Annotated in this window: 50 protein-coding genes (1 of these 50 cut by a window edge); 19 read left to right on the forward strand and 31 right to left on the reverse strand. The window is 62.8% G+C overall.

Annotated features, from left to right (window positions below):
- On the reverse strand, positions 1–274 hold the 5' portion of the coding sequence (locus AC07R0_RS03945) for a septal ring lytic transglycosylase RlpA family protein (RefSeq protein WP_495103869.1). It extends 242 nt beyond the left edge of the window; 274 of the gene's 516 nt are visible here — the first part of the coding sequence; it begins with the start codon at positions 272–274; its stop codon lies off the left edge, out of view.
- A 128-nt stretch (positions 275–402) separates the two neighbouring features.
- On the opposite strand from AC07R0_RS03945, the gene dusB reads away from it, so the two are divergent.
- The 4 genes from dusB to AC07R0_RS03965 are packed head-to-tail and all read left to right on the forward strand — an operon-like array spanning position 403 to position 3,631.
- Positions 403–1,452, forward strand: coding sequence for a tRNA dihydrouridine synthase DusB (dusB, locus tag AC07R0_RS03950; RefSeq protein WP_495103870.1), 1,050 nt, complete (start codon positions 403–405; stop codon positions 1,450–1,452).
- The gene (locus AC07R0_RS03955; RefSeq protein WP_490590869.1) at positions 1,449–1,685 is read left to right on the forward strand and encodes a Fis family transcriptional regulator; all 237 of its coding nucleotides are present in this window, start codon (positions 1,449–1,451) and stop codon (positions 1,683–1,685) included. Before dusB ends, AC07R0_RS03955 begins: the two co-directional genes overlap by 4 nt.
- 52 nt (positions 1,686–1,737) lie before the next feature.
- Complete coding sequence (gene purH / locus AC07R0_RS03960; protein WP_495103871.1) at positions 1,738–3,309, forward strand: bifunctional phosphoribosylaminoimidazolecarboxamide formyltransferase/IMP cyclohydrolase; 1,572 nt, start codon at positions 1,738–1,740, stop codon at positions 3,307–3,309.
- A 4-nt stretch (positions 3,310–3,313) separates the two neighbouring features.
- The gene (locus AC07R0_RS03965; RefSeq protein ID WP_495103872.1) at positions 3,314–3,631 is read left to right on the forward strand and encodes a c-type cytochrome; all 318 of its coding nucleotides are present in this window, start codon (positions 3,314–3,316) and stop codon (positions 3,629–3,631) included.
- A 1-nt stretch (position 3,632) separates the two neighbouring features.
- On the opposite strand, the gene tam is transcribed toward AC07R0_RS03965, so the two are convergent.
- Positions 3,633–4,397 carry a trans-aconitate 2-methyltransferase gene (tam, locus tag AC07R0_RS03970; protein ID WP_495103873.1) on the reverse strand — a complete coding sequence of 255 codons (765 nt, stop codon included), beginning with the start codon at positions 4,395–4,397 and terminating at the stop codon, positions 3,633–3,635.
- A 48-nt stretch (positions 4,398–4,445) separates the two neighbouring features.
- Here tam and AC07R0_RS03975 point away from each other — a divergent pair, with 48 nt between their 5' ends.
- Entirely contained in the window at positions 4,446–4,736 is a 291-nt protein-coding gene (locus AC07R0_RS03975; protein ID WP_495097070.1) for a putative quinol monooxygenase, read from the forward strand.
- Between the two features lie 145 nt (positions 4,737–4,881).
- On the opposite strand, the gene AC07R0_RS03980 is transcribed toward AC07R0_RS03975, so the two are convergent.
- The 5 genes from AC07R0_RS03980 to thiD all read right to left on the reverse strand — a co-directional run bounded on the left by AC07R0_RS03980 (position 4,882) and on the right by thiD (position 10,063).
- The gene (locus tag AC07R0_RS03980) at positions 4,882–6,174 is read right to left on the reverse strand and encodes an MFS transporter (RefSeq protein ID WP_495103874.1); all 1,293 of its coding nucleotides are present in this window, start codon (positions 6,172–6,174) and stop codon (positions 4,882–4,884) included.
- Between the two features lie 9 nt (positions 6,175–6,183).
- Positions 6,184–6,795: a TetR/AcrR family transcriptional regulator gene (locus AC07R0_RS03985; protein ID WP_495103875.1), complete on the reverse strand. Its 612-nt coding sequence runs from the start codon at positions 6,793–6,795 to the stop codon at positions 6,184–6,186.
- A 197-nt stretch (positions 6,796–6,992) separates the two neighbouring features.
- Positions 6,993–7,625 (reverse strand): glycine zipper 2TM domain-containing protein, encoded by a 633-nt coding sequence (locus AC07R0_RS03990; RefSeq protein WP_495073802.1) that lies wholly within the window; start codon positions 7,623–7,625, stop codon positions 6,993–6,995.
- A gap of 121 nt (positions 7,626–7,746) precedes the next feature.
- Positions 7,747–9,048: a glutamate-1-semialdehyde 2,1-aminomutase gene (hemL, locus tag AC07R0_RS03995; RefSeq protein WP_495103876.1), complete on the reverse strand. Its 1,302-nt coding sequence runs from the start codon at positions 9,046–9,048 to the stop codon at positions 7,747–7,749.
- Positions 9,049–9,091: 43 nt separating this feature from the next.
- Positions 9,092–10,063 (reverse strand): bifunctional hydroxymethylpyrimidine kinase/phosphomethylpyrimidine kinase, encoded by a 972-nt coding sequence (gene thiD, locus AC07R0_RS04000; protein WP_495073800.1) that lies wholly within the window; start codon positions 10,061–10,063, stop codon positions 9,092–9,094.
- 116 nt (positions 10,064–10,179) lie between these two features.
- On the opposite strand from thiD, the gene AC07R0_RS04005 reads away from it, so the two are divergent.
- The 6 genes from AC07R0_RS04005 (at position 10,180) to AC07R0_RS04030 (ending at position 19,768) form a co-directional block, all read left to right on the forward strand.
- A complete protein-coding gene (locus AC07R0_RS04005) occupies positions 10,180–10,332 on the forward strand; it encodes a rubredoxin (RefSeq protein ID WP_495074214.1) in 153 nt (50 codons plus the stop codon).
- 48 nt (positions 10,333–10,380) lie between these two features.
- Positions 10,381–10,779, forward strand: coding sequence for a response regulator (locus AC07R0_RS04010; protein ID WP_495073799.1), 399 nt, complete (start codon positions 10,381–10,383; stop codon positions 10,777–10,779).
- Complete coding sequence (locus tag AC07R0_RS04015) at positions 10,779–11,144, forward strand: response regulator (RefSeq protein ID WP_495073798.1); 366 nt, start codon at positions 10,779–10,781, stop codon at positions 11,142–11,144. Before AC07R0_RS04010 ends, AC07R0_RS04015 begins: the two co-directional genes overlap by 1 nt.
- 12 nt (positions 11,145–11,156) lie before the next feature.
- Positions 11,157–11,687, forward strand: coding sequence for a chemotaxis protein CheW (locus tag AC07R0_RS04020; protein WP_495073797.1), 531 nt, complete (start codon positions 11,157–11,159; stop codon positions 11,685–11,687).
- A 78-nt stretch (positions 11,688–11,765) separates the two neighbouring features.
- Positions 11,766–13,952, forward strand: coding sequence for a methyl-accepting chemotaxis protein (locus AC07R0_RS04025; RefSeq protein WP_495103877.1), 2,187 nt, complete (start codon positions 11,766–11,768; stop codon positions 13,950–13,952).
- A gap of 41 nt (positions 13,953–13,993) precedes the next feature.
- The gene (locus AC07R0_RS04030) at positions 13,994–19,768 is read left to right on the forward strand and encodes a hybrid sensor histidine kinase/response regulator (RefSeq protein ID WP_495103878.1); all 5,775 of its coding nucleotides are present in this window, start codon (positions 13,994–13,996) and stop codon (positions 19,766–19,768) included.
- A 90-nt stretch (positions 19,769–19,858) separates the two neighbouring features.
- On the opposite strand, the gene AC07R0_RS04035 is transcribed toward AC07R0_RS04030, so the two are convergent.
- The 24 genes from AC07R0_RS04035 to AC07R0_RS04150 form a co-directional block, all read right to left on the reverse strand.
- Positions 19,859–21,361, reverse strand: coding sequence for a cryptochrome/photolyase family protein (locus AC07R0_RS04035; RefSeq protein ID WP_495103879.1), 1,503 nt, complete (start codon positions 21,359–21,361; stop codon positions 19,859–19,861).
- Entirely contained in the window at positions 21,355–22,746 is a 1,392-nt protein-coding gene (locus AC07R0_RS04040) for an L-serine ammonia-lyase (protein ID WP_495073794.1), read from the reverse strand. Before AC07R0_RS04040 ends, AC07R0_RS04035 begins: the two co-directional genes overlap by 7 nt.
- A gap of 19 nt (positions 22,747–22,765) precedes the next feature.
- A complete protein-coding gene (gene betA, locus AC07R0_RS04045) occupies positions 22,766–24,436 on the reverse strand; it encodes a choline dehydrogenase (protein ID WP_495103880.1) in 1,671 nt (556 codons plus the stop codon).
- A 3-nt stretch (positions 24,437–24,439) separates the two neighbouring features.
- Positions 24,440–25,900 carry a betaine-aldehyde dehydrogenase gene (betB, locus tag AC07R0_RS04050; protein WP_495103881.1) on the reverse strand — a complete coding sequence of 487 codons (1,461 nt, stop codon included), beginning with the start codon at positions 25,898–25,900 and terminating at the stop codon, positions 24,440–24,442.
- Between the two features lie 25 nt (positions 25,901–25,925).
- Entirely contained in the window at positions 25,926–26,786 is an 861-nt protein-coding gene (gene purU, locus AC07R0_RS04055; RefSeq protein ID WP_495103882.1) for a formyltetrahydrofolate deformylase, read from the reverse strand.
- Positions 26,787–26,858: 72 nt separating this feature from the next.
- Complete coding sequence (locus AC07R0_RS04060; protein WP_495073790.1) at positions 26,859–27,800, reverse strand: choline ABC transporter substrate-binding protein; 942 nt, start codon at positions 27,798–27,800, stop codon at positions 26,859–26,861.
- A 266-nt stretch (positions 27,801–28,066) separates the two neighbouring features.
- Positions 28,067–29,161: a GlxA family transcriptional regulator gene (locus AC07R0_RS04065; RefSeq protein ID WP_495103883.1), complete on the reverse strand. Its 1,095-nt coding sequence runs from the start codon at positions 29,159–29,161 to the stop codon at positions 28,067–28,069.
- 28 nt (positions 29,162–29,189) lie between these two features.
- Positions 29,190–30,062: an ABC transporter permease gene (locus AC07R0_RS04070; protein ID WP_495073788.1), complete on the reverse strand. Its 873-nt coding sequence runs from the start codon at positions 30,060–30,062 to the stop codon at positions 29,190–29,192.
- The gene (locus tag AC07R0_RS04075) at positions 30,055–31,092 is read right to left on the reverse strand and encodes a quaternary amine ABC transporter ATP-binding protein (RefSeq protein ID WP_495103884.1); all 1,038 of its coding nucleotides are present in this window, start codon (positions 31,090–31,092) and stop codon (positions 30,055–30,057) included. Before AC07R0_RS04075 ends, AC07R0_RS04070 begins: the two co-directional genes overlap by 8 nt.
- Before the next feature lie 219 nt (positions 31,093–31,311).
- Complete coding sequence (locus AC07R0_RS04080) at positions 31,312–32,430, reverse strand: FAD-binding oxidoreductase (RefSeq protein ID WP_495103885.1); 1,119 nt, start codon at positions 32,428–32,430, stop codon at positions 31,312–31,314.
- A gap of 32 nt (positions 32,431–32,462) precedes the next feature.
- Complete coding sequence (locus tag AC07R0_RS04085) at positions 32,463–33,719, reverse strand: aromatic ring-hydroxylating oxygenase subunit alpha (RefSeq protein WP_495073785.1); 1,257 nt, start codon at positions 33,717–33,719, stop codon at positions 32,463–32,465.
- 11 nt (positions 33,720–33,730) lie between these two features.
- A complete protein-coding gene (locus AC07R0_RS04090) occupies positions 33,731–34,480 on the reverse strand; it encodes an adenine nucleotide alpha hydrolase family protein (protein ID WP_495103886.1) in 750 nt (249 codons plus the stop codon).
- Complete coding sequence (locus AC07R0_RS04095; protein WP_495103887.1) at positions 34,477–35,586, reverse strand: FAD-binding protein; 1,110 nt, start codon at positions 35,584–35,586, stop codon at positions 34,477–34,479. Before AC07R0_RS04095 ends, AC07R0_RS04090 begins: the two co-directional genes overlap by 4 nt.
- Complete coding sequence (locus tag AC07R0_RS04100) at positions 35,583–37,475, reverse strand: (Fe-S)-binding protein (protein ID WP_495103888.1); 1,893 nt, start codon at positions 37,473–37,475, stop codon at positions 35,583–35,585. Before AC07R0_RS04100 ends, AC07R0_RS04095 begins: the two co-directional genes overlap by 4 nt.
- 1 nt (position 37,476) lies before the next feature.
- On the reverse strand, positions 37,477–39,537 hold the full coding sequence (locus AC07R0_RS04105) for an oxidoreductase (protein ID WP_495103889.1): 2,061 nt from the start codon (positions 39,535–39,537) through the stop codon (positions 37,477–37,479).
- Between the two features lie 21 nt (positions 39,538–39,558).
- A complete protein-coding gene (locus AC07R0_RS04110; protein WP_495103890.1) occupies positions 39,559–40,092 on the reverse strand; it encodes a DUF5943 domain-containing protein in 534 nt (177 codons plus the stop codon).
- Positions 40,093–40,135: 43 nt separating this feature from the next.
- Positions 40,136–41,206 carry an HAD family hydrolase gene (locus tag AC07R0_RS04115; protein WP_495103891.1) on the reverse strand — a complete coding sequence of 357 codons (1,071 nt, stop codon included), beginning with the start codon at positions 41,204–41,206 and terminating at the stop codon, positions 40,136–40,138.
- 45 nt (positions 41,207–41,251) lie between these two features.
- A complete protein-coding gene (locus tag AC07R0_RS04120; protein ID WP_495103892.1) occupies positions 41,252–42,127 on the reverse strand; it encodes a glycine betaine ABC transporter substrate-binding protein in 876 nt (291 codons plus the stop codon).
- A gap of 63 nt (positions 42,128–42,190) precedes the next feature.
- Positions 42,191–43,162, reverse strand: a complete 972-nt coding sequence (locus tag AC07R0_RS04125; RefSeq protein ID WP_495103893.1) for a dipeptidase — start codon at positions 43,160–43,162, stop codon at positions 42,191–42,193.
- A gap of 11 nt (positions 43,163–43,173) precedes the next feature.
- Positions 43,174–44,448 carry a serine hydroxymethyltransferase gene (glyA, locus tag AC07R0_RS04130; RefSeq protein WP_495103894.1) on the reverse strand — a complete coding sequence of 425 codons (1,275 nt, stop codon included), beginning with the start codon at positions 44,446–44,448 and terminating at the stop codon, positions 43,174–43,176.
- 12 nt (positions 44,449–44,460) lie between these two features.
- Complete coding sequence (locus tag AC07R0_RS04135) at positions 44,461–45,105, reverse strand: sarcosine oxidase subunit gamma (RefSeq protein ID WP_495103895.1); 645 nt, start codon at positions 45,103–45,105, stop codon at positions 44,461–44,463.
- A complete protein-coding gene (locus tag AC07R0_RS04140) occupies positions 45,098–48,094 on the reverse strand; it encodes a sarcosine oxidase subunit alpha family protein (RefSeq protein ID WP_495103896.1) in 2,997 nt (998 codons plus the stop codon). Before AC07R0_RS04140 ends, AC07R0_RS04135 begins: the two co-directional genes overlap by 8 nt.
- On the reverse strand, positions 48,091–48,399 hold the full coding sequence (locus AC07R0_RS04145; RefSeq protein WP_495073775.1) for a sarcosine oxidase subunit delta: 309 nt from the start codon (positions 48,397–48,399) through the stop codon (positions 48,091–48,093). Before AC07R0_RS04145 ends, AC07R0_RS04140 begins: the two co-directional genes overlap by 4 nt.
- 1 nt (position 48,400) lies before the next feature.
- A complete protein-coding gene (locus AC07R0_RS04150) occupies positions 48,401–49,660 on the reverse strand; it encodes a sarcosine oxidase subunit beta family protein (RefSeq protein WP_495103897.1) in 1,260 nt (419 codons plus the stop codon).
- Between the two features lie 222 nt (positions 49,661–49,882).
- Between AC07R0_RS04150 and AC07R0_RS04155 the strand changes: the two genes are divergently transcribed.
- The 8 genes from AC07R0_RS04155 to AC07R0_RS04190 all read left to right on the forward strand — a co-directional run bounded on the left by AC07R0_RS04155 (position 49,883) and on the right by AC07R0_RS04190 (position 56,914).
- Positions 49,883–50,482 carry a YqgE/AlgH family protein gene (locus AC07R0_RS04155; RefSeq protein WP_495073773.1) on the forward strand — a complete coding sequence of 200 codons (600 nt, stop codon included), beginning with the start codon at positions 49,883–49,885 and terminating at the stop codon, positions 50,480–50,482.
- The gene (gene ruvX / locus AC07R0_RS04160) at positions 50,479–50,889 is read left to right on the forward strand and encodes a Holliday junction resolvase RuvX (RefSeq protein ID WP_495103898.1); all 411 of its coding nucleotides are present in this window, start codon (positions 50,479–50,481) and stop codon (positions 50,887–50,889) included. Before AC07R0_RS04155 ends, ruvX begins: the two co-directional genes overlap by 4 nt.
- A gap of 8 nt (positions 50,890–50,897) precedes the next feature.
- Positions 50,898–51,386, forward strand: a complete 489-nt coding sequence (gene pyrR, locus AC07R0_RS04165; RefSeq protein WP_495097161.1) for a bifunctional pyr operon transcriptional regulator/uracil phosphoribosyltransferase PyrR — start codon at positions 50,898–50,900, stop codon at positions 51,384–51,386.
- A gap of 6 nt (positions 51,387–51,392) precedes the next feature.
- Complete coding sequence (locus tag AC07R0_RS04170; protein ID WP_495097102.1) at positions 51,393–52,358, forward strand: aspartate carbamoyltransferase catalytic subunit; 966 nt, start codon at positions 51,393–51,395, stop codon at positions 52,356–52,358.
- Positions 52,359–52,556: 198 nt separating this feature from the next.
- Entirely contained in the window at positions 52,557–53,852 is a 1,296-nt protein-coding gene (locus AC07R0_RS04175; protein WP_495103899.1) for a dihydroorotase, read from the forward strand.
- 190 nt (positions 53,853–54,042) lie between these two features.
- Positions 54,043–54,783: a lysophospholipid acyltransferase family protein gene (locus AC07R0_RS04180; RefSeq protein WP_495103900.1), complete on the forward strand. Its 741-nt coding sequence runs from the start codon at positions 54,043–54,045 to the stop codon at positions 54,781–54,783.
- A 205-nt stretch (positions 54,784–54,988) separates the two neighbouring features.
- Complete coding sequence (locus AC07R0_RS04185) at positions 54,989–55,897, forward strand: glycosyltransferase (protein ID WP_495103901.1); 909 nt, start codon at positions 54,989–54,991, stop codon at positions 55,895–55,897.
- A gap of 51 nt (positions 55,898–55,948) precedes the next feature.
- Entirely contained in the window at positions 55,949–56,914 is a 966-nt protein-coding gene (locus tag AC07R0_RS04190; RefSeq protein WP_495103902.1) for a glycosyltransferase, read from the forward strand.
- Positions 56,915–56,959: the final 45 nt, after the last annotated feature.

Raw genomic sequence — 56,959 nt, forward strand, 5'->3', positions numbered from 1 at the left:
GCGCGGCGGTCAGTTCATTGGACTTGAAAATCTCGCCCGAGGCGGTGCGCCGACCATGGAATCGCCGCCCATACCAGCTGGCCACGCCACGCTGGGCCGCGCCCTGGCCCAGGTCGCCGGACCAGAAGTCGTTGGCGGGCGCACTCTCCGAGTTGGGGGGCGCTGCATCGGCGTTGTGGTCTTCGGCCGGGATGGTTTGCGCCCAGGTGCCGGCGGCCCCCATCCCGGTCAGAGAGAGCAGCAGGGCCTGGAGTGCAAGACGCTTCTTAAACATCGCGGCATGTTACTTGGCTGGCCACTGTCGCCAAGGTGACGCATTTTGATTGCTGAAATTTTGAGCAGCTAGAATAGCGATCCCCCCGATTTTTCCTTGGCGCCTCACCGGCGCGTTGACCTATTCCCATGCACATTGGCCCGTACGCTTTGGCGAATCGCTTGTTTGTTGCGCCCATGGCTGGCGTGACCGACAGGCCGTTTCGTCGCCTGTGTAAAGCGCTAGGCGCGGGTTACGCGGTCAGCGAAATGGTGACCTCGCGGCGCGACTTGTGGAACACGCTGAAGACCTCACGCCGCGCCAACCACGACGGCGAGGTAGCGCCGATTGCCGTGCAGATCGCCGGCACCGATGCAGCCATGATGGCCGAGGCGGCGGCCTACAACGTGGCCAACGGCGCCCAGATCATCGACATCAACATGGGCTGCCCGGCCAAGAAGGTGTGCAACAAATGGGCTGGCTCGGCATTGATGCAGGACGAACCCCTGGCCCTGGCCATCGTGGAGGCTGTGGTCGCCGCCTGCGCGCCACACGGTGTGCCGGTCACGTTGAAGATGCGCACCGGCTGGAGCCAGGACAACAAGAACGCCGTGGCCTTGGCGCGCCAGTTCGAGCAGGCTGGCGTGCAGATGCTGACCGTGCACGGCCGTACCCGCGAGCAGGGCTACAAAGGCCATGCCGAATACGACACCATTGCCGCCGTCAAAGCCGCGGTGCGCGTGCCGGTGGTGGCCAATGGCGACCTGACCACCCCGGAGAAAGTGCGCGACGTGTTGGCCTATACCGGTGCCGACGCAGCCATGATCGGCCGTGCCGCCCAGGGCCGGCCCTGGATCTTCCGCGAGGTGGCGTATTTCCTGGAAACCGGCACGCACCTGGCACCGCCGCTGGTGGCCGAAGTCCAGCGCCTGCTGCTGGAGCACCTGGAAGACCACTACAGTCTGTACGGCGACTTCAGCGGCGTACGCACCGCGCGCAAGCACATCGGCTGGTATGTCAAAGACCTGCCGGGGGGCGAGGCCTTCCGCGCCCGCATGAACCTGCTGGAAGAGCCGCAGCTGCAGCTGGCCGCGGTGGACGCATTCTTTTCCGGGCTTGCCGCCACCATGGACCGCATGCCCGAAGCCGCCGACCCCAGCACCCAAGAAACAAGACCGCATCTGGAGAGCACCGAGTGAGCCAAAAAAGTATCGATGAATGTGTAAGAGCCAGTTTGGCCGGCTACTTCAAGGACCTGGACGGTATCGAGCCCGCAGGCATGTACGACATGATGGTCCGGGTGGTGGAAAAACCCCTGCTCGAAGTGGTCATGGCCCAGGCCGACAACAACCAGTCCCGCGCGGCCGCCTGGCTGGGCCTGAACCGCAACACCCTGCGCAAGAAGCTGCTGGAACACCGCCTGGTGGAATAAGTTCGCGCCTGCGTCCCCCTTTTTATTTTGACTCCCTGACCTGTAGAACCCCATGAACGCACTACTCTCCGTCTCTGATAAAACCGGTGTCCTGGAACTGGCCCGCTCCCTCCACGCCCTGGGCTATGGCCTGCTGTCCACCGGCGGTACCGCCAAGCTGCTGGCCGACAACGGCCTGCCCGTCACCGAGGTGGCCGACCACACCGGTTTTCCCGAGATGCTGGACGGCCGCGTCAAGACCCTGCACCCCAAGGTGCACGGCGGCCTGCTGGCACGCCGCGATTTTCCCGAGCACATGGCGGCTCTGAAGACGCACGACATCGCCACTATCGACCTGCTGGTGGTGAACCTGTACCCGTTTGAAGCCACCGTGGCCAAGCCCGGCTGCACGCTGGAAGACGCGATCGAAAACATCGACATCGGCGGCCCAGCCATGGTGCGCAGCGCCGCCAAGAACTGGAAAGACGTGGCCGTGCTGACCGACGCCAGCCAGTACGACGGCGTGGTGGCCGAGCTGAAGGCCACCGGCTCCGTCAGCCAGAAGACCAAGTTCGCCCTGTCGGTGGCCGCGTTCAACCGCATCAGCCAGTATGACGGCGCCATCAGCGACTACCTGTCCAGCATCCAGGAAGACGGCAGCCACGCCCAGTTCCCCGCGCAAACCAACGGCCGCTTCGTGAAGCTGCAAGACCTGCGCTACGGCGAGAACCCACACCAGCAAGCCGCTTTCTACCGCGACCTGCACCCCGCCCCCGGCTCCCTGGTCACCGCCAAGCAGCTGCAAGGCAAAGAGCTGAGCTACAACAACATCGCCGACGCCGACGCGGCCTGGGAATGTGTGAAGAGCTTCGACGTGCCAGCCTGCGTGATCGTCAAGCACGCCAACCCCTGCGGCGTGGCCGTGGGCGCGAACGGCCTGGAAGCCTATAGCAAGGCCTTCCAGACCGACCCTACCTCCGCTTTTGGCGGCATTATTGCCCTCAACCGCACATTGGATAAGGACACTGCGCTACAGATTTCGAAGCAGTTCGTCGAAGTGCTGATGGCACCCGGCTACACCGCCGAGGCGCTGGAAGTGTTCAAGGCCAAGGCCAACGTCCGTATCCTGGAAATCGCTTTGCCCACCGGCGGTGCGACTGCCTGGGAAAAAGGCCAGAACGCGATGGACATCAAGCGCATCGGCTCCGGCCTGCTGATGCAGACCGCCGACAACCACGAGCTGGCGCTGGCCGACCTGAAAGTCGTCACCACCGTGCAGCCCACGCAGCAGCAACTGCAAGACCTGTTGTTCGCCTGGAAGGTGGCCAAGTTCGTCAAGAGCAATGCCATTGTCTTCTGCAAGGACGGCATGACCATGGGTGTGGGTGCCGGCCAGATGAGCCGCCTGGACTCGGCACGCATCGCCAGCATCAAGGCTGGCCACGCGAATCTGAGCCTGGCCGGTACGGCCGTGGCCAGCGATGCCTTCTTCCCGTTCCGTGATGGGCTGGACGTGGTGGTAGACGCGGGCGCGACCTGCGTGATCCAGCCCGGCGGTTCGATGCGTGACGATGAAGTCATTGCCGCCGCCAACGAGCGCGGTGTGGCCATGGTGTTCAGCGGCGTGCGCCACTTCCGCCACTAAGACCATGCGCACCAGCGCCGTGTTTGCCGCTGCGCTGTTCTGCGCTAGCGGCTGGGCGGCGGTGCCACCGCAGGAGCTGGCCCAGCAGTCCGGCTGCATGTCCTGCCACGGCCTGGTGCACAAGCAGGTGGGGCCGGGCTTTGCCCAGGTGGCCGCCCGCTACCAGGGCGATGCGGAAGCACCGGCCCGGCTGGCCGCCAAAATACGCAGCGGTGGCGTAGGTGCCTGGGGGCGGCTGCTGATGCCGAGGCAAACCCAGGTGTCGGAGGCCGACGCGCAGGCCCTGGCGCGCTGGGTCCTGTCCCAGCCACCAGTGCCCTGATTTAGCTGCGCGCCACGATGAATAGGCGCGGAAAGGGCAGCAGCACCGTGCCGTCTGCCAGCGCCGGGTAGGCCTGGGCAATGGCTGCCTGGTAGCTTTCCAGAAACGCCGTTTGCTGTGCCGCGTCCAGCAGCGCCAAGTAGGGCCGCAGCGCCGATCCCTTGAACCATTCCACCACCGCCTGGACACCGCCCGCCAGTGGGTGAAAGTAGGTGGTGCGCCACACATCCAGATGGCTGCAATGCGGCCGTAGCAGGGCGTAATACCACTCTGCGCTATGCCGTGGCGGGTGCTGCACGGCGCCTATCTGCGCGGCCCAGGGTCCTTGGGTGGCCAGCTTGCGCGCCAAGCGATGGGCGGGTTCTTCCTGGTTGTCCGGTGTCTGTATGGCCAGGCTGCCGCCGGGTGCCAATGTGCCGACCAGGCGTGGGTAGAGCGTGGCATGGTCAGGCAGCCACTGTAGCGATGCATTGGCCAGCAGCACGTCCGGCGGCTGGGCTGGTTGCCAGGTCTGGATGTCGGCCAGCGCAAACTGCAGCGCGGGCAGGCGCTGGCGCGCCGCGGCAACCATATCGTCCGAGCTGTCCAGCCCGGTGACGCTGGCATTGGGAAAACGGTGGGCCAGCACCTCGGTGGAGTTGCCCGGGCCGCAGCCCAGGTCCACGGCGTGGTGCACTTCCTGCTCCGGCAGGGCGGCCACCAGGTCGCGTACCGGGCGCGTGCGCTCCGCTTCAAACGTGGAGTATTGTTGGGCCGACCAGTGCATGCCAAGCTCCTTTGTGGGTTAATGCCCTCTTTTTAACAGGAGATGTGCATGTCGGATTTCGTCGTTGTTGCTTTGGCCCAGGCCAAGCCGGGTTATGAGGCTGCCCTGGTGGCCGCGCAGGCCGCGCTGGTATTGGAGGCGCGCAAGCAGCCCGGCTGCATCGTCTACGAGCTGCACGAGGACGACAGCCAGCCCGGCAAGGTGGTGTTCTTTGAGCGCTGGCGGGACCGCGCCGCCTGGCAAAACCACATCACCGGCCCGCATATCGAGGCCTTCAAGGCCCAGGCTGGCGACTGGGTGGCGCATTCTGAATTGCTGCAGATGCACCAGGTGGCCTAGGCTCACCCCCAGGCTACGCACTGCGTGTCTTCGCCAACCCCCTTGCAGGGGGCAAACCCTATGGCTCGGCAAAGCCGGTTCCATGGGTTCCTGGTGTGAAAGGACCGGCTTATCTGCGTAGGCAGCTATTTATTTCGTAGCGATATCAGGCGCGCAGGGGCTGCAGCACGGGCTTGCCCGGCGCCCGCGACAGGATAATGGCGGTGGCCGCCACCAGGCAAGCCGCGCCCGCCGCATACAGCGCGGGGCTGTACGAGAACATCACGGTACGCGTCAGTCCGGCGCCGTAAGCCGCCACTGCGCTGCCGATCTGGTGGCCGGCAAACACCCAGCCAAACACCATGCCGGCGCGCTCTTTGGAGAAATGCGCTGTTACCAGTTTCACCGTGGGCGGCACCGTGGCCACCCAGTCCAGGCCGTAGAACATGGCGAACAGCGACAGGCCGTACAGCGTGAACTCCGAGTGCGGCAGCCAGAACAGCGACAGCCCACGCAGGCCGTAGTACCAGAACAGCAGCTTGCGGTTGTCATAGCGGTCCGACAGCCAGCCCGACAGAATGGTGCCGACGAAGTCAAACGCACCAATCATCGCCAGCACGGATGCCGCTGGCAGCGCCGCCAGCCCGTAGTCGCCACAGAGCGAGATGAAGTGCGTCTGGATCAACCCGCTGGTGCTCAGTCCGCAGACGAAGAAGGTGCCGAACAGCACCCAGAAGATGCCGCTGCGTGACACGCTGCCCAGCAGTTTTAGTGGCTCGGCCAGGCCCATGCGTGTGGCGGCGGGTGGCGTGTCCGGCACCAGCGGGTTGGCGCCATAGGCACGCAGCCCCAGGTCTTGCGGCCGGTTGCGCAGAAAGCAGAACGCCAGCCCGGCCACCAGCAGGCAGCTGGTAACGGCCGGCAGCACCGCCATGCGCCAGCCGTAGCGGTCTATCAACCAGGTGGCCAGCGGCAGAAACACCAGCTGGCCGGTAGCCGAGCTGGCCGTCAGCAGGCCCAGCGCCAGGCCACGACGCTGCTCGAACCAGCGGGTGGCCACCACCGCGCCCAGCACCAGGGCCGTCAGCCCCGAGCCCACGCCCAACACCACGCCCCACAGCAGCACCAGCTGCCACAGCGCCGTCATGCGCGTGGCCAGCAGCAGGCCGGTGGCCACCAGCAGCATGGCCGTGCAGACGATGGTGCGCAGGCCGTAGCGCTCCATCAGGATGGCGGCGAACGGCCCCATCAGCCCGAACAGCACGAAGCGCAGCGCCATGGCGGACGAGATCTGATCGGCCGTCCAGCCGAATTCCTTGCCCAGCGGCTGCAGAAAGGCGCCGGGCAGGCCCAGCGAGGCCGCCGAACTCAACATGGTCAGGAAGGTAATGGCCAGGATAGCCCAAGCGAAATGGATGCCCCTGCGTTGCAGCCAGGGTGAGAGGGCGTGTGCAAACATGGCGTGGGTTCAGGTGGGTGTGGATGGAGAGGATGGGGTGGCGGGCAGCAGCTGGGCGCGCGCGGCGGCCAGCAGTTCGTCGGAAAGAGCGTCCCCCTGGGTGGCGCGGGACAGCAGCAAGGCGCCTACCAGGGTGGACAGCTGGGCCAGGGCCTGGCTGCGGTCGGTGGTGGCGTCGCCCGTGCCCTGCAGCGGCAGCAGCACCGACAGCAAGTCGTTCAGCCCGGCCAGGTAGGCGGCGCGCACCGGTTTGTCGGCCGACTCGCGGGCCACGTCGGCGGCCAGGGCGGGCAAGGGGCAGCCGGTGCCGGCGTTGTCGCGGCTCTCAGTCCGCAGATAGGCTTGGAACAGGTGCTGCAGGGCAGCGTCGGGGCTGGACTGGCTGGCGACGCGTTCGGTCCAACGTTCATGGGCCTGGGTGAATGCGTGCGTGCAGGCCACGGCGGCCAGTGCGTCCTTGGAGGCGAAGTGGCCGTAGAAGCCGCCATGGGTCAGGCCCACCGCCGCCATCAGGTCGGCCACGCTGACGTTCTTGATGCCCTGCTCGCGGAACAGGCGGGCCGAGGTGGCTTCTATGGCCGCACGGTTGCTGTCGGTCTGGGCGCGGGATACGCGGGGCATGGGGTTCTTGGGTCAGGTTTTTTGAAAATAGATTGTAGTTATCATGTTTAATAGATGTCAATTGTCATTAATTTAGAGGGTTTCAGTTAAATTGGTATCTAGCGCAGTATTTATATGTACTGACAGCTATTAATTTAATAGCATATGGACGAAAAAAAGGACCGCGCAGCGGTCCTTAAAGGGGTGGGGTTATGGGTTTAGCGCCAGTGGCGGTAGCCGCTGGAATAGCCGAAATTCAGCTCGACACCGATGGGGGCTGGCCGATAGTAAGGCTGGGTCACGACCACCGGGGCGGTGACATAGGTCGGAGTGGCCTGGTAGTAGTCGCCGGAGATGGTTTGCACCGGCGCCTGCACGGGAGCGCTATTGCCCACCGGTGATACCTGTACAGCAATACTGGCGCCAGGGTCTGTGGCCGTGGTGGTGGTGTACTGCCTGCCCGCGTATTCGTAAACCACGTTGTAGCCTACGGTGCGGTTTTCATAAAAAGTCTGGGTGTTGCAGCTCTGCACATTCTGGATTTGCGTAGGGCCGGGGCTTTCGATGCGGTCACCCAGGATGGCGCCGCCAAAAATGCCCAGCATGGTCGCCGCCGCACGGCCGCTGCCGCCGCCGATGGCATTGCCCACCGCGCCGCCGGCAATGCCGCCCATCAATGCGCCCGCACCCGAGCGCTGTGGCTCTACCGCCACCTGCTGGTTGCTGCACACCTGGCGCGGCACGCTGAACTGCTGCACGATGGGCGTGGATGAGAGAACTCGCCCGGTTTCCTGGGCGAAGGAAAGGCCGCTGACCAAGGTCAGGGCGCCGAGTAGTAGAGCTTTTTTCATCATGTACCTATGACGCGCGACCCCCCTGCGGGGTTTCAGGCTTTACGCAAGAGTTTCAAATTTTTGCAAACGGGTTTTGTATAAAAAGTGGCTCTGGCGCAGGTTGTACCTGCGCTGGTAGCTATGCTTTTGATAGTTCCTTGAAAACCGCCTGCGCGGCTGCCACGGTGGTCTGGATGTCGTCCGCCGTATGTGCGCTGCTGACGAAACCGGCCTCGTACAGCGCCGGGGCGATATACACGCCGCGGTCCAGCAGGCCGTGGAACAGCTGGTTGAAGCGAGGGCTGCTGGTTTTCATGACCTGCGGGTAGTTCTGCGGCAGCTGGTCGAGCAGGAAGAAGCCGAACATGCCGCCTTCAGAGTCGCCGCAAAACGCCACGCCCTCGGCATCGGCCGCCGCCTGCAGGCCGCTGACCAGGCTGCGGGTGGAGGCCCCCAGGGCCTCGTAAAACCCGGGTTTGCGGATCTCGCGCAGCGTCGCCAGCCCGCAGGCCGTGGCCACCGGGTTGCCTGACAGCGTGCCGGCCTGGTAGACCGCGCCCAGCGGCGCCAGGTGTTCCATCACCGCACGTGAGCCACCAAAAGCCGCCAGCGGCATGCCGCCGCCAATTACCTTGCCCAGCACTGTCATGTCGGGGGCAAAGCCGGGGATGTACTTGGCGTAGACGCTTTGCGCACTGCCCAGGGCCACGCGGAAGCCGGTCATCACCTCGTCCAGCACCAGCAGGGCGCCGTACTGGGTGCACAGCTCGCGGCAGCGCCGCATGAAGGGCACGCTGGCGCGCACAAAGTTCATATTGCCGGCGATGGGTTCGATCATCAGGCAGGCGATGTCCTTGCCGTGCAGGGCAAAGGCTTCTTCGATCTGGGCCAGGTTGTTGTATTCCAGCACCAGGGTGTGCTGCACCACTTCGGGCGGCACACCGGCGCTGGTGGCGCTGCCAAAGGTGGCCAGGCCCGAGCCGGCTTTGACCAGTAGCGCGTCGGCATGGCCGTGGTAGCAGCCTTCGAACTTGATGATTTTGTTACAGCCGGTGGCGCCGCGCGCCAGGCGGATGGTGCTCATCGCCGCTTCGGTGCCGGAGCTGACCAGGCGCAGCATTTCCATCGACGGCACCAGGGACAGGATTTCTTCGGCCAGTTCGACCTCGCGCTCGGTGGGCGCGCCGAAGGAGAAACCCTCCAACATGGCCTTTTGAACGGCCTCGACGACCGCTGGATGGCCGTGGCCCAGGATCATCGGGCCCCAGGAGCCGATGTAGTCGGTATAGCGCTGGCCGTTGGCGTCCCAGAAGTAGGCGCCCTGGGCGCGCTGCACAAAGCGCGGCGTGCCGCCCACGGCCTTGAAGGCGCGCACGGGGGAGTTCACGCCGCCGGGGATGACTTTCTGGGCACGGGCAAACAGTTGTTCGTTGTGGTTCATATGCGATTCCTCAAGTGCACACCCCGCAGCGGGTGTGCCGGCATCAATGCCGCGTGTCGTTGTTGGGGGGGATGTCCAGCGCGGCAATGGCGCGCAGGGTGTCGTCGTCGATCTCGGGGCCCTCACCGCCTTCTTCCCCATCTTCTTCCGGCTGGGCCCAGAACATGCGGTCGGGCAGGATGTGGCCCATGCCGGGGCGGAAGCCGCCGTCCAGGCAGCGGTCCAGATAGCTCAGGGCTTCATGGGTGGCTTCGGGGAGCTCGCTGCCGCTGGCCAGCAGGGCTGCCAGCGCGGCCGACAGGGTTTCGCCAGCGCCGGTGAACACGGCTTCAAACAGCTCGAACTTCTCGCTGGCCACCACGGACTGCGGGCTGGTCAGCACGTTTTCCACATGCTGGTCGGGCAGCGGCATGCCGGTTACCAGGGTGTAGGCCACGCCCATGGCGGCGGCGGCCTTAGCGATGTCACGTGGGCTGGGGTTGCGGTCGTTGTCCCAATCGGGCAGCAGCCAGCGGCGCAATGTGCTGTGGTTGCCCACCAGCACGGTGGTCTGGGGTAGCAGTAGTTCGCGGAAGGCGTCCAGGTATTCCTCGATCTTGTCTTCGTCCCACCACGACAGGTTGGGCATGTAGGCGATGACTGGCACCTCGGCATAGTCGGAGGTGATCTCGGCAATCGCGCTGATGTTTTCCGGGCTGCCCACAAAGCCGATCTTGAACACCTGGACCTCGATATCTTCCAGCACCGCACGGGCCTGTTCGGTGACTGCTTCTTCGTCGAAGCAGAAATGGTCAAAAATCTCGCCGGTATCGCGGGTGTAGGCACCGGTGACCACGGGCAAGGCATGGGCGCCCACCGAGGCCATGGCCGTGGTGTCGGCCGGCAAGCCGGCTGCGCCGGTAGGGTCGCTGGCGTTGAAGACCATCACGCAGGCCGGGCCGGCGAGATCGTCTACTGCGTCTTCGGCGTCGTCAGCAGGTTCGGTGGTGGGGGAAGGGGGAGAAGTTGCGTTCATGGAGCCTAATTTGACGTGGGGCGCGAGCAAACTGGCAAGGCCATCATAATGCGTAGATACAATCCGTTTCATTCTATTCGAAGGCCCTTTAAGTTGTGACTGAAGCTACTACCTGGATGTGTTTGATTTGTGGATGGATTTACGATGAGGCCACAGGCTCACCGGAGCATGGTATTGAACCAGGAACTCCCTGGGCAAAAGTACCCATGAACTGGACCTGCCCAGAGTGTGGCGCGCGTAAAGAAGATTTCGAAATGGTTCAACTTTGACCCGCAGCGACTATTCGTTTTGCGAGTTCCTCACAGGAGTGCGATGACGTGAGTACGACAGCCTCAAGCTTCAAGGTGCTGGTGGTGGACGACAGCAATACGATACGTCGCAGCGCGGAGATCTTCCTCAAGCAGGGCGGTCACGAAGTGCTGCTCGCGGAAGATGGCTTTGATGCCCTCTCCAAAATCAACGACCATGTGCCGCAACTGATTTTTTGCGACATTTTGATGCCCAAGCTGGACGGTTACCAGACCTGTGCGATTATCAAGCGCAACCCGAAGTTCGCCGCTATCCCTGTGGTCATGCTGTCTTCCAAGGATGGTGTGTTCGACAAGGCCAGGGGCCGCATGGTGGGTTCGCAGGACTACTTGACCAAACCGTTTACCAAAGACCAACTGCTGCAAGCGGTACAGCAGTTTGGCATTGCAGTGCAAGGAGCTGATTGATGGCTATCCACCATGTGTTGATCGTGGACGATTCCAAAACCGAGTTGATGTACCTGACCGATTTGCTGCAGAAGATGGGCATGTCGGTGCGGACCGCTGAAAACGCTGAAGACGCGTTCCGGCGCCTGGCGGAACAAAAACCGGATCTGATCCTGATGGATGTGGTGATGCCTGGGCAAAACGGCTTCCAGCTGACCCGTACCATCAGCCGCACGCCTGAATATGCCGATGTGCCTATCATCATGTGTACCAGCAAGAACCAGGAAACCGACCGGGTTTGGGGTCTGCGCCAAGGTGCCCGTGACTACATCACCAAGCCGGTCGACGCCAATGAGCTGAAGGCCAAGATACGCGCTCTGGCCTAAGCCCCAGTACCTATGGCGAACCGTGAAGCCCTGAGAGAGCTACAAACCCGGCTAGCGTCCCGGTTGCAGGCGGCACGCAGCGAAGGTACTGCGGTGCGATGGTTGGCGGTAGAGGTTGGTGGCAGCCACTGCCTGTTCCCGCTGGCCCAGTGCGGCGAAATCTTCCCCTGGACCCCTGTCCAGCCTGCGGCTTATACCCAGCCCTGGTTTCTGGGCGTGGCTAATTTGCGTGGTGGCTTGTTCGGCGTAGTCGACTTTGCTCGATTTATGGCAGACGTAGTGCCCTCCGCACGCACCGATACGCCCTTGTCCGAGTGCAGCCTGTTGTCTTTGAATGCCGGCATGGATGTGAACTGTGCCTTGCTGGTCAGCCAGTTGTCCGGCTTGCGCGGGCCGGAGTCATTTACCGCGTCACAAGCACCTCCAGCCGATGCCCCAGCGTATTTCGGCCGTGTCTATACGGACGCGGCGGGACTGGCTTGGCAGGAGGTGAACCTGCTCGCGTTGTCCCAACTTCCTTCTTTTCTGAGCATTGGTGCTTAGGTTTTTCCAGAAAGCTGCGCTATGTCCGTTGTAGATCCTCAAACTCAGCCCCTCACGCAACACTCGGATTTTTCGGAGATGGATACGGTAGCGCAACCGCACGAAGCCGAGCCCGAACCAGTCTCCAAGGCGGCCCCTGATTCCCAGCAGGCTGCATATGGTGAAAGCCGCTTTGTCGGTACGACTTCCCAGGATGCACAAGATACCCGGGTGACTCTGCCTTTGCTGGGGCGGCGCGCGGTGAATGCGCATCAGCGCATCCTGGCGTTGCTGCTGGTGGTGTCCTTGGCGGTGTTTGCGTCAGCGGCCGGTTATGCGGTGTGGCGCTCCAATAACGTGGCGCAACAGTTGGGGGACGTGGGTACGGCGCTCATGCAGTCTCAGCGCTTGGCCAAAGCTGTGTCGCAGGCTTTGGTTGGTAGCGCATCGGCTTTTCCTGACGTCGCAGAAAGCTCTGCCTCGTTGGCAGAGGAAACGCATAGCTTTCAGTTTGGCGGTGACGATGTCGCGGCGATGGATGCTGCATTGCAGACGGATGTCGCGGAAATCAAACCGATCGTAGACCGTGCAACCAAAAATGCGGCCACCGTCATGGCGCAGCAAAAGATTTTGACCCAGGTGGGTAGCGCCTTGCGCACGATCAATCGCCAATCTTCGGATCTGCTGGAGATTGCCGAAACCATCGCGTCTTTCAAATTGCAGCAAGCCGCTTCTCCTGCTGAGATTTCTGCAACGGGCCAGTTGGTGATGCTGACCCAGCGAATCGGCAAGTCGGCCAATGAATTCCAGACCATGGACGGCGTGAGCCCGGAGGCCGTGTTCTTGCTGGGTAAAGATTTGAACTCGTTCAAGGAAATTACCCAGGGCCTGAAGGACGGCAGCCCTGAGCTGCACCTGGCAGCCGCTAAGGATTCGGCCACGCGGGAGCGGTTGGATGCCTTGCTCAAGCTATACGACGAAACCCGGGCTCAGGCTGGCGCGATTCTGGGGAACTTGCAAGGGCTGGTGTCGGCTCGTGAAGCAGAGGTTTCCATCGGTGCAGACAGCGAGCCCTTGCGCCGCAAGCTGGAAGCCCTACAGGGCAAGTTGTCGGACCGTACTGGTCTGCCAGCGGTAGTTATTGGCCTGCTGCTCTTGTCGGTGCTGCTGGCGTTCCTCAGCGCTGCGGGGCTGGTGAAGCTGCAGTTGCAGGAAAGTCGCCAGCGCCAAGCATTTGCCGAGCGTGAGCGTATCGATGCGGAGCTGTCGCAACGTGAAACCAAGCGTTTGAACGACGCCAACCAGGCCGCAATTTTGCGTTTGATGAATGAGTTGCAAACTGTGGCGGAAGGCGATCTGACACAACAGGCCACCGTGACGGAAGACATTACCGGAGCTATCGCCGATTCGGTGAACTACACGGTGGAAGAGCTGCGCGCACTGGTAGGTAGCGTGCAGAACACGGCCACCCAGGTGGCGCACACGACGTCCCAGGTGGACAGCACCTCGACCGAGCTGCTGGCAGCCTCCACCGAGCAGCTGCGCGAGATCCGTGAAACCGGTCTGTCCGTGCTGGAAATGGCGTCGCGCATCAATGAGGTGTCCACCCAGGCACAGGAATCCGCCACAGTGGCGCGTCAGTCCCTGCAAGCGGCCGACTCGGGCCTGCAAGCGGTGCAGAACGCCATCGGCGGTATGAATGCCATCCGTGACCAGATTCAGGAAACCTCCAAGCGCATCAAGCGCCTGGGCGAGTCGTCGCAGGAGATTGGTGAAATCACCGAGCTGATTTCCGACATTACCGAACAGACCAACGTGCTAGCCTTGAACGCCGCCATCCAGGCCGCGTCTGCCGGTGAAGCCGGTCGCGGCTTCTCTGTGGTGGCCGAAGAAGTGCAGCGCCTGGCCGAGCGCTCTGCCGACGCGACACGCCAGATTGCGGCATTGGTGAAAGCGATTCAGACCGACACCCATGACGCTGTGGGCGCCATGGAGCGTTCGACCCAGGGTGTGGTGGCTGGAGCCCAACTGTCGGACAACGCCGGTACGGCCCTGACCGAGATCGACCGCGTGTCGCGTCGACTGGCTGAGCTGATCGAGCAGATTTCCCTGGCCACGTCGCGTGAAGCCGAAAAGGCCAACGTGGTGGCCGACAACATCCAGCATATTTTTGCGGTGACGGAGCAGACCGGTGAGGGGACGCGCACCACGGCCACGCAGGTGCGTGAGCTTTCCCATATGGCTGAAGAGTTGCGCCAGTCGGTTGCGCGATTCAAAATCGTTTGATCGGTTCTGCGTTGTCGCGCATTGCTGCTAGGGACATTTCTATGCAAGCCATTGAATCCACGGCTGTTGACTCGACCGAGCAGGACTTGGGGCCGTTGGCCTGGGTGCTCGATGAACTGCGCAAAACACTGGAAGTCGCTGTCAAGAGTTTGCGGCGTTACGTGCGTGAAACGGAAGCTGCGCAGGGGGCCGCATTTGTGTTGCCCGATAGCAGCCGTTTGACCACGGCACGCCAGCAATTGCACCTGACTGTCGGTGCACTGGAGATGGTGGGCATGACGCCGCCGTCCCTGGTGCTGCAGGCTATGGAGGCCGCAGCGGTGCGATTTATCGAGAACCCCAATCTGTGTAACGAGGACGCTGTCGGCAAGATTGAGCGCGCCAGCTTTGCACTTGTCGATTACCTGGAGGGCGTGCTGGCGGGCAAACCGGTGTCGTCCGTGGGCCTGTTTCCTCAGTACCGCGAGGTGCAGGCCTTGGCGGGCGTGAACCAGGTCCATCCGGCTGATCTGTGGCCAATGGAGGCCCATTGGCGGGATATCCCTGCGGCTGTGCCGGTGGTGCCGATCGCCTATTCGCCCGCGCTGCGTGCGCGGTTGGACCAGCATGTTTTGAAGGTGGTGAAGACTGGTGACCCAGCAGCCGCGCAGGCGCTGGTCGCCATCTGCCTGGGCTGTGCTGCGGCGCAGAGCCGACATCCTGATCGTGCGTTCTGGACGATTGCTGCTGCTTATTTTGAAGCCCTATCCTTGGGATTGTTTCCTTCGGACGTCTATTCCAAGCGCATTGCGTCCCGGGTGTTGACCCAGTATGCCGCCCTGGCGCGCGGTGATACGCAGATTCCACCGCGCCTGGCGCAGGACATGCTGTTTTTTTGCGCGCAGACCGTGCCGGTGCGCAGCTCGGATGCACCCACCCTGACAGCGGTGCGTCAGGCCTATGGGTTGCAGCGGCATGCTCCCATTGATTACGAGGTCCGGCAGTTCGGTCGGTTCGATCCGGCTTTGCTGGCACAAGCGCGCAAGCGCCTTGCCGCTGCCGCCGAGACCTGGTCAGCCCTGGCAGGTGGTGATGTTCATCGTTTCAAGCCTGCGCTAGACCAGTTCACCATGGTGGGTGAATCCCTGTCCAAGCTGCACTCTGGCAGTACGGTGCTGGCGCAAGCCCTGGTTCAGGCCGTGGAAGCCACGGTGCGCTCCAAGGTGCCACCTTCTGCCGCTTTGGGCATGGAGGTGGCGACGGCTGTGCTGTATCTGGAGGCTGCGTTCGAGGAGCTGGACCAGGCCGATGAGCAACTGGCCGAGCGTGCCAGCGTGTTGGCGCAGCGCCTGGCCGATGTAGAGCGAGGCCAGCAACCACAGCCCCTGGCGGGCTGGATGGAGGAGTTGTACCACCGCGTGAGCGATCGCCAAAGTATTGGTAGCGTGGTGGACGAGCTGCGTAGCACCCTGACCGAGGTCGAGCAGTCACTTGATCAGTTCTTCCGCACGCCGCGCGAGAAAGTGCCTTTGGCCAAGGTCGCCAACCAGTTGTCGCAGATGCGCGGCGTCTTGTCGGTGCTCGGTCTGGACCAGGCTTCCCACGCCGTGATGCGTATGCGCGAAGTGGTGGACGGCTATATGTCCGATGATGAACAGGACGCGCAAGAGCGCGCGGCCAGCTTCGACCGCCTGGGAAATAGCCTGGGGGCCTTGGGCTTCATGATCGACATGCTGGGTTACCAGCGCGCCTTGGCCAAGAAATTGTTTGTGTACGACGAAGAGGCCGGTGAGTTCAAGTTGCTGGTCGGGCGCAGCCCGGTACCAGCGCATGAAACCGTGCAAGTGCCCTTCATGGACTCCATGTTGGACCAACCGCTGGATCTGGAGCTGGGCGTTGCCGAGTCATTCGAGAGCACCGAGCTAGCTCCTTTGACGGAGGCCGCCGGAGTTGACCAGGAGCTGGATTTCTTTGCCATAACCGAGCCCATGCCGCTTGAGTCGTCGGAGCCTGCCCCTGTCGAGCCATTGGACGTGTTCAGCATGGACGAGCCAATGCTGGAATTTTTGCCACTCGACGAGGTGGTCACCAGCGCACCCGAGCCTGCAGCGGAGCCGGTGGCAGCGCCAACATCCGCTGTCGCAGAGCCCTTGCCCGCGCAAGAGGATGACGAAGCTGAGTTACAAGACATCTTCCTGGAAGAGGCCCGAGAGGTGGTGCAGGCGGGCCTGGAGTCGTTGGACACGCTGGCCGTCGAACCGGTGGACATGGCGGCCCAAACTTCCTTGCGCCGTGCTTTCCATACCCTGAAGGGCAGCGCGCGCATGGTCGGCTTGGCCGAATTCGGCGAGGCAGCCTGGGCGATGGAACAGCTCATCAACAGCTGGCTGGCCGAACAAACGCCGGCCACTGCGGCACTACAAACCTTGTCGCGCCAGGCTTTGCAGGCATTTGGCCGCTGGGCCGACGACATCGCTGCGGGCGCTGCTGAGCCCTGGACGGCGCAGCCTTTCCGCGCCTCGGCCGATGCCCTGCGTCTGGAGCTACGCAGCTTGCCACTGGCCGTACCGCATTCCGCATCTGCTGTGACTGCGCTAGAAGAGCCGGCTGTGCTGGACGTACCAGAGCCGCAGCCTGAAATCCTGGATGTACCGCAGGACGAGCCCCTTGTTGCAGATCTGCTGGAAGACGAGCCCGTGCCGGCACCGTCTGCCGAACTACCCGATGCCACCGTGGCAGAAGAACTGTCCTTGGCATCTGCAGAACCGCATGCAGAACCCGAGCCGGAGGTAGATGACAACACCAAGGTCATCGGCAGCTTGCGTATAGGCATTCCGCTGTACAACGTGTACCTCAACGAGGCAGACGAATGGTCGCGGCGCTTGTTGACAGAGCTCAGCGAATGGTCGCTGGAGCTGGAGCAGCCCTTGCCCGATACCACGGTCGCGCTGGCGCATTCGCTGGCGGGCAGCTCCGCAACCGTGGGCTTCCAGGCCTTGTCGCAAATGGCGCGGGCCCTGGAGTCTGCGCTGGAGCATGTGCAGCTGGAGCCCCAGGGCACGGCACAGCATGCGCAGATATTCACCGATGCGGCCGAAGACATACGCCGTTTGCTGCACCAATTCGCTGCGGGCTTCCTGAAAGAGCCCAACCCCACCGTGTTGCAGGCCCTACGCGACCTGCTGGAAGCCGAACCTGTTGCAGCACCCGCAACTCCGCTTGCCGAAGCAGCTCCTGAGCTGGATGATGCGGCTGCGTTGGCCTTCTTCTCCGAGTTGGAGCAGGTCGAAGAGCCTGCACCGGCTGAGGCTGTTGAGCTGGTGGTACCCCCAAAGCCAGAAGCTCCGGCGGTGGAACCAGTGCCGGAACTGCTGGAGCTGCCGCCAGAGCCTGTCGAGGCTCCCGTGTTGGATGCTACTGCAGAGTTGCCGGAAGCCGCTCCGCATGAGGTTCCGGACGATACCCAAGTGCCTGTACCGATAGACTTCCATGCGGCTATGGGTGTTCAGGTACAGGACGCCTTGGCCGATTTCGAAGACGAAATCGATGTCGAGGACGCGATTGATGCGGACCTGTTCCCAATCTTTGAAGAAGAAGCCAACGAGCTGCTGCCCCACCTGGGTGGCGCATTGCGCCAGTGGCGTGCAAGGCCGGAGAACACTGGTGCGCGCAGCGAGGTCTTGCGCGCGCTGCACACGCTCAAGGGCAGTGCCCGCCTGGCTGGGGCTTTGCGTTTGGGGGAACTGGCGCATCGGCTGGAAACAGCGATAGAGCGGCTGGACGCCGACTCGCTCCAGTCCGCGCAGATCGACCCCTTGCTGTCTTATTTCGACCGGCTGCAGTTCGATCTGGATGGCCTGCGCACCCAGTACATGCAGGCACCCAGCGCGGCTGTCGTGGCTTTGCCCGTGGCTGCTCCGACGGCGGCGGCTGCAGCTGTCGATGCCACCCAGGCGTCGGCGCCGGTGCTGGCCTTGCACACGCCCTCTTTGCCGCGACAGATGGCGCAGCAGTCGGTGCGCGTGCGTTCGCAGCTGCTGGACCGCCTGGTCAATCAGGCCGGCGAAGTCATCATTACCCGGACCCGGCTGGAGGCGCGGCTGAACCAGTTGCGCGGCTCCCTCGGCGACTTGACCGGCAACCTGGAGCGTCTGCGCACCCATTTGCGCGACATCGAGGTGCAGGCGGAATCGCAGATGCAATCGCGTCTGGCTTTGGTCAAGGATTCGGCCCAGGGCTTTGACCCGCTGGAATTCGACCGCTTCACCCGCGTGCAGGAGTTGACCCGCATGATGGCCGAGTCGGTGAACGACGTAGCCACCGTGCAGCGCAGCTTGCAGCGCACCATTGAAGGCACCGAAGATGATCTGGTTGCCCAGGCCCGCCAGGCCCGCGAGCTGCAGCGCGATCTGTTGCGCACCCGCATGGTGGAGTTTGAAGGCATTGCCGAGCGGCTGTATGCCGTGGTGCGCCAGGCCTCCAAAGAGACTGGTAAGCAGGTCAAACTGGACATTGTGGGCGGCTCCATCGAGATGGACCGGGGTGTGCTGGACCGCATGGCCCCCGCATTCGAGCATTTGTTGCGCAATGCCGTGGCCCATGGCATCGAGGCGGTGGATCTGCGCGAAGCGGCAGGCAAGCCCGCAGTCGGCTCCATCACGGTTGCGCTGACCCACGAGGGCAATGACATCTCGGTCAATTTCTCGGACGATGGTGCAGGGCTGGAGCCGGAACGCATACGCCGCAAGGCCATTGCCCAGGGGCTGCTGACCGCGGACCAGGCAGTCGATGACGCGGCTTTGACCGACTTCATCTTCATGCCGGGCTTTTCCACCGCCTCCCAGGTGACGGAGCTGGCCGGTCGTGGTATTGGTCTGGATGTGGTTCGGGCCGAGGTGCTGGCGCTGGGCGGCCGGATTGAAACCAGTTCGGTGCCCGGAGACGGCACGCAGTTCAAGCTGGTGCTGCCCTTGACCACGGCGGTGACCCAGGTGGTGATGCTGCGTGCCGGAGCGCTGTCCATCGGCGTGCCCGCCAACGTGGTGGAGCAAGTGCGCCGCATGCCACAGGCCGACTTGGCCAAAGCCTATGCCGAGCATGTCGTACCGTTTGCGGGCGAGTCGGTTCCATTTTTCTGGGCCGGCGCCTTGTTGCAGGCGTCTCAGCACAGTGTTGAACCCGCCGGCAAGAACAGTTCAGTGGTGATTTTCCGCAGTGCTGCGCAGCGCCTGGCCTTGCACGTGGATGAAGTGCTGGGTAACCAGGAAGTGGTGGTGAAGAATCTGGGGCCACAGCTCTCGCGTCTGCCCGGTTTGGCTGGTTTGTCGGTGCTGGCATCCGGCGCCGTGGTGCTGATCTACAACCCGGTGGCCTTGTCGTCGGTCTACGGCACGCAGGCGCGCCAGTGGCAAGACGATGGCGGCAAAAAGGATGCGCCCCTGGCCGTGGTGCAGCAGGTGCCTCTGGTGCTGGTGGTGGACGACTCCATCACCGTGCGCCGTGTTACCCAGCGTTTGCTGCAGCGTGAAGGCTACCGCGTCAGCCTGGCGAATGACGGCGTGCAGGCCCTGGAACGTTTGCACGAAGAGCTGCCAGCGATCGTTTTGTCAGACATCGAAATGCCGCGCATGGACGGTTTCGATCTGGCGCGCACCATCCGGGACGATGCGCAGTACAAACACCTGCCCATCGTCATGATCACCTCGCGCACGGCGGAAAAGCACCGCGAGCATGCGCAAGCCCTGGGCGTGAACCACTATCTGGGCAAGCCGTATTCGGAAGAGGAACTGCTGAGTCTGGTGCGCCGGTATACGGCGGTGGAGATCGCTCAGACTTAGCGTTTGGGTGAGGTATGCCTGGGAAGGTATACGTCAAATTGACTGCTAGCGCAGGTACTGCTTGCGCTGGAAGCTATTAAATAAGTAGCATCACCCTGGCAAGGCATTCGGTTTCTTGACCACCGCGTAGCGCAGCAATGTGCGCGTCCGCGCCGCGTCATGCGCCACGATGGGCTGGGGGTAGTTCTGGCCCAGCACCACATCCGCCGCTTGCAATTCCATGGGTTTCGCCGTCCACGGTGCGTGGATGGCGGTGTTCGGTAGTTTGGCCAGTTGCGGCAGATAGCGGCGGATGAATTTGCCCTCGGGGTCGAACTTTTCGCTCTGGCTGGTCGGGTTGAAGATGCGGAAATAGGGCTGGGCATCGCAGCCGCTGGAGCTGGCCCACTGCCAGCCACCGTTGTTGCTGGTCAGGTCGAAATCGTTCAGATGCTCTGCAAAGTAGCGTTCGCCCCAGCGCCAGTCCAGCCCCAGGTCTTTCACTAGGAAGCTGGCCACTACCATGCGCAGGCGGTTGTGCATATAGCCGGTCTGGTTGATCTGGGCCATGGCCGCGTCGACCAGCGGGTAGCCGGTGCGTCCCTGGCACCAGGCTTCGAACAAGGCTTTGGCCGCCTTGCCGTGCTCCCAGCCGATGTTGTCGTATTCGGGTTTGAACGCACCTTGCGCTACATGCGGGAAGTTGCTGAGTATCTGCACATAGAAGTCGCGCCAGACCAGCTCGCTGAGCCACACGCTGGCGCCATTCAGCCCCTGGACTGACAAGGCGTGGGCTACCCTGGCCAGCTGGCGTATCGATACCGTGCCAAAGCGCAGGTGCACGCCCAGGTAGCTGGGGCCTTTGACGCTGGGAAAGTCGCGGGTGTTGCCATAGTGTTCTATGCGATCCAGGAACTCCTCGAACAGATGCTGGCCGCCGCTGGCGCCGGCAGGCAGTTTCAGTTGCCCCAGGTTGGTACGTTCAAAACCCAAGGCCGCCAGGTCAGGCACCGGCTGCGCGCAGTCTGCGGGGCGGGCAGCCAGGCTGGCGGCGTATTTTTCTACCGGGTAGGGCTTGAGGTAGAAGTCGTTCAGCTTCTTGAGCCAGGCATTCTTGTACGGCGTAAACACGCCATAGGGCCGGCCCTGCTGGGTGAGCACCTCTTTGCGCTCGAAGATCACATGGTCTTTGTAGGTGCGCAGTGCCACACCCCTATGTGCCAAAGCGCCTAGTACGGCGGCGTCGCGCGCCAGGGCCTGGGGTTCGTCGTCGTGGTTGGCAAACACCGCCTGGGCCTGCAGGGATTGGGCCAACGTTGGAATGGCGTCTCGTGCTGCCGCATGGCGCACGATCAGGCCGGCCTGAGGTTGCAGCGCGCGCAGAGCGGCATCCAGTTCGACTACGCTGGCCTGGATGAATTCCACCCGGCGGTCGGCACGCGGCAGGCTGTCGAGTATCTCGGTATCGAAGATGAAAACGCAGTGCACCCGCTGGCAGTGTTTCAGCGCGTGGTAGAGCGCAGCGTGGTCAAAGCTGCGCAAATCCCGGCGGAACCAGACGATGCCAGTAGCGAACTCTTTGTAAGCTGTTTGTGCAGGCCCGCGTTTTAGCATTCCACGATGTTAACGGCCAAGCCGCCGCGCGAGGTTTCCTTGTACTTGGTCATCATGTCGGCGCCGGTTTCGCGCATGGTTTTGATGACCTTGTCCAGGCTCACGAAGTGGCTGCCGTCGCCGTGCAGCGCCATGCGGGCGGCGTTGATGGCCTTCACCGACGCGATCGCGTTGCGCTCTATACAGGGGATTTGCACCAGGCCGCCCACCGGGTCGCAAGTCAGGCCCAGGTGGTGTTCCATGCCGATCTCGGCGGCGTTTTCCACCTGCTCGGGTGTGCCGCCCATCACCGCACAGAGCGCGGCGGCGGCCATGGAACAGGCCACGCCCACCTCGCCCTGGCAGCCGACTTCGGCGCCCGAGATGGAGGCGTTTTCCTTGTAGAGCATGCCGATGGCGGCGGCGGTCAGCAGAAAATCGATAACGCCGCTGGGCGTGGCAGTGGCCACGAAGCGCACGTAGTAGTGCAGCACTGCGGGCACGATGCCGGCCGCGCCGTTGGTGGGCGCAGTGACGACCCGGCCACCGGCGGCGTTTTCTTCATTCACTGCCAGCGCATACAGGTTTACCCAGTCCAGCACCTGCAGCGGGTCACGCAAGGATGCTTCGGGATTGGAGCGCAGCTTGGCGGACAGTTCGGCCGCGCGGCGCTTGACCTTGAAGCCGCCGGGCAGCACGCCCTGGGTGCGGCAGCCACGTTCCACACAGGCCTGCATCACGTTCCAGATTTTGTGCAGCCCGGCGTCGATTTCGGCATCGCTGCGCCAGTGCTGCTCATTGCGGCGCATTAGTGCAGCGATGGATAGGCCAGCGCTTTTGCATTGCTGCAGTAGTTCATCGCCGCTGTGGAAGGGGTAGGGCAGCACCGTGGTGTCGGGTGCCAGCACCTTTTGCTTCTGGCCGTCTGCCGCTACCTCGTCACTGACGATAAAGCCACCACCCACCGAGTAGTAGCAGCGGTTTTGCAGCTCGACGCCATCTGCATCAAATGCAATGCAGCGCATGCCGTTGGAGTGGAATGGCAGGGTTTCGCGCCGGTACATGGCCAGATGCTCTTTTTCTTTGAACGCTATCAGGTGCCGCCCGCCCAGGCGCAGTTGGCCGCTATTGCGGATTGCGTCCAGCATGGCGGGAATAGCCTCTACGTCTACGGTCTCGGGGTCATGGCCCTCCAGGCCCAGCAGCACGGCTTTGTCGGTGCCGTGACCCTTGCCGGTGGCACCCAGGGAGCCATAGAGTTTGACTTCGACCCGCGTGCAACGGGCCAGCAGATCCTGGTGTACCAGCCGCTCGGTGAACAGGCGGGCAGCTCGCATGGGCCCTACGGTATGCGAACTGCTAGGGCCGATGCCAATTTTGAAGATATCGAAAACGCTGACTGCCATGGTGGAGTTGTCTCTTGTTTTAGCGCTGCGCGCTTTGGTATTGGGGATGCACAAAGAACGGTGCATCCGAGCGTGGCAGGGCGGTTTTGCCGCGGATTGTATCGGCCATTTTTTCGGCCAGCATGATGGTGGGCGCGTTCAGGTTGCCGCTGATTACGTCCGGCATGATGGATGCGTCGACCACCCGCAAACTACTCACGCCATGCACCCGGCCGCTGCCGTCGGTGACTGCCATGTCGTCTGTGCCCATGCGGCAAGTGCAGGATGGGTGGAGCGCGCTTTCCGCGTGTTCGCGGATGTGTGCGTCGATCTCGGCATCGGTCTGCACCGCGTTGGTGGGCGAGATGGCTTCGCCACGGAAACGGTCGAACGCCTTCTGCTCAAAGATCTCGCGCGTAAGGCGGATACCGGCGCGCATTTCCTTGCGGTCCTGCTCGGTGGACATGTAGTTGAACAGGATGCGCGGCGCTTCCTTGGGGTTGGCACTTTTCAGCGTGACCGAACCGCGGCTGGTGGGCCGCATCGGGCCTACATGTGCTTGGAAGCCGTGGAAGCTGGCCGGTGCGCTGCCGTCGTAGCTGATCGCCATGGGCAGAAAGTGGTACTGCAGATCTGGGTGTTTCACGCCCGCTTCGCTGCGGATGAAGCCGCCGGATTCGAAATGGTTGGTCGCCCCCAGGCCGGTGCCCAACAGCATCCATTCGGCGCCGATCTTGGCCTTGGCCACCGGGTTCATGGCGTTGTACAGGGTGATGGGTTCCTTGCAGGCGTATTGCACATAGGTTTCCAAATGGTCCTGCAGGTTCTCGCCCACACCACGCAGCGCGGCAATCACCGGAATGCCCAGCTTGCGTAGTGCGTCGGGGTTGCCCACGCCGGAAAGCTGTAGCAGCTGCGGTGAGTTGATGGCACCGCCGCACAAAATCACCTCGCGCTGGGCGCGCAGCAAGTCGGTCTTGTGGCCGTTGACAACCTCCACGCCAATGGCGCGCGGTGGGCTGCTCTCGGGCTCGAAGGCCACGCGGGCCACCAGGGCGCGGGTGCGCACCTGCAAATTCGGCCGCTTCAGCGCTGGGCGCAGATAGGCCATGGCGGTACTCCAGCGCCGGCCCTTGTGTACCGTCATGTCCATCGGCCCCAGGCCTTCCTGGCGGTAACCGTTCATGTCCTCGGTGCGGGTGTAGCCGGCTTGCTGCCCGGCTTCGATGAAGGCGTTGTACAGCGGGTTCACGCAGGCGCCGGTGGAGACGTGCAGCGGGCCGCTGTCGCCGCGGTAGGCGTCGCCGCCCTTGGCACGGGTTTCGGCTTTGCGGAAGTAGGGCAGGCAGTCGGCGTAGGACCAGTTTTCCAGGCCAGGGTAGCTGGCCCAGCCGTCGTAGTCCAGCGCGTGGCCGCGGATGTAGACCATGCCGTTGATGCTGGACGAGCCGCCCAGTACCCGGCCACGCGGGCAGTACATGGCCCGGTTGTTCATGTAGGGGTCGGGTTCGGAGTGGTAGTACCAGTTGTACTTGTCGTTGGCCAGCGGGTAGGCAAAGGCCGAGGGCATGTGGATGAAGATGCTGCGGTCGCCCGGGCCGGCTTCCAGCAGCAGCACAGACACGTCAGGATCTTCGGTCAGGCGGTTGGCCAGCACGCAGCCGGCCGAGCCGGCACCCACGATGATGTAGTCAAAGTTTTCCGTGCGCATGGTTCAACGGTATCCGCAGGCGACTTGGCCCAGTTCTACGTACACGGTTTTCAGCTGGGTGTAGTGCTCCAGCGCGACCATGCTGTTTTCATGGCCTATGCCGGATTCGCCCGCGCCGCCAAAGGGGATCTCGATGGGCGTGATGTTGTAGTTGTTGATCCAGCAGATGCCGGCTTTGAGGCTGGCCGCCACGCGGTGGCCGCGTGCGCCGTCGCGGGTGAACACGCCGGCAGCCAGGCCGAAGCGGGTGGCGTTGGCGCGGCGTACCACCTCGGCCTCGTCGTCAAACACCAGCACGGACATCACCGGGCCAAAGATTTCTTCCTGCACGATGGCCATGCTGTCTGTGCAGTCTGCAAAGATGGTGGGGGCCACGAAATTGCCCTGCTCGCAGCCAGGCACTGCCGCCGCTGTACCGCCGCAGACTAGGGTGGCGCCACCGGCCACACCCTGGGCGATGTAGCCCAGCACCTTGTCACGGTGGGCGGCGGAGATCAGTGCGCCGACCTCGGTATCGGGGTCGGTGGGGTTGCCCACGCGCAGCAGCAGCGTGCGTTCCTTCAGCCGGGTCAGGAACTTGTCTTGGATGCCGCGCTGTACGAAGACGCGGGTGCCGTTGGTGCAGATCTCGCCCTGAGTGTAGAAGTTGGCCATCATGGCGGCGGTCACGGCCTGTTCAAAGTCGGCGTCGTCAAACACAATCAACGGCGACTTGCCGCCCAGCTCCATGGTGACGCGCTTGAGCGTGCCGGCGGCGCTGGCCATGACACGCTTGCCGGTGGGAACCGAGCCGGTCACGGAGACCTTGGCCACGTCTGGGTGGGCCGCCAGCAGTGCGCCGGTGGCACCGCGGCCTTGCAGCACATTGAACACGCCGGGGGGCACGCCGGCCTCCAGATAGATTTCGGCCAGCTTCACGGCCGTCATGGGCGTGAGCTCGGACGGTTTAAAAATCATGGCGTTCCCCGCAGCCAGGGCGGGCGCAGACTTCCAGCAGGCTATCTGAATCGGGTAGTTCCAGGCGCCTATGCCCACGCATACGCCCAGCGGTTCGCGGCGGGTGTAGGCGAAGGCGTTTTTCAGCGGATATTGCGCGCCGGCCAGGGTGGCGGCGGCGCCGGCAAAGTATTCGATGCAGTCAGCACCGCTGGCCACATCGACCACGCAGGCTTCCTGCCAGGGCTTGCCGGTGTCTTGTACCTCCAGCGCGGCCAGTTCGTCATTGCGTTCGCGCAGCAACTGGGCCGCGCGGTGCAGGATGCGGCCGCGCTCAGTGCCGGTCATGGCAGACCAGATGGCGAAGCCGCGTTGGGCGGCTTCAACTGCGGCGTTGACGTCAGCCTCGCTGCAGTCGTGTACGCCCGCAATGACGGCGCCGGTTGCGGGGTTGATCGTGGTGAAGTGGTCACCGCTGCCTTGTATGGCTACACCGTCGATAAAGCTGGAGATCAGGGATTCGGTCATGGTTTTCTCTTATGGAGGCAATGACTCAGCGTAGCACTACGGTCTTCATGCCGTTGATGAACACCCTGCGGTCCAGGACAAAGCGCATGGCGCGGGACAGCACCAGGCTCTCCACCAGACGACCGGCTTGCGAAAGGTGTTGTGGTGTATCCGCATGGTCTACCCGCTCGACCGACTGCTCGATGATCGGGCCTTCGTCCAGGTCGGTGGTGGCAAAGTGGGCGGTGGCGCCGATCAGCTTCACGCCGCGGTCAAAAGCCTGCTGGTAGGGTTTTCCGCCCTTGAAGCCGGGCAGGAAGGAATGGTGGATGTTGATGACCCGGCCGTGCAGGCGCTCGCACAGCGATTCGGACAAAACTTGCATATAGCGCGCCAGCACCACGAATTCGGCACCGGTGTCGGCAATCAGCTGCTCCAGCTTGGCTTCTTGGGCTGGCTTGGTGTCGGCGCTGATGGGGATGTGGTGAAAGGGCAGGCCTTCGGCTTCGGCCAGCGGTGCCAGGTCGGGGTGGTTGGACACCACGGCGACGATGTCCATCTTCAGCTCGCCACGGCGCCACTGCGCGATCAGCTCGCGCAGGCAGTGGTCGAACTTGGACACCATGATCAGCACGCGGGTGGGCTGGGCCAGGTCGTGCACCGTCCATTGGGCTGCTGGAAAGCTTTTGGCCAGGTCGGCGAAGGCGCTTCGCAGCACATCCACCGAGCTGCTGAGGCTGAACACGCTGCGTACGAAAAAGCGCTCGGTCGTATGGTCGTCAAACACCGAAAACTGTTCGATGTAGGCGCCGTGCTGGTTCAGCAGTTCGGACACGGCGGCGACCTGTCCCTGGGCACTGCCGCAGGCCAGGTTCAGGCAGAAATGGGTGGAAGAAGCCGAGGTCATAGCAGAGCGCGCCAAAAATGGGTAAAGGTAGTGCTGCCGGGTTGATACGGCAGCACTGCAGGTGGGGAGAACTTACTTCAGCGACGCGGTAACCGCAGGCAGGCCATCCTGACCCGAGAAGGTCTTCACACCCTTGAGCCAGCCTTCCAGCACGCCAGGGTTCTTCTTCAGGTAGGCCTTGGCTGCGGCCTCGGGCTTGGCCTTGTCCAGGATGCCGATCATCACGTTGTTTTCAATCGTGGTGGTGAACTGCAGGTTCTTCAGCAGCGTGGCAACGTTCGGGCAGCGGGCTTCGTAGCTGGGGGGCACGGCGGTGAAGACCTTGGCTTCACCCAGATTGGGGCCGAACACATCATCGCCGCCTTCCAGGTACTTCATCTTCATCTGCACGTTCATGGGGTGGGGTTCCCAGCCCAGGAACACGATGCCCTTGTTGCTGCGGCTGGCGCGCTGCACTTCGGCCAGCATGCCGGCCTCGGATGACTCGACCATCTTGAAGCCCTTGAGGCCGAACTGGTTCTTGTCGATCATGCCCTGGATCAGCGCATTGCCGTCGTTGCCAGGTTCAATGCCGTAGATCTTGCCGTCCAGATCTTTCTGGAACTTGGCGATGTCATTGAAGGTCTTCAGGCCCTTGTCGTACAGGTAGGCGGGTACGGCCAGGGTGTATTTGGCACCGACCAGGTTGGGTTGCTCCAGCACCTTGATCTGGCCGGCCTTGACGAAGGGCTCGATGATGGGCGTCATGCTGGGGTTCCAGTACCCCAGGAAGGCGTCAATCTGTTTGGACTTGATGCCTGCGAAGGTGATCGGTACCGAGGCGATGGTCACCGTGGGCTTGTAACCCAGGCCTTCGAGCACCACGGAAGCCAGGCCGGTGGTGGCGGCAATATCACTCCAGCCCACGTCGGCAAAACGCACGGTTTTGCAGCTGGCTTCTTCTGCATGCGCAAGCGGTGCGCACAGCGAGAAGGCGGAGGAGGCGAGACCGAGAAGAGCGAGTTTCAATTTCATGACCGATTCCTAGTGGGTGGAGGGGCAGGTGTTGTACCAAGTGACGACACCATGCACTTTCACAGGTTGGCGGCTGGAAACTTTGCTGAGAACGACGCGGAGTTGTCCGGGTACGGCAAGTGTCAGAGACTTGTCAGAATATTAGGCATAAAAAAGCCTGCCTGCGCAGGTTTTATATGCGCAGGCGGCTATAAATTATGTAGCAATAGGTGGCGCCAACGCTTAGGCGCCGTTGGGGCCAAAAAAAACAGCCGATGAAGCCGGCTTCAGGCTACGCGAATGGCGGATACCGTTGCCGAGGCCTGCTTGGGCCAGGCCGGTGCACGTGCAGGCGTGGTGCCGGCATGGCGGCGGCGTTCCTCGCTGGGCGAGTGGCCGAACAGGCTGCGGTAGGCCTTGCAGAAATGCGAGGACGACTGGAAGCCGCAGGCCACCGTGACCTGCATGATGGGCATGCTGCTGTGCGTCAGCAGCTCCTGCGCGCGGCGCAGCCGCAGGTTCATGTAGTACTGCGCCGGGTTCATGCTGAAGTAGCGGTGGAACAGCCGCTCCAGCTGGCGCAGCGACAGTGCAATGGCGTTGGCCAGCTCGGCCAGCGGCAAGGGATCTTCGATGTTGGCGGCCATGATTTCGGCGGCCTCGGTCAAATGCTGGTAGCCCGGGCCTATGCATTCGGGCTGGGGTATGCGCTGGCGGTCGTTGCTGGCGCGCAGGCGCTCCACGATGAACTGCTCAGAAATGTCCATCACCAGTTTGGCGCCGTGGCTGGCACGGATCAGGTGCAGCATCAGGTGCAGCGGCGCCGTACCACCTGAGCAAGTGATGCGGTCGCGGTCCAGGATGAAGACCTCGGTGGCGAACTGCACCTTGGGGAATTCTTCGCCAATGGCGGCCAGGTTTTCCCAATGGATGGCGCAACGGTAGCCGTCGAGCAGGCCGGCGCTGGCCAGGGCGAAAGAGCCGGTGCATAACGCGCCCATGGTCACCCCGTGGGTGGCCAGCTGGCGCAGCATGTGGCGGACCGTGTCGTCGGTGTTGCGGCGGATGTTGACGCCGCCACAGACAAACACCGTATCGCATTCCGACAGGCTGGCCAGGTCGCCGGTGGAGCCCATGGTCAGGCCATTACTGGCCTGGGCGCCACTTTGTTCGGTACTCACCACTGTCCAGCTGTACAGCGGGCGGCGGCTGATGTAGTTGGCCATGCGCAGTGTTTCCACCGCGTTGGCAAAGGCGATCATCGAGTAATCGGGCATCAGAATGAAGCCGATGCGCGTGGTATCTGTTGAAACGGAAGCGTCGTTGGCTCCGAATGCCGCAGCCGGTGAGGCCTGGGTTGGGGCAAGGGGACTGCGTGGCAAAGGGGCGCTCCTCAGTTTCTGCGTGGGGTCAGCTGTCGCGGCCTTTGCGGGCCACGCCAAAGCTTTCAGTCAGGCGGTCAAGAATGATAGCCAGCAAGACGACGGCCAGACCACTCTCAAACCCTAGGCCGATGTCCAGTCGCTGGATGCTGGCCAGCACGTCGTTGCCCAGGCCGCCAGCGCCCACCATGGAGGCGATGATGACCATGGACAGCGCCATCATGATGGTCTGGTTCACGCCGGCCATGATGGTCGGCATGGCGATCGGCAGCTGCACCTTGAACAGCAACTGGGTCGAGGTGCAGCCAAAAGCGTTGCCGGCCTCCACCTGCTCGGAGCTGACCTGGCGTATGCCCAGGCTGGTCAAGCGCACCACCGGCGGCATGGCGAAGATCACGGTTGCAATCGTGCCGGGCACGCGGCCCAGGCCAAACAGCATGGCTGCAGGTATCAGGTACACAAAAGCGGGCATGGTCTGCATGAAATCGAGTACGGGTCGCACGCTGGCGTTGATGTGGTTGTTGCGGGCACACCAGATGCCCAGGGGAATACCAAAAAACAGGCTGATCAGGGTGGCCGACAGCGTCAGCGCCAGCGTCACCATGGTTTGCGGCCAGAAGCCAGTCACCACGATCAGCATCAACGCCAAAGCAACAAACAGGCCAAAGCCCCAACTGAGCCGACGAATGCCGACAACGGTGGCGACTGCAATCACTAGCCAGAAGGGAATCGCCAGCATGCCCTGCTCGATGGATTGGGCAAAGCCCTCGACCACTACGCCGATGGAGTCGAACACGGTGGCGCCGTTATCCAGCAGGGTTTTGACGCCTGCGTTGACCCACTTGCCCAGGGGCAGCATGTTGTGGGTGGCGTCGGTGACTTGGGTGAGCAGATCAGACATGGCGGGCTTCCTGGGACATCTTGACGAGCAGACTGCGGGCAGAGATGCAGCCCAGCAACTGGTTGGCGGCATCGAACACGCCGACCGGCTGGTCCATGCCCAGCACGATCTTCATGGCCTCGGGCAGGGTGGTGGACCAGGGCAGGCGCGGGCCGCCGTTGTACGAGTGGCCGTTGAGGCCCGGGTCCAGCAGGTCGGCGGCGGTGAGGTAGCGCGAGGTGTCCACACCCTCGAAGAACTTGCGCACATAGGCGTTGGCCGGCTGGGTGATGATCTGGTGCGCCGTACCCTCTTGCACCAGGTTGCCGCCTTCCATGATGGCGATGCGGGTGCCGATGCGCAGAGCTTCTTCCAGGTCGTGCGAGACGAACAAAACGGTGCGTTGCTGTTCGCGCTGCAACTCCAGCATCAGGCCCTGCATTTCCACGCGCTTGAGCGGATCGAGCGCCGAGAAGGCTTCGTCCATCAGCAGAATATCGGGGTCTACCGCCAGCGCGCGTGCTAAGCCCACGCGCTGCTGCATGCCGCCGGACAGCTGAGATGGGTATTTGGCTGCGTAGGTTTGCAGGCCTACCTGGGCCAGCACTTCCATGGCGCGGGTTTCCCGTTCCTTGCGCGGTGTGCCGGCCATTTCCAGGCCGAAGGCGGCGTTGTCCAGCACATTGCGGTGTGGCATGAGGGCGAAGGACTGGAACACCATGGCCACCCGCTTGCGCCGCCAGCGCACCAGCGCGTCATGGGGCAGCTTGGCGATGTCTTCACCGTCGATGTTGATGGAGCCGGAGGAGGGTTCCACCAGGCGGTTGATCAACCGGATGAGGGTGGACTTGCCCGAGCCGGACAGGCCCATGAGCACATAAATCTCGCCTGGCGTAACGTCAAAGCTGACCTTATTGACGCCCACGACATGCCCGGTTTTGGCGAAAACCTCGTCCTTGCTACGACCTTCATTGAGTAACTTGACGGCTTCTGAGATATTGCTGCCGAATATCTTGTACAGATTTTTGACGCTAATTTTTGGGTTTGACATCGTGGGTCTCCAGGAACTTTGGATCAATGCGTTGGTCTATTCTTATAAGCAAATGATGTGCCACCCATAAATGGGTTGACTTTATTATGTTTGGTTAATTTTTGGGTAAATATGAATATTGTTTTAATGGTTTGCACCAAAGTAGAATTTTGGTGAGGTGACGGATGTCGGGCATGGTGCATGGCTGGTTTTTTGCGAAGTGCATGCACACATTAGTGTTCATCTTTCGAGTGAAATGTCACTCGTAGGCTTGCTGCAGCAGGGCAGAATCCAGCCTTGGTCAATCTCGCGCTGGCGTATGCCGCCAGCATGTTTCATTTCTACCTGACCCGATATTTTCTTGGTTTTGCAGGTGCCGCAGGCACCGCTGCTGCAAGAAGAGGGTAGGCGCAAACCGGCTGCGGCGGCAGCTTTTAAAATGGTTTGGTCTGATGGGCAGTCGAATATCTTGCCCATTTTCTCGAGTTGGATTTTAAATGTGGGCGTGCTATCAATTTTTATTATCTCGTCGACGCCTGGTTTGAATTGCGCCTCTGATAATTCTTCGGTAGGCAGGGATTCGAAAGAGAAACTTTCTTCGCGGTAGCGCTGCATTTCGAAACCTGCCCCCGCCAGCAGGCCGCGCACCGCGCCCATGAACGGAGCCGGGCCGCAGGTGTAGACGTCGCGCTGCATAAAGTCGGGCGCAATATGCGCCAGCCGTGCCGCGTCCAGCCGACCGAGGTAGCCCGCGTAAGCGCTACCCGGTGTGTGCTGTTCGCACACCATGGCCAGTCGCAAATGGGGCATATTGCGCGCCATCATGGTGAGTTCTTCGGGAAACAGCACATCGGCGGGCGTGCGCGCGCAGTGCACAAACACGATGTTGGCGTCGCTGCCCAGGTCGTGCAGGGCGCGCGTCATGGACATCAGTGGTGTCACGCCGCTGCCGCCGGACAGGAACAGATAGCTTTTCGCCGGCGCCTTGAAGCAGCTGAACTCGCCCGACGGCCCCATGGCCCCCAGCGCCATGCCCACGCGCAGATTGTCATGCAGCCAGTTGGACACCACGCCGCCAGGCACCCGCTTGACGGTGATGCTGACCAGGTCGGGCCGGGTGGGCGTGCTGGATAGGGTGTAGCAGCGGTTGATCTTGCTGCCGGCAATGTCCAGCTCCAGCGTGATGAATTGGCCGGGCAGATAGCGAAAGTTGCGCGGACCGTCGGCGGCCAGTACAAAGGTTTTCACGTCGTGCGTTTCCTGGCGGATGTGCACGCAGCGCAGGGTTTCATCCCGGTCGGAAGACCAGGGCTGGGACGCCGGGCCGGCGAAATCGGGGGCAAAAGAGGGGATGGACATGGCGGTGCTTACAGCGCAAGGGTGGCGGTGGTTTACTTCGTCAGAGCGCTCAGGCGGTTCACGTACCAGTTGCAGAACTTCTCTACCAGACCTTCAGTGAAGGGGGAGTAAGGGCCAGGTTCATAGGCGCCGGTGGCGATGCCGATCTGTGACTCTTCCACCAGGCGGCGGTCCTGGTCGTTGGTGGCGTTCCACACGGCGGTCAGGTTTTCCTTGGTGTAGTCCACACCTTCGACCGCATCCTTGTGCACGCACCAGGTGGTGCGCACCAGGGTCTTGGTGGCTGAGATCGGCAGCACGGTGAAACTGACGATATGGTCGCTCATGAAATGGTGCCAGGAGTTCGGTTGGGTCCAGAAAGACAGGCCACCGAGCGCCGGATCTACGAAGTCTGCTAGCAATTTCTTGGAGGCGACCTCGGCATTCATGGTCTGCGACTGGCCCGAGCGGTCGATCGGCAGGCGCTGGGTGCGAAAGCCGGTGACGCGGTCGTCCAGCGTGTCGATCTCGGCAGAGGGCAGGCCCATGCCTTCCCAGCGCTCGTGGTTGGCGGCCAGGATGTCCTGGAAGCGCTGCAGATCGGCCTTGTTGTGTTCGTCGGGTTGGTAGCCAAAGCCGTATTCGTACAGCGAGATGGTCAGCTCGGGGTGGTTGCTCACGCAGTGGTAGCACTCACGGTTGTTCTCCATGGTGAGCTTCCAGTTGCAGTCCTCGATGATGTCGACCTGGGCCGCCACTTTGCAGTCCTGCAGCCGGTGCGGCGCGATATAGGGCGTCATCTCGGCCGCCATCTGCTCAAAGTCTTCGGGTGGATTTTCGGCCAGGCAGATGAAGATCAGGCCGGCCAGGCTGCGCACATTCACCTTTTTCAGGCTCAGATGGCTGGGATCGAAGTCTTCGCCCATGTGCTTGGCGTGGATCAGCTTGCCGGTCAGGTCATAGGTCCACTGGTGGTAGGGGCAGACGATGTTGCCCACTACGCCTTGCTGGCTGGCGCATAGGCGCGAGCCGCGGTGGCGGCAGACGTTGTGGAAGGCCTGCACCTGGTTGTCGTCGTCGCGCACGATCAGGATGGAGTTTTTGCCGAAATCCACCGTGATGTAGTCGCCCGCTTCGGGAATTTGCGGCTCTACCGCGACGAAGATCCAGTGCTTGCCGAAGATGTGCTCCAAGTCGGCCTGCAGAACGGTCTCGCTCAGGTAAAACGGTGCCTCCAGGCTGTAACCGGGGCGGCGGCGCGCTAGCAACTCACGAGTGAGTAGAGACTGCGCTGAAATGGTCGTGGTCATGTGGGCGTCTCCTAAAAATGCACAAGAGAGTGGGTGCGCAGGTAGTCCAGAACTGCCTGCGCCTTCGTATGGGGGGTACCGGTTTGCAGCACGGTGCCGCCGGTAGAGGGCGACTCAATCGCGCCGAGCATACGGGCGTGGCCGCTTTGCACGGTGCGGGCTTCGAGTAATTTGCGCCGCAGCGTGCGGGGCACCAACTGGCCTTGCGGTGCACGGCCGGCGGCGGCGTTTGATACGGATGTGCGTACCACTGTGCCGGCCATCGCATCCGCCAACGAGTGGCGCAGCGTGACAGGTGCTGCGGCGCTGATGACCAGCACGGCAGGTGGGGTGACACGCAAGCGGCGGCGTGCGCCTTTGGGCAGTGCCTGGGTGATTATCCAGGCCTTGCCGTCGACTTGCACCGCCAGCACATCGGTGATCACCGGGCGGCCCAGCGCGGTAGCCAGCGCAAAAGGCAAAACGCCTGTGCCTTGTTCGGACTCCGGGCGTGTGCCCGCCAGGACCCAGGGTATGTTGTGCAAGGCAGGCAACAACACATCGCAGGTATCGGCATCCGATTCCAGAATTTCCAGCTGGGTGGCGCCCAGCGCCAGATAGTCGCGGGCCACAGCATCCGGCATGCTACCTGCGGTGAGTAAGCGCACGGTGCCGGGCAAGCCCAAGGCCAGGGCGGCGGCCGTTGCATCGGCACGGCTGCGGGTGGATTTGCCACTGACCGCGTGGGTGCGGGCAGCGACCAGTACGGTGATATCGCTCATACCCCCTCCTTCTGTTGGCGAACCAGTTCCAGCAGGGCCTGCATCAGGGCGGCACTGTCTTCCACCACCGTCAGGTCCGCACGGCGGGAAATGGGGGCGGATGCGTCCAGGTTGACCGCGATTACGTGGCGGCAATCCTTGATGCCTTGCAAATGCTGTACCGCGCCCGAGATGCCCAGCGCCAGATAGCCCGAGGCCGACACGGTTTTGCCGGTGGCACCCACCTGCTGCGCGCGGGTGAACCGGCCGTCGTCCACCGCCACGCGCGATGCGCCCACGGCGGCACCCACTTCGCGTGCCAGGGTGTGGAACAGCGGCACATCGATTACGCCATTGCCGGCAGCCAGGATGAAATCGGCTTCTTCCAGCGCCAGGGTTTGTGGGTCGCCGGCTTGTACGCCCATGTCTTCGATGCCCAGCTCCACCACGGCCGGCAGCGGTGGCGCTGATTCCTGGTTACCCAGGCCCACAAACGGCAGCTTGGTGCTGGCAACGTTCTTGGCCAGCAGCATGACCGGGGCATGTGGGCGCAGCCAGTCTTGGTGGCTATTGGCAGATACACGCAGCTTGTCGGCAGCCAGCTCGGCCACGCCGCAGACCAGGTCCAGTCCGGCGTTGACGGCGAAGCGTCGGCCCAGCTGCCCATCGGCGCCGGCATCGGCAAACAGCCATTGCGCGGGTTGCAGCAGTGCTTGCAGCTTTTGCAGCCAAGCCACACAGGCGCCAGGTTGGTAGCGGCCGGAGTCCAGGTCTTCCAGGACCAGCATGCGGTCTGCGCCCAGCGCTGCGACATCGTCATGGCAGGCGCCGAGCACGGCCACTACCACTTCGACCTGGGCCGAGGCCAATATGGCTGCAGCCGCAACCGCCTGGCGTGCACCATCGGTCAATGCGCCGCGCTCGGCATGGGTGACCACCACGGTGGTCTGGTTGAACGGGCCGGCGCTGCGCACCGGCTTGGCCGCAGCGTGGTGGGCCGAGCGGCCGTTGGCCAGGCGCTCGCCCTCGCTGCTGCCCAGCACGATGCGACGCAGGCCGGCGGGCGTGATGATGGCCGGGCGGCGCGGGTCGATGCGCGGCACGGCGGAATGCATAGGGGCGTTCATGCAACCTCCAGGGCGTGGGCCACCAGCTCGGCAATGTCCCGCACTTCAGGGCGTGGGCCGACCACACCTTCCAGCATGGCGGTGCAGTTTGGGCAGGCCACGGCGACGATGCCCGCGCCAGTGGTTTTGGCATCCAGCATACGGATGTCCGGTATGCGGGTGCTGCCAGGGATGTCAGTGAAGGGTGCACCGCCACCGCCGCCGCAGCAGCGGCCGCGTTCACGGTTGCGTTCCATCTCCACCACCTTGATGCCGATACCCTTGAGCACGGAGCGCGGTGCATCCACCTCGCGGCCATAGCGGCCCAGGTAGCAGGGATCGTGGTAGGTCACGGTCTCCAGGCTGCCGCTGCGGGTGGGTTTGAGCTGGCCTTTGGCCAACAGCTCAGCCATCAGCTGGGTGTGGTGCCATACATCGAAGTCGCCGCCCATGGCTGGAAACTCGTTCTTCAGCGAATGGAAGATGTGCGGGTCGGGCGTCACGATGTGCTGGAACCGGCGCGTTTTCAGCGTGGCAATCAGCTGCTTGGACAGGCGTTGGAAACCCGCTTCGTCACCCAGGCGGCGGGCCAGGTCGCCGCAATCGGTTTCGGCCGCACCCAGCATGGCGATCTTCAAACCGGCCTTTTGCAGCGTCTTGATGAAGGCCCGCAGCGTGCGCTGGTAGCGCATGTCGAAACCACCTTCGCCCACTAGCACCAGCCAGTCGGTCTGGCCGCCGACATCGAGTACCGGCACGTTCAGGTCGGCCGCCCAGTGGTGGCGGGCTGTCAGCGGGAAGCCGCCCACGGTATCGGTGTCGCGCAGCTGCTCCAGGGCTTCGCCGCCCTTGTTGGGCACCACGCCACCGACCAGGGTGATGTGGCGGCGCATGTCGACGATGGCGTCCACATGCTCGATCAGCATCGGGCATTCCTGCACGCAAGCGCGGCAGGTGGTGCAGGACCAGAGAGTGTCGCTGTTGATCAGGCCATTGACGATGGGCAGGTGGGGTGCGCCCGCGTGCTCGCCGACCTTCTGGCCGGGGTAGGGGCTGCCGGCATAGTTGGCGTCAGATTTGGCGCTCATACCGACCACCAGGTCCTGGATCAGCTTCTTCGGGTTCAACGGCTGGCCGGCGGCAAAGGCTGGGCAGGCGGCTTCGCACTTGCCGCACTGTACGCAGGCGTCGAAGGACAGCAGCTTGTTCCAGGCAAAATTTGCGGGTTTGCCTACGCCCATGTCGTCGGCGGTCAGCTTCAAAGGCTGCAGGGCGGTAGCGAAGCGTTTTTCGCTGGCCGTGCCAAAACGCTCGGGACGGGGATGCAGGCCTAGGTGCAGCAGGCCGGCGACCGCATGCTTCATCGGTCCGCTCAGGCCGATGCCCAGCGCCAGCTCCGCAGCGCCGGCGGCGAAAGCCAGGCTGATCAAACCCGCCAGCCACGGCGCCAGCGCCGTTCCAGTGAGTGCCACAGTTCCGACCAAAGCGACGGCGATGGCGAATAGCATCAGCGAGTAGGGCAGGCGGCTCCATGGACCCTTGGACAAGCGTGTCGGTGCATTGCGGCGCCGCGAGGCCATGGCGATGGCGCCAACCAGCATCATCAGGCCGGCCAGCAGCAGTACAGCGTCCAGGCTGCGCCAGTACAGGCCCAGGCCGTAGTTCACAGCCACCAGGGCCAGCGCCAGAATGGCGCCGCCGGCCACACCCACGTGGGCGCGTGCGACAAACGGCTCGCGCGCCACCACGTCATGCAGGTCCACAAAGTAACGCTTCGGTATTTGTAGCAGCCCGCGCAGATCCACACTGCGTGAACGGCCTGTTTTCCATATAAGCGCTCGGCGGGCCATACCCCAGGTCAAGCCCAGGACTGCCAACCAGAACAGCGTGCTCACCAGGTGCTGCAGCATCTTAAAAGTCCTTGCACAGGCGCAGCGAGTCGTAGATCGCAGCGTGGATGTTGTGCATGGAGACACAGTCGCCCACGCGGTAAAGCAGGAAGTTGCCATTGCCGGTGGGATGAGCAAGGCCGGGCTGTGGTTGTGCGTCGTACAAGGCTTCGATGTCGGTCTGGCCCTTGTTCAGCGACAGCGGCTTGAGCTGCCAGTACAGGCCGTCGTTCGGCAGGATGCCGTTTTCGACCACCACCTGGTCCACGGCGCGCTCTTCCAGCGCCTCGGTGTATTCGTTCTTCAGCACGGCGATCAGTTTGTCGCCTTCACGGTAAACCTTTTCCAGCCAGAAGTTCGGCGTCTGGATCACGGCATTGGCATACAACTGGCGGTAGAAGATCGGGAAGGTGGTGCCGCCTACGTCGTCGGCCACTTTCACGTCGGGGGTGACGATCTCCACCAGCTTGCCGCGCGCGGCGATGAAGTCGGCCACGCCAGTGCCCGCATGGGTGCTGATGCTGTCGTAGACCAGCACGTTTTCACCGGGTGCGACGGCGCCGGACAGGATGTCCCAGCCGCTGACGCACAGGCCCTCAGAAGCGCCCCAGGCCGGGGTCTGGCCGGTGTGCGGCACGCCGCCGGTGGCCAGCACCACGATGTCGGGTTGCTCTGCCAGGATCATCTCCTGCGTCGCGGCTACGCCCAGACGGCGGTCCACACCCAGGCGCACGGTTTCCATGTCGAACCAGCGGATGATGCCGGCCATCTGCTCGCGCTTCGGCGGCTTGGAAGCCAGGTTCACCTGGCCGCCGACCAACGCGTTCTTTTCAAACAGCACCACGTCATGGCCGCGTTCGCGGGCCACGCGGGCAGCCTCCAGCCCGGCCGGGCCGGCGCCTACGACGACCACTTTGCGGCGTTTGCCGGTGGTCTTCTCGATCACGTGCGGCATGGTTTCTTCGCGGCTGGTGGCCGCGTTCTGGATGCACAGCACGTCCAGGCCGTTGTATTGGCGGTCGATGCAGTAATTGGCACCCACGCATTGCTTGATCTGGTCTTCGCGTCCGTCGCGGATCTTGATGACCATGTGCGGGTCGGCGATCTGGGCACGGGTCATGCCGACCATGTCGACCATGCCGGTGGCCAGGATGCGTTCGGCCTGCGATGCATCGCGGATGCTTTGGGCGTGCATCACCGGCACTTTGGACACCGACTTGATACCGGCGGCCAGGTGCACAAAGGGCTCGGGCGGCAACGCCATTGGCGGCATGCAGTTGACCAAGGTGTTGTGCGTATCGGCACCGGAGCCGACCACGCTGAGGAAGTCGATCAGGCCGCTCTCGCTCATGGCCTGGGCAATCTCCTTGGCCATTTCGTGGCTGATGCCGTCCTCATGGAATTCATCGCCGCACATGCGCATGCCGACGCAGAAGTCGCTGCCGACCTGCTCGCGCACGGCTTCCAGCACTTCCATGCCGAAGCGCAAGCGGTTTTCCAGGCTGCCACCGTATTCGTCGGTGCGGTGGTTCACGCGGGGGCTCCAGAACTGGTCGATCAGCTGTTGGTGCGCAGCGGAAATTTCGATGCCGTCCAGGCCGGCGTCTTTTACGCGCTTGGCAGCGCGGCCGTAGTCGGCCACGATGCGGCGGATTTCTTCGATTTCGATGGTCTTGGCGTTGCCGCGGTGCACCGGCTCGCGGATGCCGGAGGGGCTGACCAGATGTGGCCAGTCAAAACCGTGCCAGGCGTTGCGCCGCCCCATATGGGTGGCCTGGATCATGATCTTGGCGCCATGCTTGTGCATGGTTTCTGCTAGCTTGCTCAAGGGTTCGATCACTGAGCCCTTGGCCAGGTTGATCGAGCTCCACCACGACCAGGGGCTGTCACGCGATACCGGGCTGGAGCCGCCACAAATCGCCAGGCCCACGCCGCCCTTGGCTTTCTCTTCGTAGTAGCGGATGTAGCGTTCGGTAGGAACGCCACCTTCGGCATACACCTCGGCATGCGCCGTGCTGACGATGCGGTTGCGCAACAGCACCTGGTTCAGGCGGATCGGTTCAAACAAATGCGGGTAGCGCATGGCGGGCTCTGCTGGAAATAATTAAAGGGGGCTGACGGTGAAGATGCAGTGGCTGTGGCCTTCTGCCGCGCATTGGGTTTCAGCGCTGGTGGTGCGCACCGCTGAGCCGCTGGTCTCCAGTACCCAGTCCATGGCGCCGGAGAACCAGCCGGCGAACAGATAGCAGACCTTGCTGTGGTTCACTGGCACGCCGGCAATGCCTTGTGCCAGCACGAACACCGAATGCTCCAGCTTGACCTGGGCGTGGCCGGTGGCGGCATCGGCCTCGATGAAGGAGAACAGGCCCCAGCCGCGTTGCGACAGGCGTTTGAGGTAGTGCTCGTACACAGCCATGCCGGAGAGGCCATGGGTGGCAGCTTCCTGCTGGCACCAGAAGTAGGCCGAGCGGTAGCCGGCCTTGTACAGCGCCGGTGCATACACCTCGCGCCCCACTACGGCCTCGGTTTCGACATGGTTGTTGACGAAGAAGTGCCGAGGCACGTAAATCATCGGCAAGCCGTCGGTGGTCCAGATGCCGGTATCGGCGTTGACTTCAATGGGGAGTTGGGGATTCATGGGGGATCTCTTTGTAGGGAAAGGGAAATGCGCAGCCGTGGGCTTACTGGATCTGATCCGACTTGACCACCACCCAGTTGCGGTCGGCTGTCACGGGCAGGCCTTGGGCCTTCTGGGCTTCGGCATTCTTCTTTTGCATGGCTTGGATCTGCACCAGGTATTTGTCTTTGCGGTTCACCCAGACGCGCAGGCCACCGCGCTCTACGTCAGTACCGCGAAACAGCATGGGGCCGTCACTGACCGGGGTATCGCCCGCGACCAGAATGGGCTTCTTCCATTCGTCGATATAGGTATAGATGGCCGCTTGCTTACCTTCAAACCAGGTCATCGGTGCCCACAGCGCCGGGGTCAGTTCATGGTCAAGTAAGGCTGCGGGGTCGTATTTCTTGGCCGCAATCAGTTTGCGCGTATTGGTGATTTCGCCAGTTTTTCGGTCTTTCAGCTGCAGGCCGACACCGATGACGTTTTGTGGCTTGACGTTGTAGCCGTACTGAGGGTCTGCCAAGACCATGCGTATCAGATCCTCGCTGGCGGCACTTACGACGTAGACCTCAATGCCGTTTTCCATCAGCTTGTTGTAAAGCTCTTGCATACCGGGATAGAACTTGGGCGGTTTAACGGCAATGGTCTTGACCGTCGTGCCTTCGTAGTAGGTCGCGGGGATTGGCTGGCCGGAGGCCAGCATCTCGTCAATCCAGCCCTTGAGTTCGCGCAGGGTGTAACCCGAAAACACCTGGGCCACCCAGGGGTAACAGACCTGGTCGTCGATTTCGCACAGGCGGTAGTAATAGCTGTTGAGGCTTTCCTTGTGGCCGGCTATGTCTTTGAATGGAATCAGCTTGAGTGCAGGGTCCAGCTTGTCGCGGCTCAGAATGCCTTTCATTTCCAGAAACGGCAGCAGGGATTCTTCAAGATCATTGTTGTAGGTGGTGTTGTCGGCGTCGAACACCGCAAACGCCCCCTTGTTGGCATTAGCCTGGATCAGGCTCTCCAGCTGTGTCGCAGCCTCGGGCGGCCAATGTTTCAACGCTGTCTGGGCCTGGGCGGAAAACGCCAACCCCAAACCCAGCACCCAAGGCACCAGGCGTTTGAAAGAAATCGTCTGCTTCAACATTGCGACACAGCCTTTGCTATCTGAAAAATGGATCGAACGGGATGCTTAGGCCAACCAGCCAGCAACACGGGCAGTGTTGTCATTCATCCATTTCTCGGCGGCGTCGGCAGGCTTGGCTCCACCTTCTACGGCCAGCATCACGGCGCCGATTTCTTCTGGCTTCCAGGACAGCTTTTTCAGGAAGGCTACAACCGTGGGTGCCTTGGTGTTCAAGCCGGGGTTGATCACGCTGTCCACATGCTCTTCGGCGCCGTAGACGTTCTTCGGATCGGCCAGGAAGCGCAGCTTGTACTTGGCAAACATCCAGTGTGGAATCCAGCCGGTCACAGCAATCGCTTTATTGGCGCGGTAGGCGCGGTCCAGTTCGGCAGCCATGGCCGGGCCTGAGCTGGGCTGTAAGCGCATTTCCAGGCCATAAGCCTTGATGGCCTCTTCAGTCTTCTTCATCACGCCGGCGCCGGCATCGATGCCGACGATGCGGTTGTCAAAGTCGGCGCGGTGGGTATTCAGGTCTGCCAGGCTGGTGGCCTTGACGTATTCCGGCACGATCAGGCCGATCTTGGCGCCTGGATAGTTGGTGCCGATGATCTGTACCTTGTCCTTGAAGTTGGCCAAATAGGCTTCGTGCGTCACAGGCAGCCAGGCCGACAACGTGGTGTCGATGTCGCCGCGCGCCACACCCTGCCACATGATGCCGGCAGCCAGGGGCACCAGCTCCACATTCATGCCCAGCTTACTGCGGATGATGGCGGCCGCCAGATTGGTGGTGGCGACGCTGTCCGACCAGCCATCGACAAAACCGATCTTGATGGTGGGTTTGGCCTGGGCAAAGGTAGCGCCACCGGACATGGCTAATGCGGACAGACTCAAAGTCTGTGTGAGGAATTCACGACGTTTGCGAGGGGAGAACGAAACGGTCATAGCAGCTAACTCCTGGTTGTGGATAGGGAATGCGAAGGGGCGGGAAACAGTGGGTGGTGGGTCTTAGGTGCCCCAGACCTGGTCGAAGAATTTCATCCAGTTGGCGCCCAGTACTTTGGTGATCCGGGTATCGGACCAGCCGGATTGCTGCATCGTAGTCGTCAGGTTGGGGAAGTCGCCGATGGTCCGGATGCCTTCGGGATTGATCACCTCGCCGAAGTTGGTCAGGCGGCGCCAGCGGCCTTTGTCATGCGTCAGCATGTCGAAGAACTCATGGCCGTGGCCCTGGGTAAAGTCAGAGCCCAGTCCCACGCAGTCTTCACCAACAATGTTGATGACGTAGTCGATGGCCTCGACGTAGTCGTGCACGGTCGACTCATTGCCGCGCTTGAGGAAGGGCGAGAACATGGTCACGCCGATGAAGCCGCCGTGGTCGGCGATGAACTTCAGCTCTGCGTCACTCTTGTTGCGCGGGTGGTCCTTCAGGCCCAGGGGCAGGCAGTGGGTGTAAGCCACGGGCTTGGTGGAGGCCAGAATCGCTTCTTCCGAGGTCTTGCTGCCCACGTGCGACAGGTCGACCATGATGCCCACGCGGTTCATCTCGGCGATGACCTCGCGGCCGTAGCCGGAAAGCCCGCCATCGCGCTCATAGCAGCCGGTGCCCACGAGGTTCTGCGTGTTGTAGCAAAGCTGGACCACGCGCACACCCATGTCGTGGAAGGCTTCGATGTAGCCGAGGTTGTCTTCAAAGGCATGGGCGTTCTGGAAGCCCAGGACGATGCCGGTCTTGCCATCGGCTTTCGCCTTGACGATGTCCGCTGTGTTGCGGGCCAGTGTGACGAGATCGCTGTTGTCGCGGATCAGCTGTTTCAGCTGGGCAATGTTGTCCACCGTCTTTGGAAAGTCCTCCCACACGGAGACGGTGCAGTTGGCAGCGGCCAGGCCGCCTTTCTTCATGTCTTCAAATACGCTGCGGTTCAGGTTGGCAATGATGAGACCGTCGATGACGATGGAATTCTGGTGCAGATTGCTCATGGTGATTTCCTTCAGGCGTAGAGGGGAAAGCGGGCAGTCAGTGCTTTGACGCGGGCGTAGACCGAAGCTTCGGTCGCGGCGTCGCCGGCGGGGTTGGTCTTCAGGCTGTTGAAGACTTCCAGCATCAGGCGGCCGACTTCTTCAAATTCGGCCGTGCCGAAGCCGCGCGTGGTGCCAGCAGCGGTGCCGACGCGGATGCCCGAGGTGATGGTCGGTTTTTCGTCGTCGAACGGAATGCCATTCTTGTTGCAGGTGATGCCGGCACGCTCCAGCGCCACTTCGGTGGTGTTGCCCTTCAGGCCCAGCGGGCGCAGGTCGACCAGCAGCAGGTGGTTGTCGGTGCCGCCAGTCACCAGGTCTAGGCCACCGGCTTTTAGTACGGCGCCCAGGGCCTTGGCGTTGGCCACAACCTGCTGGGTATAGGCTTTGAAGCTGGGCTGCAGTGCCTCGCCAAAGGCCACAGCTTTGGCGGCGATGACGTGCATCAGCGGGCCGCCTTGCGAGCCGGGGAACACGGCGGAATTGATCTTCTTGGCGATCTCGGCGTCATTGGTCAGCACCACACCGCCGCGCGGGCCACGCAGGGTTTTGTGGGTGGTGGAGGTGGTCACATGCGCATGTGGCACCGGGCTGGGGTAGACGCCGGTGGCAACCAGGCCGGCCACGTGGGCCATGTCCACCATCAGCAGCGCGCCCACCTTGTCGGCGATTGCGCGGAAGCGCGCCCAGTCAATGGTGCGGGGGTAGGCCGAGAAGCCCGCAATGATGAGTTTGGGCTTGTGCTCGACGGCCAAGGCTTCGACTTCGTCGTAGTCGATCAGCGAGTCGGCGCGGCGCACGCCGTACTGCACAGCCTTGAACCACTTGCCCGACAGCGCGGGCTTGGCGCCGTGCGTCAGGTGGCCGCCGGCCGACAGCGACATGCCCAGCACCGTGTCGCCAGGCTGCACCAGGGCCAGCATCACGGCGGTGTTGGCTTGGGCCCCGGAGTGGGGCTGCACATTGGCGAACTCGCAGCCGAACAGTTTGCATAGGCGCTCAATCGCCAGGGCCTCGACCACGTCCACATGCTCGCAGCCACCGTAGTAGCGCTTGCCGGGGTAGCCTTCGGCGTACTTGTTGGTCAGTACGGAGCCTTGGGCTTCGAGTACGGCCTTGGAGACGATGTTTTCCGAGGCGATCAGTTCGATCTGTTCGCGCTGGCGTTTCAGTTCGTGGTCCATGGCGACGCTGACTGCAGGGTCGGCCTGGGCTACGCCGGTGGAGAAGAAGGCTTCAGTGGTCATGGTGAAAGCTTTTCAAACGGTTTCAAACAAGGGTGTGAACACGGGGTCGGCGCATTGCGCCGGGCTGGTGATGCATGGCCGGTACGATCGTGCCGTGCGCTCCAGCAGGCGCCAGGTGTAGTCGGCAAAGCTGCGGCGGAACAACAGCACCACGCCAGTGGTGTCGGTGCGCATCACAGTCAGTCCGGTCTTGGACACCACAGTGCTGGCACAGCGGCCCACGGCCAGACTCTCATAGTCATACGGGCCGAGCTGGCGTAGCAATTGGATGTGGTCGGGGCCGGCCAGGCGCATGGAGGTCAGGCCACCGCTGTTGTCCACGATTTGCGCGAACAGGCCTTGCACTGCGCTGGTCAGTGCGGCCAGCAGGCTGTCGCGGCGCGAGCGCTTACACACCAGCAGCCATTCGTCGGGCGATACCCAGAGCACAGCGCCTGCATCGGTGCTCAGCACGGTCATGGGCTGGGTCGGTAGCGTCTGGCCCAGCACACCGGCTACGGTCTGCATGAAGGCGGCGTCATCGGGTTTGCCGCGCAGCACCAAATAGCCCATGTGGGGCAGTTCGGCCAGCACGATGCGTTCGCTGCTGCTCGGGGTTTGCACACGGGCCGACAGGCCAAAGGCGTGCAGCGGAGATTCCAACAGAACCTTAGACATTTTGACGATCACCTTTCACATCCACAAACACGCTGCTGCTGACCTTGACCGGCGTGACCTTGCCATGCGCATGCACGTACAGGGTCTGGTCCTTGCGTTGCAGTCCACCCATCACGACCGCCATGGCAATCGAACGGCCCAGGAAGGCGCTGTGGTAGCTGGAGGTCACATGGCCTAGCATCTGGTTGCTGTTGGCAACCGTGGCGCTTTCCATGATTTGCGCGCCTTCGATCAATACAGTGGTAGGGTCTTCGGGCAGCAGACCGACCAGTTGCTTGCGGCCTTCGCGGGCCGTGTCGCTGCGGGCCAGTGAGCGCTTGCCGAGGAAGCTGAAGGGCTTCTTCATGCCGACGGCCCAGGCCATGTCCAGATCCAGCGGGCTCATCGAGCCGTCGGTGTCCTGGCCGACGATGATGAAGCCCTTTTCGGCGCGCAGCACGTGCATGGTCTCTGTGCCGTAAGGGGTGATGTCGAACTCGGCACCGGCGGCCATCACAGCCTCCCACAGGGCATGGCCGTAACCGGACTCGACGTTGATTTCGTAGGACAACTCACCCGAGAAGCTGACGCGGAACACGCGGGCCGGCAGGCCGTGCACCGTGCCAGGACGCCAGTCCATGAACTTGAAGTTCTCGGCCGACAGGTCGATGTCCGAGCACAGCTTGGCTAGCACGGCGCGGGCTTTGGGGCCAACCAGGGCGATGGTGGACCAGTGGTCGGTCACCGAGGTCATCCACACTTTCAGCTCTGGCCATTCGGTCTGGTGCCAGCGCTCCAGCCAGTTCAGCACACGCGCGGCACCGCCGGTGGTGGTGGTCATGTAGAACTGGTTTTGTTCGATGCAAGCCGTTACGCCGTCGTCCATCACCATGCCGTTTTCGTCCAGCATCAGGCCGTAGCGGCATTTGCCGACGGCCAGTTGGGTCCAGGCATTGGAGTAGATGCGGTTCAGGAACTCTCGAGCATCCGGGCCGTCGATCTGGATCTTGCCCAGGGTGGATGCGTCCATCACCGCCACGCCATTGCGGGCCGCCAGACATTCGCGGTTCACCGCGGCGTGCAGGTCTTCGCCGGGCTTGGCAAAGTACCAGGGGCGCAGCCATTGGCCGACCGGCTCCAGCGCGGCACCGCGTGCCACGTGGGACGCGTGGATGGCGGTGTAGCGGCTCGGGTCAAAGCACTCTTCGGTCATGGTGCCGGCCAGCGCACCCAGACTGACCGGGGTGTAGGCCGGGCGGTAGGTGGTGGTGCCGACTTCATTCACCGGGCGCTTCAGGGCGCGGGCGGTGATGACGAAGCCGTTCACGTTCGACAGCTTGCCCTGGTCGGTGCCAAAGCCCAGCGCGGTGTAGCGCTTCACATGCTCGATTGAGTGGTAGTTTTCACGTACGGCCAGCTCGATGTCGGCAGCGCTGACGTCGTTTTGGTAGTCCACAAAGGCTTTGGCGCCAGCGCCTTCCTGCTTGCCATCGGGCAGGCGGAACATGGGGCGGGCCGGCATGCGTTTGGCTTGGCTGCAGGTGGGCACCTGCAGACCCTGGGGCTTGCCGCAGTGGGCCAGTACCTGTTGCATGGCTTGCGTGGTTTGTGCCAGCGCGGCAGAGAGTTCAAACGCACCGGTCACCGAGCCGACGCAGGCCACGCCTTTACGGCCCTGGCTCGGCGCGACGAAGGCGGCTACCGCCTCGTCCCAGGTGGGGCGGCTGCCGTCATGGCAGAACAAATGCACGGTGGGCGACAGGCCGCCCGAGCTCAGCACCACGTCGCAGGCGATGGAGGTGCCGTTGCCGGCGACTTCGTCCCGCGTGGCGTGCAGTGGCACCAGGCGCACGCCCTTGACTTCGCTGCCGCCGGTGACTTCGGCAATCCCGTGGCCGGCCATCACTTTGTAGCTACTGTTGCGGGCTACAGCGCCGTGGCGCACATCAGCTACCGTGACGTTGGCGCCAGCCTTGGCCAGGCCTTCCGCGCAGTCGTGGATCAGGTCACTGGTGCCGCAGATAACAATCCGCTGGCCGACGCGCACGCCGTAGCGCTGCAGAAAGGTCTGGCCTGCGGACACGGTCATCACGCCGGGTAGGTCGTTGTTGCCGAACACCAGGGGCCGCTCGATGGCACCCGTGGCCAGCACCACGTGGTGGGCGCGGATCTTATGCAGGCGGTGGCGTGGCAGATGGGCCTGGCGCTGTTCCGGGGCGATATGGTCTTGCACCAGTTCCACGGCTTGCACCAGGTTTTGTTCGTACATGCCGAATGCAGTAGTGCGGGGCAGCACGGTGACGTGGGGCATGTCATGCAGAGCTGCCAACACGGCGCGGATGTAGGCATCGCTGCTGCGGCCGTCAATCTGTGCAGTCGGGTCGGACAGCAGCCAGCCACCCATTTCACTTTGCTCGTCCAGCAGCACGGTCTTCAGACCGGCTTGACCGGCTTGCAGCGCGGCCAGCAGGCCGCAGGCACCGCCGCCCACCACCAGTACGTCCACGTGGTGGTGCAGGTGGTCGTAGTGCTCGGGATCGGGCTCGGTGGGCGCGTCGCCAAAACCGGCGAACTTGCGGATCACGGTTTCATACAGGGGCCACAGCTTTTGCGGCCACTTGAAGGTCTTGCTGTAGAAGCCCGCGGGCATGAAGCGTGAGCCCTGGCCCAGCACCGACTTCAGGTCGAAGTCCAGCGAAGGCCAACCTGAGGTAGAGCTGGCGCTAAGGCCGTCATACAGCTCGGCCTGGGTGGCTTTGACGTTGGGCGTGGTCAGCGAGCCTACGCCTAGCTGCACCAGCGCATTGGGTTCTTCTGCGCCGGCGCCGATGATGCCGCGCGGACGGCCGTATTTGAAGCTACGTGCCATGCGACGAACGCCATGGGCCAGCAGGGCGGAGGCCAGCGTGTCGCCGGGGTGGCCGGTGTAGTCGCGGCCGTCAAAAGTGAATTTAATGGTGCGCGTCGTGTCGATGCGCGTGCCGGTTTGGGGGACTCGGGTGCCGCTCATGCTGCGTGCTCCTTGGCCATGTCTGCCAGGAACAGCGCTTTGCCTTCGGCCAGGGTCCAGGTACCGGCGATCTCGTAGGTGGCGGTGTTGCGTTTTACGGCAAACACCTTGCGGCAGGCGGCTGTGTGCTGCCACTGTTCCCAGAACCAGCCCTTGGTGTTCTTGCGGAAGAAAACATAGTCACCCCAGACGGCATCGTCCACGGCTTCGGGCTGGGCTGGGCGGGGGATATAGGCTTCACCGGCGTTGCTGAACTCTTCTTCGTCCCGCGTTTCGCCGCAATGGGGGCAGTGCAGTAAAAACATATCAGTGTGCGACGCCAGCGGCGCCGTGTTCGTCGATTAAATGGCCGGTGAGGAAACGGTCTACGGAGAAAGCCTTGGACAGCGGGCCGGGCTCGCCCTGGGCCAGCATGTCGGCAAACACATGGCCGGAGCCCGGCGTGGCCTTGAAGCCACCGGTTCCCCAGCCGCAGTTGAAGAACAGGCCTTGCACCGCGGTCTTGGAGATGATCGGGCAGGCGTCGGGCGTCACGTCCACAATGCCGCCCCATTGGCGGTTCATGCGCACGCGGGAGAACTGCGGAAACAGTTCGATGATGGCGGCGGCCGTGTGTTCGATCACATGCGGGCTGCCGCGCTGGCCATAGCCCAGGTAGCTGTCGATGCCGGCGCCGATCACCAGCTCGCCCTTGTCGGACTGGCTGAGGTAGCCGTGTACCGCGTTGGACATGATTACGGTGTCGATCACGCGCTGCATGGATTCCGACACAAAAGCCTGCAGCGGGTGGCTTTCCAGCGGCATGCGCAGGCCGGCCATCTTAGCCAGCACCGAGGAGTGGCCGGCGGCCACGCATCCCACTCGGTCGGTCTTGATCGCGCCCAGGTTGGTTTGCAGGCCGCGGATCTTGCCACCCTGGATGTCCATGCCGGTGACTTCGCAACCCTCGATTAAGTCCACGCCCAGACGGCTGGCGGCGCGGGCAAAGCCACGGGCCACAGCGTCGTGGTGGGCGATGCCGGCGCGCGGCTGCCAGCTGGCGCCCAACACCGGGTAGCGACGGCTGCGGCTGCAGTCCAGCTGGGGGATCTTTTCTTTGACTTCCTGGGCGTTTAGCACGTGGGCGTCGATGCCTTGCAGCGCGTTGGCGTTGACCCGGCGCTCGATGTCGCGCATGTCCTGCAGGTTGTGCCCCAGGTTGAACACGCCGCGTTGGCTGAACATGACGTTGAAGTTCAGGTCCTCGGTCAGGCCTTCCCACAGCTTCAGCGAATGCTCGTAGATGGCTGCGGATTCGTCCCACAGGTAGTTGGAGCGGACGATGGTGGTGTTGCGCGCGGTGTTGCCACCGCCCAGATAGCCTTTTTCCAGTACCGCGATCTTGCCGACCTCGGGGTGGTTCTTGGCCAGGTAGTAGGCGGTGGCCAGGCCGTGCCCGCCACCACCGACGATCACCACGTCGTAAGAAGGTTTCAGGGCCACCCGTTCCCAGGCCGGTTCCCAGGTTTGGTGGTTTTTAAAGCCGTGCTTGAGCAGGCTCCAGAGTGAGTAGTTTTGGCCGCGCATGGGTTTCTCGTGGGGGTCCAATGAATCTGCACCTATTGTTCGATGTCACCTGTGTGCCACCTTGCGCCGTGCGGACGTGCACTTGTTCAAAATCGACATGCGGCGGGAATTGACTACAGGCAGGGGCAAACCCTAGGGCCCCAAAAAGCTGGTTCCATAACATCCCTGGATAGGGGCATGGCGCCTCGTGGAGGGGCATGCGTGCTGTTTTAAAATGGCAGCATGACCCCTGATGCATCCCCCATGAATTTGACGCATCACTTCCTGATTGCCATGCCCGGGCTGGAGGACGATGCCTTCGCCAAGAGCGTGGTCTACCTGTGTGAGCACAGCCCGCGCGGCGCGATGGGCCTGGTGATCAATAAACCCAGCGATATCAGCCTTCAAGCCCTGTTTGACAAGGTCGAGCTGCCGCTGCGCCGCGCTGATCTGAGCGACAGCCCCGTATTCCAGGGCGGCCCGGTGCAGACCGAGCGCGGCTTTGTGCTGCACGAGGCCTTTGTCGCCGACGATGTGGACCCTACCGAGTCGGTTTACGCCTCCACCATGGCCATTCCCGGCGGGCTGGAGATGACCACCTCCAAGGACGTACTCGAAGCCCTGTCTACCGGTGCCGGCCCACGCCGTGTGCTGGTGTCCTTGGGCTATTCCGCCTGGGGTGAGGGCCAGCTGGAGGCCGAGCTGGGTGAAAACAGCTGGTTGACGGTGGAAGCCGATCTGTCAGTGATCTTCGACACCCCGGTCGAGCAGCGCTACGACAAGGCTTTGATGTTGCTGGGTCTGCAGGCCTGGATGCTGTCCCCCGAAGCAGGGCATGCATGACCGAGCCGGTAGCCGTTCCCGCCAATTTGCAATCCTTCCTGGCTTTTGACTACGGCCAAAAGCGCACCGGCGTCGCAGTCGGTAACCGTTTCACCCGCACCGCAACGCCGCAGGGCACGATCAACGCCGAAGGCGATGCTCGCTTTATCCCCATCGCCGCCCGCGTCAAGGAATGGCAGCCCGACGCCATCGTGGTCGGCGTGCCCTTCCACCCGGACGGCGCTGCGCACGACAACACCCGGCGTGCCCAGAAGTTCGCCCGGCAGCTGCGCGGTCGCTTCAACTTGCCGGTTTTCGAGGTAGATGAGCGCTATAGCACTACAGAAGCGCTGGAGATGGGCGCCAAAGACGCCGATGCCGCCGCCGCCTGCATCATCCTGGAACAATTTTTGAGGAGTATTCCGTGAGCACACTCATGCTGGATGCCGAGGCGCTGTACCTCGAGCTGTTGCGGGGCGTAAAGGCCTTGCTCAAACCCGACACCCGCCTGGTCGGCATCACCTCCGGCGGCGCCTGGCTGGCCGAGCGCCTGCAGGCCGACCTGCAACTACCGGGCAAGCCAGGCGTGATCTCCAGCGCCATGCACCGTGACGATTTTTCCAAGCGCGGCATGGTCTCGGGCGGCGGCGGGCAGACCGCGCTGGCTTTTGACGTGAATGGTGCCGACATCATCTTGCTGGACGACGTGCTCTACACCGGCCGCACCATCCGCGCCGTGGTCAACGAACTGTTCGATTTTGGCCGCCCGGCCGCCGTCAAGCTGGCGGTGCTGGTGGACCGCGGGGGCCGTGAGCTGCCGATCCACCCCGACTTTGCCGCTGCCCGCGTGGCCCTGCCTGCTACCCAGAAGCTCGAACTGGCGCGCAAGGACTCTGGCGCTTTCAGCTTCAACGTCGAAGGCTGACACCCTATGCTTTACAAACGAAACAACCCCCAACTCAACAAGCACGGCGAGCTGATTCACCTGCTGTCCACCGAAGGCCTGCCCAAGGACATCCTGACGCAGATCCTGGATACCGCCGCCAACTTCGTTAGCGTCAACGACCGTGAAGTCAAGAAGGTGCCGCTGCTGCGTGGCAAGAGCGTGTTCAACCTGTTCTTCGAGAACAGCACCCGCACCCGCACCACCTTCGAGATCGCCGCCACCCGCCTCAGCGCCGACGTGATTAACCTCGACATTGCCCGCTCCAGCGCCGCCAAGGGCGAGTCGCTGCTGGACACGATTGCCAACCTCAGTGCCATGGCCGCCGACATCTTCGTGGTGCGCCACAGCGAGTCCGGCGCGCCCTACCTGATTGCCCAGCACGTCGCGCCGCATGTGCATGTGGTGAATGCCGGCGACGGCCGCCACGCGCACCCCACGCAGGGCCTGCTGGACATGTACACCATCCGGCACTACAAAAAAGACTTCAGCAATCTCACCGTGGCCATCGTCGGCGACGTGCTGCACTCGCGGGTGGCGCGCTCCGACATCCATGCGCTGACGACGCTGGGCTGCGCCGAAGTCCGCGTGGTCGGCCCCAAGACCCTGGTGCCCAGCGACATGGCGCAGATGGGTGTGCGCGTCTGCCACACGCTGGAAGAGGGCATCAAGGACTGCGACGTGGTCATCATGCTGCGCCTGCAGAACGAGCGTATGAGCGGCGCGCTGCTGCCGTCCAGCCAGGAGTTCTTCCGCAGCTTCGGCCTGACCCCCGAAAAGCTGGCCCTGGCCAAGCCCGACGCCATCGTCATGCACCCGGGCCCGATCAACCGCGGCGTGGAGATCGACTCCGCCGTGGTCGACGGCAAGCAGAGCGTGATCCTGCCGCAGGTGACCTTCGGCATTGCTGTGCGCATGGCCGTGATGGGCATCGTCGCCGGGAATGAGGCGTAGCTTGTGGCACACCCCCAGGCTTCAGTGCTGCGCATCTTTCGCCAACCCCCTTGCTGGGGGCAACACCAGCAGCCCGACGGAGCCGGTTCTGCGGTGTTTCACGAACGGAGCGCCGTCGATGTCTATTGTGTGTGCTATTTATTTGATAGCTTCTAGCGCAGGTACTACCTGCGCTAGAGCCCTATTTGGTTTAAAAATATGAAGACCCTGATCCAACACGGCCGCATCATCGACCCGGCCAGCGGGCTGGACACCACCGGCTCCATCGCCATCGCTACGGGCCGCATCATCGCCATCGGCCGCGACGTGCCCGACTTCCAGCCCGACCGCGTGGTCGACGCCAGTGACTGCATCGTGCTACCCGGCCTGGTCGACCTGTGCGCCCGTCTGCGCGAGCCAGGCTACGAGCACGAAGGCATGATGGAAAGCGAAATGGCCGCGGCAGCTGCCGGTGGCGTGACCAGCCTGGTCTGCCCACCCGATACCGACCCGGTGCTGGACGAGCCCGGCCTGGTGCAGATGCTGAAGTTCCGCGCCAAAAAGAACCACCAGGCGCGGCTGTTCCCGCTGGGCGCGCTGACCCGCGGCCTGCAGGGCGAGGTGCTGACCGAGATGGTCGAGCTCACCGGCGCGGGCTGTATCGGCTTCGGCCAGGCCGAGGTGCCATTGGGCAACACCCAGGTGCTGCAGCGCGCGCTGCAATATGCCGCCACCTTTGATTACGCCGTCTGGCTGCGCCCGCAAGAGCTGCACCTGGGCAAGGGCGTGGCCGCCAGCGGTGCGCTGGCTACGCGTATGGGCTTGAGCGGCGTGCCTGTGTCCGCCGAAACCATCGCGCTGCACACCATTTTTGAATTGATGAAAACCACCGGCGCCCGCGTGCACCTCTGCCGTATCAGCAGCGCCGCCGGCATCGCCCTGGTGCGCCAGGCCAAAAAGGACGGTCTGCGCGTGACCTGCGATGTGAGCATCAACTCGCTGCACCTCACGGATACAGACATCGGTTACTTCGACAGCCGGGCCCGCCTGAGCCCGCCGCTGCGCCAGCAACGCGACCGTGAAGCCCTGCGCGCAGCCTTGGCCGACGGCACCATCGACGCCCTGGTGTCCGACCACACGCCGGTCGAAGCCGATGCCAAGGCCTTGCCGTTCGCCGAAGCCGAACCCGGCGCCACCGGCCTGGAGCTGCTGCTGAGCCTGGCGCTGAAATGGAGCCAGGACGACGGCGTACCGCTGCAGCGCGCGCTGGCCGCAGTCACCTGCGCGCCCGCCGCTGTGCTGGGCAGCAGCCTAGGCACCTTGCAAGCCAGCCTCGGTCAGCTGGTGGAGGGCGGCGTGGCCGACCTTTGCGTGTTCGACCCCACGGCCAGCTGGGCGGTGGCTGCCGACAGCCTGCGCAGCCAGGGCAAGCACACACCCTTTTCGGGCTATGAGCTGCCGGGCCGTGTGCGCTGTGCCGTTGTAGCCGGCCACGTGGCATTCGATTCACTATAAAAATAGTAGCTGCTAGCGCAGGTATCTTCAGCGCCAGCGGCACTTTTTACTTGAATATCTCATTCCATTTCCAGGTCAATCCGAATATGTCGTTGCTTCGCCTTGCCGTGGTAAACCACTGTCTGCGGCTTCGCGCCTAATCTCGTATCGATCTGGAAATGGAATCAGCGCCTAGCTTGGATCGGGTTGTATGCATATTTTTCGCGTTCTGGCCAAAGTGCTGGGCTTGCTTTTGCATGTGCTCAAGGGCTGGTGGACTATCCGCCGGCATTTCCCGCACATGGACGCGGCGACCCAGCAACGTGAGGTAGAGGTCTGGTCCAAACAGGTGCTGGTGGTGCTGGGCATCACGCTGCGGGTGCGGGGTAGCATGCCGGCCCAGGGGCCGCTGCTGCTGGTGTCCAACCATATCTCCTGGCTGGATATTGCGGTGGTGCACGCTGCGGGCTACTGCCGGTTTGTTTCCAAGTCTGAAATCAAGCACTGGCCCCTGGTCGGCACGCTGGCCACGGGCGTGGGCACGCTGTACATCGAACGGGCCAAGCGCCGCGACGCCATGCGCGTGGTGCACCACATGGCCGAGCATCTGCAGGCCGGTGAAGTGGTGGCGGTGTTCCCCGAGGGCACCACCAGCGACGGGCGCGGCGTGCTGCCCTTCCACGCCAACTTGTTCCAGGCGGCGATTTCCTCGCAGGTGCCGGTGCTGCCGATGGCGCTGCGCTTTGTCGACGCACATACCGGCGCGCCACACGATGGCCCGCGCTTTGCAGGTGACGACACCTTGTTTGGCTCGCTCTGGCGCACTCTCAGCGCCAACAACATCGTCGCCGAGGTCGCCTATGGCCAGCCCCAGCGTGCGGACGGCCGGGACCGCCGTACCTGGTCCCGTGACCTGCAGCAGGCGGTGGAGCAGTTACACCAATTCCGCTAGCTGGGCGCCAAGCGCCCGCCCTATAGCGCGTAGAAGCGCGTGGGCGTGCCCAATCCTGTGGAGCAAAAGGCATAAATCGTACTATTAGTATGACTTTTGTCTGTTTGCCGCCACCGAAATGCGACTTGCTTCGCAAATAATCGTCGGCAAACGGTTACAAATCTATACCTGCGTGGTGCGTCCGCGCACTTCACCTTGCTTGGACATGGCACTTCCCCTCATCACGGCGATTGTTTCCACCTACAGTGCAGAGCGCTTCATACGCGGCTGCCTAGAGGATCTGGTCGCGCAGACCTTGTTCAGTGAAATGGAGGTGCTGGTCATTGATAGCGGCTCCCCGCAGGGCGAAAGTGCAATCTGCGCGGAGTTCGCACGCCAATATCCGCAGATCCAGCTGATCCGCACCGAGCGCGAGCCCTTGTATGTCGCCTGGAACCGGGCCATCCCCCTGGCGCGCGGCAAGTACCTGACCAATGCCAATACCGACGACCGCCACCGCCAGGACTTCATGCAGGCCATGGTGACCGCTTTGGACCAGCACCCCGAGGTGGCGCTGACCTACGCAGACCAATTGATCAGCCATACGGAAAACGAAACTTTCGCCGACTGCGACCGCCGTGGAGCCAAGCTGCGCCATTGGCCCGACTACACCCCGCAAGACCTGATGCTGCGCTGCATCACCGGGTCACAGCCCGTGTGGCGCAAATCGCTGCATGCGGAGCTGGGCGATTTCGATACCCGCTACCGTATTGCCGCGGACTACGACATGTGGCTGCGGTTCGCGGCCAAATACCCCTTGCTGAAGGTGCCAGGCCCTTTGGGCGTGCTGTATGACTCGCCCAACACCATATCCGGGCGCAATAGCCGCCTGCCGATGAACCAGGAAATCCTGGACATCCAGCTGCGCTGCATGCGCCAGGCCCCGTGGCAGACTTTGCCGGGCATCCGCACACGCCTGGCGGCCGAACTGTTCGGCCGCGGCTACCAGCACATCGAGCACGACCGCGACATGCAAGCCGCCAAGCCTTTCATCCGAGAGGCGATACGGCTGGACCCGACGAATTGGCGCTATTTGAAAACCTATGCCCTGCGCTATATCGCGGGCTTGGGTTAAAGCACGGGCCGCTGGACGGGTTGGCCCATTATTTGCACAGTAAATCTAGCCATGGAAAAAGAGATTCTGGTTTCAGCGATCGTCTCCACCTACAACGCGGAGCGCTTCATGCGTGCCTGCCTGGAGGACCTGGAGCGCCAAACACTGGCCGACCGCATGGAAATCATCGTCATAGACAGCTGCTCTCAGCAGAACGAGGGCGCTATCGTTCGGGAGTTCCAGCACCGCTACGCGAACATCGTCTATCTGCGTACCGAGCAGCGTGAGGGGCTGTATACCGCCTGGAACCGTGCCATCGGCCTGGCCCGTGGCCGCTACATCACCAACGCCAACACCGATGACCGGCACCATCCCCAGTCCTTCGAGACGCTGGCGCGCGTGCTGGATGCAGCCCCAGAGTTTGTGCTGGCCTACCACGACCAGATCACCAGCGACATAGAAAACGAAACTTTTGAGAGCTGCTGGGCGCGCAAAACGCGGCAAAAGAATTACCCCGTGTTCTCCCATGAGGTCATGCTGCTGGGCTGCATGACCGGTTCTCAACCCATGTGGCGTAAAAGCGTGCACGCGGAGCACGGTTTATTCAGCGAGAAGTACCGTATTGCTGCGGACTACGAGTTCTGGATGCGGATTGCACAAACCCATTCCTTCATCCATGTGCCTGAGCCCTTGGGGCTTTTTTATGATTCGCCCCACACCATGTCGGGGGCCAGCAACCGGCTTACGGTAGACAAAGAGTCGCTGGAAATTCAGCACTTCTATTTGAAACGCGAGCCATGGCGTGCGAATGCCGACAACCGTGCCCAATTGGCTGACGCCACTTTCAAGGTCGGCTACCACTATGCAGAGATATTGCGTGACCTGAAAAAGGCCAAGCTATTCCTATGGGAAGCCTGGAAGCTGGACCCCTTGAACTTCCAGTTGGCCAAGACCTTTGTTCTCCGTGGGCTGTTGCAAACCCACTGGGGTTTGGGCGTGCAGGCACCGCAAAATCTTGCTCCTCCCAAGTCGTTCTAGCCCGTTCTAGCCACTGCGTAGGCATGCCAGTGTCCGCAACTTGGC

Source organism: Rhodoferax sp. GW821-FHT07F03, from assembly GCF_059418745.1.

Excerpts from the sequence above, each read along its gene's own strand:
- dusB (WP_495103870.1), top strand. The coding sequence starts at position 403 with ATGCACATTGGCCCGTACGCTTTGGCGAATCGCTTGTTTGTTGCGCCC.
- purH (WP_495103871.1), top strand. The coding sequence starts at position 1,738 with ATGAACGCACTACTCTCCGTCTCTGATAAAACCGGTGTCCTGGAACTG.
- AC07R0_RS03965 (WP_495103872.1), top strand. The coding sequence starts at position 3,314 with ATGCGCACCAGCGCCGTGTTTGCCGCTGCGCTGTTCTGCGCTAGCGGC.
- tam (WP_495103873.1), bottom strand. The coding sequence starts at position 4,397 with ATGCACTGGTCGGCCCAACAATACTCCACGTTTGAAGCGGAGCGCACG.
- AC07R0_RS03975 (WP_495097070.1), top strand. The coding sequence starts at position 4,446 with ATGTCGGATTTCGTCGTTGTTGCTTTGGCCCAGGCCAAGCCGGGTTAT.
- AC07R0_RS03980 (WP_495103874.1), bottom strand. The coding sequence starts at position 6,174 with ATGTTTGCACACGCCCTCTCACCCTGGCTGCAACGCAGGGGCATCCAT.
- AC07R0_RS03985 (WP_495103875.1), bottom strand. The coding sequence starts at position 6,795 with ATGCCCCGCGTATCCCGCGCCCAGACCGACAGCAACCGTGCGGCCATA.
- AC07R0_RS03990 (WP_495073802.1), bottom strand. The coding sequence starts at position 7,625 with ATGAAAAAAGCTCTACTACTCGGCGCCCTGACCTTGGTCAGCGGCCTT.
- hemL (WP_495103876.1), bottom strand. The coding sequence starts at position 9,048 with ATGAACCACAACGAACAACTGTTTGCCCGTGCCCAGAAAGTCATCCCC.
- thiD (WP_495073800.1), bottom strand. The coding sequence starts at position 10,063 with ATGAACGCAACTTCTCCCCCTTCCCCCACCACCGAACCTGCTGACGAC.
- AC07R0_RS04005 (WP_495074214.1), top strand. The coding sequence starts at position 10,180 with ATGTGTTTGATTTGTGGATGGATTTACGATGAGGCCACAGGCTCACCG.
- AC07R0_RS04015 (WP_495073798.1), top strand. The coding sequence starts at position 10,779 with ATGGCTATCCACCATGTGTTGATCGTGGACGATTCCAAAACCGAGTTG.
- AC07R0_RS04020 (WP_495073797.1), top strand. The coding sequence starts at position 11,157 with ATGGCGAACCGTGAAGCCCTGAGAGAGCTACAAACCCGGCTAGCGTCC.
- AC07R0_RS04025 (WP_495103877.1), top strand. The coding sequence starts at position 11,766 with ATGGATACGGTAGCGCAACCGCACGAAGCCGAGCCCGAACCAGTCTCC.
- AC07R0_RS04030 (WP_495103878.1), top strand. The coding sequence starts at position 13,994 with ATGCAAGCCATTGAATCCACGGCTGTTGACTCGACCGAGCAGGACTTG.
- AC07R0_RS04035 (WP_495103879.1), bottom strand. The coding sequence starts at position 21,361 with ATGCTAAAACGCGGGCCTGCACAAACAGCTTACAAAGAGTTCGCTACT.
- AC07R0_RS04040 (WP_495073794.1), bottom strand. The coding sequence starts at position 22,746 with ATGGCAGTCAGCGTTTTCGATATCTTCAAAATTGGCATCGGCCCTAGC.
- betA (WP_495103880.1), bottom strand. The coding sequence starts at position 24,436 with ATGCGCACGGAAAACTTTGACTACATCATCGTGGGTGCCGGCTCGGCC.
- betB (WP_495103881.1), bottom strand. The coding sequence starts at position 25,900 with ATGACCGAATCCCTGATCTCCAGCTTTATCGACGGTGTAGCCATACAA.
- purU (WP_495103882.1), bottom strand. The coding sequence starts at position 26,786 with ATGACCTCGGCTTCTTCCACCCATTTCTGCCTGAACCTGGCCTGCGGC.
- AC07R0_RS04060 (WP_495073790.1), bottom strand. The coding sequence starts at position 27,800 with ATGAAATTGAAACTCGCTCTTCTCGGTCTCGCCTCCTCCGCCTTCTCG.
- AC07R0_RS04070 (WP_495073788.1), bottom strand. The coding sequence starts at position 30,062 with ATGTCTGATCTGCTCACCCAAGTCACCGACGCCACCCACAACATGCTG.
- AC07R0_RS04075 (WP_495103884.1), bottom strand. The coding sequence starts at position 31,092 with ATGTCAAACCCAAAAATTAGCGTCAAAAATCTGTACAAGATATTCGGC.
- AC07R0_RS04080 (WP_495103885.1), bottom strand. The coding sequence starts at position 32,430 with ATGTCCATCCCCTCTTTTGCCCCCGATTTCGCCGGCCCGGCGTCCCAG.
- AC07R0_RS04085 (WP_495073785.1), bottom strand. The coding sequence starts at position 33,719 with ATGACCACGACCATTTCAGCGCAGTCTCTACTCACTCGTGAGTTGCTA.
- AC07R0_RS04090 (WP_495103886.1), bottom strand. The coding sequence starts at position 34,480 with ATGAGCGATATCACCGTACTGGTCGCTGCCCGCACCCACGCGGTCAGT.
- AC07R0_RS04095 (WP_495103887.1), bottom strand. The coding sequence starts at position 35,586 with ATGAACGCCCCTATGCATTCCGCCGTGCCGCGCATCGACCCGCGCCGC.
- AC07R0_RS04100 (WP_495103888.1), bottom strand. The coding sequence starts at position 37,475 with ATGCTGCAGCACCTGGTGAGCACGCTGTTCTGGTTGGCAGTCCTGGGC.
- AC07R0_RS04105 (WP_495103889.1), bottom strand. The coding sequence starts at position 39,537 with ATGCGCTACCCGCATTTGTTTGAACCGATCCGCCTGAACCAGGTGCTG.
- AC07R0_RS04110 (WP_495103890.1), bottom strand. The coding sequence starts at position 40,092 with ATGAATCCCCAACTCCCCATTGAAGTCAACGCCGATACCGGCATCTGG.
- AC07R0_RS04115 (WP_495103891.1), bottom strand. The coding sequence starts at position 41,206 with ATGTTGAAGCAGACGATTTCTTTCAAACGCCTGGTGCCTTGGGTGCTG.
- AC07R0_RS04120 (WP_495103892.1), bottom strand. The coding sequence starts at position 42,127 with ATGACCGTTTCGTTCTCCCCTCGCAAACGTCGTGAATTCCTCACACAG.
- AC07R0_RS04125 (WP_495103893.1), bottom strand. The coding sequence starts at position 43,162 with ATGAGCAATCTGCACCAGAATTCCATCGTCATCGACGGTCTCATCATT.
- glyA (WP_495103894.1), bottom strand. The coding sequence starts at position 44,448 with ATGACCACTGAAGCCTTCTTCTCCACCGGCGTAGCCCAGGCCGACCCT.
- AC07R0_RS04135 (WP_495103895.1), bottom strand. The coding sequence starts at position 45,105 with ATGTCTAAGGTTCTGTTGGAATCTCCGCTGCACGCCTTTGGCCTGTCG.
- AC07R0_RS04140 (WP_495103896.1), bottom strand. The coding sequence starts at position 48,094 with ATGAGCGGCACCCGAGTCCCCCAAACCGGCACGCGCATCGACACGACG.
- AC07R0_RS04145 (WP_495073775.1), bottom strand. The coding sequence starts at position 48,399 with ATGTTTTTACTGCACTGCCCCCATTGCGGCGAAACGCGGGACGAAGAA.
- AC07R0_RS04150 (WP_495103897.1), bottom strand. The coding sequence starts at position 49,660 with ATGCGCGGCCAAAACTACTCACTCTGGAGCCTGCTCAAGCACGGCTTT.
- AC07R0_RS04155 (WP_495073773.1), top strand. The coding sequence starts at position 49,883 with ATGACCCCTGATGCATCCCCCATGAATTTGACGCATCACTTCCTGATT.
- ruvX (WP_495103898.1), top strand. The coding sequence starts at position 50,479 with ATGACCGAGCCGGTAGCCGTTCCCGCCAATTTGCAATCCTTCCTGGCT.
- pyrR (WP_495097161.1), top strand. The coding sequence starts at position 50,898 with ATGCTGGATGCCGAGGCGCTGTACCTCGAGCTGTTGCGGGGCGTAAAG.
- AC07R0_RS04170 (WP_495097102.1), top strand. The coding sequence starts at position 51,393 with ATGCTTTACAAACGAAACAACCCCCAACTCAACAAGCACGGCGAGCTG.
- AC07R0_RS04175 (WP_495103899.1), top strand. The coding sequence starts at position 52,557 with ATGAAGACCCTGATCCAACACGGCCGCATCATCGACCCGGCCAGCGGG.
- AC07R0_RS04180 (WP_495103900.1), top strand. The coding sequence starts at position 54,043 with ATGCATATTTTTCGCGTTCTGGCCAAAGTGCTGGGCTTGCTTTTGCAT.
- AC07R0_RS04185 (WP_495103901.1), top strand. The coding sequence starts at position 54,989 with ATGGCACTTCCCCTCATCACGGCGATTGTTTCCACCTACAGTGCAGAG.
- AC07R0_RS04190 (WP_495103902.1), top strand. The coding sequence starts at position 55,949 with ATGGAAAAAGAGATTCTGGTTTCAGCGATCGTCTCCACCTACAACGCG.